Below are 56740 nucleotides of genomic sequence, written 5' to 3'. Positions count from 1 at the left end.
CGCCGGCCGTCTGGCCCGGGGCGCGACCGGTGACGGGTCGGCCGCTCGGGCGGAGCTGTCCCGGCCGGTGCCGGTGCACGGTTTCGGGGAACTGGCGCGGATCGGGCGGGCCCTGGACTCGCTGCGCCGGCAACTGCTCGGCGAGAGCGGCCCGCAGGAGTTCCCGGCCCGGCGCGGACCGGGCTACCGGGCGCTGGCCGTGGCCGGAGTCGTGGTGGTGGCCTGCTGGTCGGTGCCGATGATCTTCATGCTGAACCGGGCGGACACCGCGACCGCGGTCCCGGCCGCGGTCCTCGCCGACCAGCAGGCGCGCACCGAGATCGCGACGAACCGCGTCCGGCAGTCCCTCGACCGGTCGTACACCGACCTGAGGGAGGCCGCCGCGAGCCTGCCGGGCCGCAGCCGGGAGGCCCAGGCAGAGGTCCTGCGCACGTCCCTCGCCGACCACAAGCAGTACCGCTCGCTGTATCTCCTGGACCACTCGGGCGGCATCACGCTGAGAGTGGGCGGCACACCGCTGCGCACCCTCGTCCACGTGCCCGGCGGTGGTGGGATCACCACCGTCAACACCTCGGGCCGGATACCGGCGATCGCCGCCTACGCGCAGGTACGGGCCGGCCAGGGCCAGACCCCGGCGGCCGGGGTGGTGCTGTTCGGCGAGATCGACGTGAAGGCGCTCAACTCCCTGCTGCCCAGGCCCAAACTGGGCAGCGTCTGGGTGACGGACCGCGACGACAGGGTCCTCGCGGCGAGCGTGGGCTACCGCGCCTTCCAGTCGCTGCCCGAGTCCGGTCTGACCCGTCTCGCCCGCGCCACCCAGGGCGCCCCGGGGACTGCGGGCACCGCGACCTCGGCGGTGCACAGCACGTCCTCCGGCCCCTCGGTCGACGCCGCCGCGCCGCTGGCGCAGACCGGCCCGACGGCCGGCCTCGGCTGGCACGTGGTGACCGCGGAGCCCGCGGCAGCGCTGCAGGTCCCCGCGGTCCAGGCCCAGCAGCGCACCATGCTCGCGGGCATCCTGGGCCTCGCTGTGAGCGTGGCCGGCCTGGGCTGGCTCCATGTCGTGGTGGTCCGGCCGCTGCGCGCGGTCGCGGCGCTCGCCGAGCGGCTCGCCGGCGGAGACCGCCGCACCGTGCTGCACCCGGTCAACCACGACGAGATCGGTTCGGTCACCCGCAATCTGGAGCTGGTGCGCCAGGTCCTGGCGGACCGCAACCGGGCGGTCAGAGCCGGTCAGTCCGCAGGGGTCGACCGGCCCCTGCACGAGACCACCCTCCAGCGGTAGAAGGACGGAAACCGGCGTGCTCTTTCTCTATGTCATCGTCCTGCTGTGCTGCGCCACTCTGTGGATCGCCGGAATCCTGGAGCAGCGGCGGCACTTCGCGTCGCTGGAGCAGATACCCACGCGGGTGCTGGTCAACGGCATCCGCGGCAAGAGTTCGATCACTCGGCTGTGCGCGGGCGCGCTGCGCGGCGGCGACCTGGTCACGGTGGCCAAGACCACCGGCACGGCCGCGCGGTTCATCCATCCGGACGCCACCGAGGAGCCGGTGTACCGCAAGTTCGGCATCGCCAACGTCGTCGAGCAGATCGGCATCGTACGGCGGGCGGCGACCTACCGGCCGGACGCGCTGGTGATCGAGTGCATGGCGGTGATGCCCGCGTTGCAGGAGATCAACCAGGAGAAGCTGATCCGTTCCACGATCGGCGTGCTGTGCAACGTCCGCGAGGACCATCTGGAGGAGATGGGGCCGACACTGGACGACGTCGCCCGCTCGCTCTCCCGCTCGATGCCGGTGGGCGGGGTGTGTGTGACGGCGGAGAAGGACCGGCTGCACATCCTCCAAGAGGAGGCCGACAAGCGGGACTGCCGCCTGATCGCGGTGGATCCGGAGTCGGTGTCCGACGCCGAACTGCGCGGTTTCAGCTGGTTCACCTTCAAGGAGAACGTGGCGATCGCGCTCGCCGTCGCCGAACTGCTCGGCGTGGAGCGGCAGACCGCGATGCAGGGCATGTGGGACGCGCCGCCCGATCCGGGCGTGCTGTCCGTGGAGCGCTACGTCACCCACGAGGGCAAGCGGCTGCGGTTCGCCAACGTCTTCGCGGCCAACGACCCCGAGTCGACGCTGATGAACGTCAAGCAGCTGGAGGACCTGGGCGCGATCCGGCGGCCGATCGGCGTGGTCATCAACTGCCGCCCGGACCGGGTGGAGCGCAACGGCCAGATGGGTACGATCGTCCCGGATCTCGGCGCCGAGACGGTCTTCCTGATCGGCCAACCGACCAAGAGCGCCCGCGACGCGATCCCGGCCGACTTCACCGGCCGGGTGGTGGATCTGGGTGGCGACCGCCGGGACCCCGGGGAGGTGACCGCGGCGATCCTCGCGGAACTCGGCCCGGACTCCTCGCTGGTGGCGATCGGCAACATCCACGGTCAGGGCGAGCTGTTCCTGGAGCGCCTCGCCGAACTGCCCCTGGACGACTCCGAGGACCTGTTGTTCGACGCCGTTCCCGACGGCGACGGTCTGGACCAGGAGACGATGCAGATCGCCATACCCCGGCAGCGGCTCTCGGTGGCCCGACCGCCCGAGCCGGAGCCGTACAGCTGGGTGGCGCCGCTGGAGACACCGACGTTCACCTTCCGCATCCCGGAGCAGCGCGACCTCGCCCACCGGGCCGCCGGCCGCCAGGACCGGCCCGACGACCGAAGCACCGCGGACAACCCGCACCAGTCCTACGATCCTTCCCAGTTCACGAGGAACCCGTGATCCCCGCCAATCTCAACGCACAGACCGCCGCACTGGGGATCGCCCTCGGGCTGGTCTTCTCGCTCGTCTGCTATCTGACCACCAACCTCAGCCCCGGGGGGATGATCACCCCGGGCTGGATCGCCCTCACACTCGTCACCGATGTGCGGATGGCCGGGCTGATGGTCGTCGTGGCGGTGGGAACGTACTTCCTGATGAAGCTGGTGCAGCGCACGGTGATTCTCTACGGCAAACGGCTGTTCGCCGCCGTCGTGCTGTGCGCGGTGCTGATGCAGACCACCGTGATGCTCGCCCTCAGCCACGAGTTCCCGCTGCTGTACACGTCACAGACCCTTGGCTTCATCGTCCCGGGCCTGGTCTCCTACCAGATGGCCCGCCAGCCGCTGGCGGCCACGGTCATCTCGACCAGCGCGGTGACCCTGGCCACCTACGTGGTGCTCGTCGCCGGTCTGTTGATCGGGGCCCTGCCCACCGGCTGACCCGTTCACCCCTCTCACCTCACAGTCCAGGAGGATCGGCCATGCATTCCGTACCAGACGGCAGGCGAACCGGCCCGACTCGCCGCGCCGTCTTCCGGACGATCGCGGGCGTGGCGGCCGCCGGAGCGGCGGGCGGTTACGCCTGGAACCGCTTCGGGTCCGACAGCGATGGTTCGGCCGGCGCGAACTCCGGCGCGAACTCCGGCCCGAGCGCCCGGCCCGACGGACCCCACACCTTCGAGCGGCTGTCCGCCCCCGGCCGCACCGTGGTCCGCGCCGACGACGGCGGCACGCTCGCCACCTTCACCGACGGCGCCCGTACGGCCGTACTCACCGGCCCCAGCCGCACCTTCAGCGAGCCGCGCACCACCGAGGCCACAGTGACCACCGACGCCTGGGTGCGGGTGCTGCCGCACACGTGGCAGCGGGGCGCGGAGAAGTCCGCCTGGTTCACGGGCTGGTTCCGCAAGGCACTCGGCGACACCAGCCCGGACGTCTTCGCCGTGGCGTTCCAGTACAGCAGCGCCGGAGCGCCCGCCAAACACAACGCCGACGGCGTGCGGTACGCGGGCACCGCGCACTTCGGCCCGCGCAATTCCGAGGTCGACAACCCGCTGGACTTCGCCTACCACGACGAGAAGTCCGACTTCTACGACTATCTGGGCACGGCGTGGACCTTCCCGGACGGCACGCGTGCGCAGCCGGAGACGGCCCGCTACGGCGATGTCGACTGCTCCGGCTTCCAGCGTCTGGTGTGGGGCTACCGCATGGGCATCCCCCTGCACAACACCAACACCCGGGGCGCCGGTCTGCCGCGCCGCGCCTTCGCGATCGCCGCCCACGGTCCCGGCCGCGTGGTGATCCCCCACACCGGCCGGGAGCAGGCCACCGACCTCGGTGTCCTGCAACCCGGCGACCTGGTCTTCTTCGCCATCATCAAGGACCGGCCGGACTTCATCGACCACTGCGGCATATACATGGGCCTGGACGACCAGGGCCGGCACCGCTTCTACTCCAGTCGCTCCGCCGCCAACGGCCCGACCCTGGGTGACCTGTCGGGCCGCTCACTGCTGGACGGCACCGACTTCTACGCCCGCGGCTTCCGGGCGGCCCGCCGCCTGTGACTCCGGCGCGTTCGTTCGATGCCGCCGCGGTCACCTGGCCGCGCGTGTGATGCCGCCGCGTGTGCACCGCCGCTTCACCTGACCTGCTGACCGAGGACCACTGCCATGACCGCCACACCCGCCGTCCAGCCCACCGGAGCCCAGCGCGGCCGTCGGGCGGCGACCCACCGCTCCGGACGCCCGGAGGACGCCCCGCGCTGGGAGCGCCCGGCGCTCGGCGCGGTACTGGCCGTTGCCACGGTGCTGTACTCCTGGGGCATCGGGCACGCCGCGCTCCACCCCTTCTACGGCGCGGCGATACGCTCGATGGCCGGCAGCCCGCGGGCCTTCTTCTTCGGTGGGCTCGACGTCGCCGGTTCGGTCAGCCTCGACAAGCTGCCCGGCGCCTTCTGGCCCGACGCCCTCTCCGTCTGGATCTTCGGCCCGCACACCTGGGCGGCAGCGCTTCCGCAGGTCGTCGAGGGCGTGCTCACCGTATGGCTGTTGCACCGGATCGTACGGGCCTGGGCCGGTCCGTTCGCCGCGCTGACCGCCGCGCTGGCACTCACCCTCACCCCGGTCACCGTGGCCCTCAACCGTGCCACGATCCCGGACACCGCGCTCACTCTGCTCCTGGTGGCGGCCGCCGGAGCGCTGCAGAAGGCGGTGCGCACCGAGCGGCTGCTGCCGTTGATCACCTGCGGGGTCTGGGTCGGCCTCGCCTTCCAGGCGAAGATGCTGCAGGCGTGGGTGGTGCTGCCGGTCTTCGCCGTCGTGTACCTACTCGTCGCGCCCGGCACGGCGTCGAAGCGGGCTGTGCGCGTCCTGCTAGGCGGTGCGGTCGCGTTGGCGGTCTCCTGCTCCTGGACGCTGATCGCCTGGCTGACACCGGCTTCCGACCACCCGTACTTCGACGGAACGTCCGGCAACGATCCGTTCGCCCTGGTCTTCGGCTACAACGGTTTGAGCCGTTTCAGCAGCGATCCCACCGCGTTCGGCGCCGTCCCGGGCACCGCCGCCAGCCGCACCACCGGCAACACCGGCTGGGACATGCTCATCAACCACACGGTCGGCCCGCAAGTCGCCTGGTTGCTGCCGCTCGCTGTGGTCGCCGCGGTCCTGGGCGTCGTCCGGCGCGCCGGACGACCGCGAACCGACCTGCCGCGCGCGGGGTTCTTGCTGTGGGGTGGCTGGCTGGCCGTGCACGTCGTGGTGTTCAGCGTCTCCAACGGCAACCACGTCTACTACACGGCCGTCATCGCCCCGGCGATCGCCGCGCTGACCGGTGGCGGGCTCGCGCTCTTCCGATCGGAGTACGAGGCGAAGTACGAGCCGGAGCAGAACGCGGAGTACGAAGCGGTCGGCCGACGGCACCTGGTGCTGCCGGCGGTGATCGCGCTGACGACGGCGTGGGCGCTGATCCTGGACTGGCCGACGCGATTTCTCTCATGGCTGTTGCCGGTCGCTGTGATGCTCGCACTGTGCGGAGTGGTGGGCCTGTGGAGCCGCGGGCCGCGCACCTCCCCACGGCGGATCCACGCCGCCCTCGCCGCCGGGGTCGCGGCCACCCTGGTCGTACCGGCCGGGTGGGCCGTCTCCAGCCTCGACCCGCTCTACGCGGGCGCCGCCACCTCGCCGATGGCCGGTCCGGTCGGCAAGTCGTACTACGAGCATCCCCGTCACGCTCCGCGCAGGAGAGGGCTCGACCGGCCCAGCGCCCGTGACACCGCCCTGCTCGACTACCTCACCGCGCACCGCCACGGCGAGAAGTACCTCGTTGCCACCCAGGCCGCCTACACCGCCGAGCCGCTGCTGCGGGCCAAGTCCGAACCCGTCCTCGTGATGGGCGGCTTCACCGGTATCACCCCCTTCCCGACCGCTCAGCAGCTCGGCAGCCTCGTCACCACCCACCAACTGCGTTATGCGCTGCTCACCACCCAGCGCCCCACCACGTCCGCCACCACCTGGGTGAAGAACCACTGCACGCGCGTCCGGCCCACCGCCTACGGGCTCCGCACCGACGGCAGCTTCACCCTCTACGACTGCGCGCACCCGAGGTGAGGCGACGCCCGCCCGGTCAGATTCACTGCCCTTCCGGCCGTCCTCGGTGACCACTTTCGGACAGAGTCCGCATCTGGAAAACGGGGCACCCGAACGGGTACGGCACCGGAGCTCGTCCGCGGTAAGAGCCTGTCTTTGAACCCCCGTCGGCCCGAGAGCTTGGGGGAGTGTGTGCCGGGCGTCGGGGCGCAGGCGGGGGTTCAAAGACAGGCTCTAAGTCGCCAGCCGGCGGTCTTGCCCAGCGGCGGTCGTGGCGCACCGGCGCTGGGCCGGCCGGGGCTGTTGATATCCCGCCCCGGCCCAAGGGCAGGAGACAGCACAGGCAGTGCGGTACGCACCCGATCCCTCACGGGGCAGTTCTTGCGGACGGTCCGCCGCCGCGACACCTACGGCGGTTCAGCCCCGCCCCGACACCCTCCTCCCCGTTCAACACCCGGGCAGCGAGAGCGATCCTGCCGTCCGCGACGCCCTCGGCCAGGCAGCCCTCGCCGGGTGGAACGCAGCGTAGAGCTACGTGGCGTCTCCTCGACGGCTCATGCCCCGCGGCCGGGATGCTCGACATCCGGACCACGACGGTCGGCTTGCCGCCGGGGCGGGGGCCGGGCATGCGGGGTGCCGAGCCCCGCCGTGTCTCCCCCGTCGCGGTGGGGCTCCTCAGCGCTGACGGCACGTCAAGGAAGGCGCCCCGGAATGCGGGGTCGCCTTGGTCGAGACGCCTCGATCAGGGCGGCTCGAAGGGCGGATCACAAGAGGTTGCCTGACTCCATCGGCAGGTCCTCCGGCCATGGGTCGTCGTACAGCGATTCCCTGCCCCCCCATCCGGGCGTACTCCGCTTCGCGCCAGTCCGGAGGGCTGGAGACGACGAAGCTGTCGCCGTCCGGGTCCAGCATCCAGGTGCAGGCCGCGTCGTCGGACTCCAGCCCGTGCCGCTCGGCCAGCACGATGAACTGTTCGGGGTCCGCACGACGGATATGCACGTCGATGTGGGTCAAGAGCCCTTCATCAACAACGCGTCGCTATGCAGGTACAACTGCCGGTGCGTCGTGGTGAAGGCGACCACGCGAAACAGCCTTCCGGCGCGAAGGAACTCCGCCATACCCAGCCTCTCCCTACACCACGACTCAGACACCAGCTCTCACTGGCCAACCGGCAACCCTTGAGCTCGCCCCGAGGCCAGCGCTACGCCATGCGCTGCCCTCGCCGGCTGCGCAGCCCGCGCCTAGCGGACATCGACGAAGTCGGCACCGGTCGTGACGGGGACGGTGGTCGAGGTGCCGGCGAACGACAAACGCCAGTCGCCGTCGGTGGCGGCCTTGACGGTGGTCTTCACCGCCCCGCCGCTGCCCGTGGTCACCGTCTTCACGGTCGCGTAGGCGCCGGCGCCCTTCTTGCGGAACTGCAGCTTCACCGGCTGGCCGCTGTAACCCCCGTACGTGTACGTCTCCCAGCTCGCTCGGGTCAGCTTGCCGGTCACCGTGAGCGTCTTGCCCTTTTTCACCGGCTCGGGCGCGGCGTTGACCGTCATCGTGGAGTAGCGGCGGACCTTGACGGTGGCGGCGGCGTCCTTGCTGATGTAGTCGCCGTCGTTGCCGCTGATGGGGATGCTGGCCTTCCAGGTCCCGGCCGTGGTGTTGTCCTGCGGATCGCCCCGCGGGTCCAGGGTCATGTGGTAGGTGCAGGTGCTGATGGTGGTGTCCGCATGGGGCACACAGTTCCCGGTGGAGGGGCTGTCCGGGGTGATCAGTCCCTTGGTGCCGTTCCACAGCGAGGGGACGGTGTAGTCCTCCTTGATGCCCGAATCGTCACCGGCAGTGACCTGCAGGGTGAACTTCTTCGCCTTGGTGGTGCCCAGGGCGATGTCGTGACCGCCGTTGATCACCACCTTCAGGATCCGGGTGTCACCGTCGTGCTGGTCCGCCTGGGCAGCGCCCGGCACGGCGAACACGGATATCACTCCGACAGCGACGGCCCCGACGGCCCGCTTCATCATCAATGTTCTTCCCTCAACCGAACTGAACAAGAGGCCGCGACGACCTGATTCACGGTTGCCCGACCCGCTTCAGTGGATCTGAAGCGTCGATGACGACTCGCCAGAGCGCGGAAGAGTTGTACGTGAGGACGTCACGCAGTTCCCCAGCCGGAAGTTCATGATCTTCCCCAGGGGGATTCCGGGGTCCACGTCACAGGTGCTGTCGGATGGAGAGGGCACCGATACTCCGGCCTGACGAGTGACGAGTGACGGGTGACGAGTGATGAGTGACGAGTGGCGAGTGGCGAGTGGCGAGTGGCGAGCGTCGAGAGGCTTCACCACTCCGCGTGGTGCGAGCCGCCGACTCCCATAGCCGGATGCCTCAATTGACCAGCTAGAGGGAACTTGTTGTCGCACTCGACGACCGCGGCGGTACGGAGGATGACCACGTCCCACGTAAGGGCGAGTAAGAATGTGGCCCGTGCATATACAACCTCAAAGAAGACTGCGCGCGGTACTGACCGCGGGCGCCGCCATCCTGGCGCTCGGCCTGTCGGGCGCCCCGGCGCAGGCCGCCCCGGGCGACAACCCCGGCGCACTCACGCCGCTCACGTCCGCCACCGAACTCGGCAAGCTGCAACTGCTCGAACACCGCGTGCCGGAGGCCTCGCTCGACAACCTGGCCACGGAGATGGGTACGTCGCGCGGCGTCGACACCGTTCTGGCCAGTGCGAACCATCCCATGCGCAACACGGCCGACTGTGACGCCACCGAGCGCGCCGCGCTCCCGGTCAGCCCCGCCGCCACGGACTCGTACTGCTGGGACACCGGCGACGCGACGACGCAGAGCTGGCTGCCGCAGTCCGTGACCACGTCCGGTGACGCCGACGACGACGGCATGTGGGGCACCAACAAGGTGATCCTCGCGGGGTGGACGCACAACGACAGCAAGGCAGGCGAACCGGCCGCCGACGACCACCTGGCCCGCGTCGCCTTCATCGACGCGAACGACCCGAAGAACCTCAAGTACCGCTGGGTGCTCCTGGTCATCCCGATCAACGGCGGCACCAACTACAAGAAGCTCGAGTCGCACCTCGGCGGCATGGTCTGGTACCAGGACAAGCTGATCGTGACCGCCAGCAACGGCGACAGCAACCACAATGCCCTCTACGTCTACGACATGAGCCGCATCCTGCAGGCCACCGTCAACAGCAGCGCCATCGGCAAGGTCGACGGCGGCTGGTCGGCCCACGGCTACCAGTACGTGATGCCCGCGATCGGCTCGTACAGCCTGACCGGCGGCGCCTGCACCTCGACGAACGACAACGCGGCGCCGTGCTTCGCCTCCATCTCCCTCGACCGCACCTCGACCCCGGACAGCCTGGTCGCCAACGAGTGGTTCTCCTCGGGCGGCAGCGAGCAGGCCCGCGTGTGGCGTTACTACTTCTCGACGGCGGCCGACCGCCCCGGCTTCCTGGGTATCGACGGCAACAGCCACGCCAACGCCGACGAGGCGTACGAGACGAAGGCGGTCGGCCTCCAGGGCGTCCTCTCCCACAAGCCGACCGGCGCGACCGCGCCGAACTGGTACGTCGACGACGCCCGCGGCGGCGTCGGCCAGCACGGCATCCTGTGGCGGCAGAACGCCTCCGGCGCGATGGCCGCGGCCAACTGCGGCACCGACCAGACCTACGCGTGCTGGGGCAAGCACACCGAGTCGATGTCGTACTGGCAGAGCACCGGCGAGGTGTGGACGCTGACCGAGTGGGCGGCGAACGCCCAAGCGGAGTGGAAGGATCCGGCCATCCCGGAGCGCGTCCTGTTCGCGACACCGCTGTCGTCCATCGACAGCACACTGCACAGCTGAGCGTGGAGCCAGGGCGGCCGAACACGTACGCCGCCCTGGCTCCCTGCCCACCTCGCACTCCTCACGCGCCTGGCCCGGCCTCACGCCCCTCGGAACGCCAGGCGCCCACGGTGTCCCCCCGTCTCCGCTGCGACCGACGCGGCGAGCAGCGGCAGGGCCGGTTCGACCTCCAGGTGACACCCGACGTCGATCCCGTCACGATCCTGGCCCCTCAGGAGGTCCCCAGGACGTGGCGGTCGCGGCTCGCGCCCACCATCCGTCGCTCGTGGAGTGCAACAGGCCGAGGCCGAGCGGGCCGTGGCAGGCGATGAGGTAACCGATCCCCTGGGCCGAGGAGAGGTGCGCGTCGTGCCGACTCCGCCGCGCCCACGGGCACAACACTGACCGCGTTGCTCCGGACCGGCCCGGGCACACAGTCGACTCTCGTCCACGTCGGCGACACCAGCGTCCGGCTGCTGCGCGACGGCGAGTTGTTCCGGATCACGCACGATCACACGTTGGTTCAGTCGTTGGTCGACGAGGGCCGTCTCACATCGTAGGAGGCACTCTCCCGCCCTCAGCGCTCCCTTCTCGTACGATCCCTCGGCCGACCCGCCGACGAGAACGAGAGCGAAGAGGAGGGCCACGGCGCCGACTTGGACCCCGTAGCCGGGTGTGCACGGGGGCGGCGCGGGGCCCGGCCCCCACTCGGCCGGGCACGGAGAAGCGCCCTGTACACGTTGACGTGTCAGGCGTTTGCCAGGAACGGGTCGATCGCCGCCCACGTCGACTCCGGGGCTTCCAGGTGTGGGAGGTGCCCGGCTTCCGGGATCTCGACGAACTGTGCGCCGGGCACCGCCTGTGCGACAGCACGCCCGTATTCCGGCGTGACGATCCGGTCACTCTCGCCCCACACCACGAGCGTCGGGACGTTCACCGCGCCGAGCCGGCCGAGCAGCGTCGGGTCGCTCATGCTGGTGCCGGCGACGGCGGCCATCGTGCGTCCGTTCGACTGCTGGATGGCACGCTGCTCATCGGTGAAGCCGGCCGGGTCGACATATCCGCGCTCCGGGTCGTGCCACGCGGCTGCGGCGAGACCGCGTGCGTCAAGGGCGAAGAAGTCCGCGACAGGCTCGCCCTCGACCACCGCGCCGACCCCGTCGATGACGACCACGGCCCCGACCAATCCCGCGTACCGCTGGTGGTGGGCGGCCTGTGCCGCCATCTCGAGAGCGATCCACCCGCCGATCGAGGACCCGATCAGCACGACGTCGTGCTCTTCGTGCTCGAGCAGGCGCGCGAGGTAGGCGGTCGCGAGCTGGGCGACCGAGCCGATCGAGTCGGGCCGCGCTGTGCCGTCCCAGCCGGGATGCGTCGGCGCCAACGCGTGCAGGGTGGCTTCGAGATGACCGACTATGGGCGCGACGGTGCGGGGGCCGCCGCCCCCGTGCAGCACCAGCGCGGTACGTGCCTCGGGGGCGCCGGCCTGGAGGACGAGGAGGTTCTCCGGAAGGGTGGGAAGTGCGATGGGCATGACGCTCCTCGGTGAATCAACATGTTTATATACGGACGTTGATACGGTAGCACCATGGCGACGGACCTTGAACTTCTCGGGCATGCGATCAAACGTGCGCAGTACCGCAACCACCGCACGATGGACGGCGCGCTACGCAAGATCGGCATCAGCCTCGTCCAGTGGGATGCTCTGCGCGCCATCGAGCGTGTGCCGGGGGCTTCCGGGCACGAGCTCGCCATTGCGACGTTCCAGAGCGACCAGGCGTTCGGCACCCTCGCGAACCGGCTGGAGGATCGTGGGCTCATCGTCCGGTCCGCAGGACACGGGCGGCGCGTCGAGCACACTCTCACCGCGGCGGGTCATGCGGCACTGACAGAGGGGCGGCAAGTGTCGATCAGCGTGCTGGAAGACCTCTTCGCCCCTCTCGACGAGGCGCAACGCAGCGAGTTGCTTCGCACGCTGAGGGAACTCACCGAAGAGACGTGACCAGAACACACGCGGCCCGGCTCGCGGATGGCGGGCCGCGGTCAACGCGCCTGCCGGGGCCAGGCGGTGAAGGTCAGTGCCATCGCGGCCATCGCGAGTCCGGATCCGGCGACGAGTACGAGGACCGGATTCCACAGGCTGCTCAGCGCCTGCACGAGTACGGGGAAGGCGAAGCCGGCGTAGGCGAGGCTGTAGAAGACGGCCATCGCGGTGGCCGCGTGCTGCGCAGGGGCCAGCGATTCCACCAACCGCAACCCGCTGACCAGGAGGATGCCGTAGGCCGAGCCCAGAACGACAGCGGCGGGCAACAAGGCCGCCAGGGAACCGGTGCCCGCGGTGAGCGCTGCGAGGAGCATGCCGACGGTCGCGGCCGTCATGCCTGTGCGGAAGGGGGCCGCCGGGGAGCGTCGTGCGAGTCGGCCCGCCCACGGCTGTACCGCGATGCCGGTGCCCAGCGTGATCGCGGCGACGATGCCGCTTGCGACGGGGCCGAAGTCGCCGAGGGACACCAGCGCGGGAAGCGCTGTGAAGGAGACGGTGGCGGCCCCGAAGATCCATGGTGCCGTGGGGAGTACGACGGCCAAGAAGGCGCGGCTCGTCAGATAGGTGCCGCGCCGACGGTCTGCCGCCGGGCGGCGGGTCTCCGGCCCGAGGTGGCGTCGGGCAGTCTCAGGGGCTTGGAACACGAGGGGCAGGACCAGTGCCACGAGCGCGATGTGGACGAGGTAGGACGTGGTCCTCGGTGAGGGAAGCCACTGGACGAGGGCCCCGGACAGCAGGGGGCCGGCCGCGAAGCCGGCTGTCAGCGCGACTGCCGCCCGTCGCGCTCCCAGGCCGCGCGTCTGTGCCGTGTCGGACAGTTCCTTGATCCATGCCGTTCCCGGCCCGAACGCGGCGCCGGCGCTGATCCCGATGAGGATGCGCCCGATGAGGGTCGGCGCGAACGCCCCGCCCGCGAGCCAGAGCACCGCCGAGCCGAGCGCGGAGAGCAACAGCGCGGTGAGGAGCGCCCGGCGGCGGCCGACACGGTCCGAGACCCGCGCGGCGATCAACAGGGCCGGGACGAGTCCCAACGCGTAGGCCCCGAAGAGGCCGTCGGCCCGGGTCCCGTTCAGGTGGGCGTAGGCGTGGAGCAGGGAGGCGAACATGTTCGCTCCCCATCCGACGACGAAGACGGCGGCAGCGGGCCGGGTCCAGGCGAAACGTGCGGCCCGTGGTGCAACGCGGGTTCCGCGGTCTGTCCTGGCCGGCGACGTCGGGGCGGCCGACTGGTGTGTCGGAGCGTCGGGGGCGTGCGTGCGGGTTTGTACGAGCATTGGTGTTCAGTCCCTGCTCTGCTGCTGGACGGCGTCGGTGATCGGTGTGGGGCCTGCGGTGAGTTCGAGGATCTTGCGGCGCGGCTCGCCCCGCGCCGCACAGGACGGCGGGTTGACCGCCCCGCTGTTCCCGCCGGGCCGGGGCCGTGGAGGCCCCCGGCCCGGCGGGGTCGTCGAGCCGCTCGCGCAGCATCACGAGCAGACGTTCACGCACCGGCCCTGTCGGTCTCGGCGCGCTTGGCGACGAAGGCGATGAGTGCGTCGGCGGCCGGGCCGGAGGAGGCGGGGTTCTGCCCCGTGATCAGCAGGCCGTCCCGCAGGACGTACGGCGCCCAGTCGTCGCCCTTGGAGTAGTCGCCGCCGAGCCGGACGAGTTCGTCCTCGACCAGGAAGGGGACCACGTCGGTGAGCTGGACACCCTCTTCCTCGCTGTTGGTGAACCCGGTGACCTTCCTTCCCCGAACCAGTGGCGTGCCGTCCGCGTTCACCGCGTGCCGCAGGACGCCAGGGGCGTGGCAGACCAGAGCCAGCGGCTTGCCGGCACGCAGGGTGGTCTCGATCAGGCGGACGGAGGTGGCGTCCTCGGCGAGGTCCCACAGGGGGCCGTGGCCGCCGGGGTAGAAGACGGTATCGAAGTCGTCGGCGGCCACGGAGTCGAGGCGGACGGTGTGGGCGAGAGCGGCCATGGCCTCGGAGTCGGCCTCGAAGCGGCGGGTCTCGTCGGTCTGGTTGGCGGGTTCGTTGCTCTTGGGGTCCAGCGGGGGTCGGCCGCCCTGGGGAGAGGCGAGCACGAGGTCGGCGCCGGCGTCGCGGAAGCGGTAGTAGGGGGCGGCCAACTCCTCCAGCCAGAAGCCGGTCTTGCGGCCGGTGTCGCCGAGCTTGTCGTGCGAGGTGAGAACGATGAGGACCTTCATGGTTACTGCTCCTTGGGGTGATGTTCCGGGACGACTGGCCGAGTAGACCGGTCGTCTCTGTGTGGCGAAAAAACGCGCACCCGCACGGTGCAATGGCCATGCGGCGCCGCGTCGCAGGGAGGGTGCTACAGGTGCAGGAGTCGGCGGGTGACCGTCATGGCGGTCACCAAGGGGTCGGTGTCCCGATGGATCTTGGTCATGACGCTGGCGCCGAGCCACATGCCGTACAGGGTTTGCGCGGTGGTGCGGGCGTCGTCGTCGACCGCGAGCGAGCCGTCCTCCAGACCTGCGGAGATCGCCCGTTCCAGGCGGTCGACGATGGCGGTGGTGCCCTCCTTGAGCGCGAGCCGCATCGACTCCGACAGGTCGGAGACCTCCGCACCGAGCTTGACGGCCAGGCATTTGCCCTGACAGTCATCGACGCTCTGCGTCTCGCGCCAGCCCTGCCAGTAGTTCATCAGCCGCTGCGCCGCCGTCACTCCCGGCTCGGCGAAGATGCCGTCCATGTCAGCGAGGTAGTCGCTGAAGTACGACCGCATCATCGCCTCGCCGAAGGCGTCCTTGGAGTTGAAGTAATGGTAGAAGGACCCCTTGGGCACTCCGGCCTCGGTGAGGACCTCGTTGATCCCCACTGCCGCGAATCCCTTGTGGGACATGATCCGCTGAGCCGTGTCGAGAATGCTGCGGCGCGTGTCGCCCTGAGTGACTGGCATGCCTTTATCCTACTCTGCGACTAGACCGGTCGTCTAGCTGCGGTCAGTGGCCGAGGAAGTCCAGAAGGATCTCGTTGACCTCGGCGGTGTGCGTGGTGAGGAGACCGTGGGGAGCACCCTCGATCTCGGCGTACTGCGCGGTGGGCAGAGCCTTGGCGAAGCGGCGCCCGGTGGCCTCGATGGGCAGGGTGCGGTCGGCGGTCCCGTGGACGATCAGCGTCGGGACGTCGATGCGGGGAATGTCGGCGCGGAAGTCGGTGGGCCAGGTCAGGGGCGCGGCCGCCGAGGCGATCGCACCGGCGGACGCCGCCACGTTCCAGGCATTACGTACCGCCTCCTCGCTGACCCGGGTGCCGAGGTTCTCGTCGAGGTTGAAGAAGTCGTTGTAGAAGCCGGTGAAGAAGGCATAGCGGTCCTTCTTGACGGCATCGGAGATGCCCTGGAAGAAGGAGGCGGGGGCGGCGCCCTCCGGGTTGTCGTCTGTGACGAGCAGGAAGGGTTCCAGCGAGGCCAGGAAGACGGCCTTGGCGACGCGGGCGGAGCCGTAGGTGGAGAGGTAGCGGGCGACTTCACCGGTCCCCATGGAGAAGCCGACCAGAACCGCGTCGCGCAGGTCGAGGGTCTCCATGAGGGTGTTCAGATCGGCGGCGAAGGTGTCGTAGTCGTAACCGATCGAGGGCCGGCTGGACTTGCCGAAGCCGCGCCGGTCGTAGGTGATGACCCGGTTGCCGGCCGCCAGCAGCGCCGGCGCCTGCCCCTCCCAGGAGTTGCCGTCCAACGGATAGCCGTGGATCAGCACGACCGGCCGCCCCTCCCCCGCGTCCTCGTAGTGCAGTTCGATATCGGTGCTGTTCTCCGTGCCGACCTTGATGCGTCCCATGACGCTTGCCCCCTCCGGGAGTTGTGGACGGAACCGGCGTGTGCCGTGTTCCGATGCCGAGAACTATACGACCGGTCTAATCGATCGTCAATGCCCACTCCCGCCGTCGAGGTACCTCGCGGCACCTGGGGCGCGGTTCTCTTGCAGGTCGGCGCCTCGCGCACAGGGATGGTGCCGCGTCCGGCACACGCCCTCTCGGAAGCGGAAGAGCCGGGCACGTTCCTGGCTGAGTGATGTCCGCCAGGCCGTTGTCACCGTTTCGTCCCAAGCTGCGCAGCCGTACACCCCTTCGGGCCTTTCCTGAGTCTGTCTGTTCAGGACCACCGTCGATCGCAGGGGACCGCCCGGCCGGGCAGACGCGATGCAGAGAGAGGAACTGTCATGGGGGACTTCCGCAGATGGGGCACCGCCGCCCTCGGGATCACCGGGCTCGTCGCACCGTTGACGCTGGCACTGGGGGCTTCTCCGGCGCAGGCCGCGAGCAACTGCACCACGCAGAGCGGCCCGTATCAGAAGCAGGTGGAGAAGTTCCTCGGCCGCCCGGTCGACGGCAAGCAGTCCACCTCCGACTGCAAGGCCGTCAAGGCCTTCCAGAGCAAGCACGGCATCACCCCGAACATCGGCTACGCCGGGCCGGTGACCTGGGGCGTCATGGACCTCATGAACAAGCAGAAAGCCGTCGGCAAGACGCCGAACAAGAGCGGCAAGTGCCCCGTGAACAAGGGACGCATAGCCTGCGTCAACCTCACGCTCCAGATCAGTTGGATCCAGGACGGCAAGAACCTGGTCTACGGGCCCGTCCCGGTGCGCACCGGCCGCAACGGGTACGAGACCCGCACCGGCCTGGAGAAGGTCTACTGGCGGCACATCAACCACGTGTCGACCATCTACAACGTTCCTATGCCCTACAGCCAGTTCTTCGACGGCGGCCAGGCGTTCCACTCCGTCGGGGTCAGCATGTGGAACCCGCCCGGCTCGCACGGTTGCGTCAACATGACGAAGACCGCCGCGAAGAAGTACTGGTCCTTGCTGCGCACCGGCGACGACGTCTTCGTCTACGGACGCAAGCCCGGCACCTGACCCGACCGGCGTCAGGGCCGCGCAACGACACGTGCCTGCCGCGCTCTATGCCCGATCATCGCCCGGCTGTGGGCTTCTTGACCGTCCGCACTCCTGCCGCCCACCCGGTCCCACCGGACGCCTGGCCGGCGCTCGCCGCGCCGGCCAAACTGCACGACCACGAGGAGGTCGACCTGCTCGTGGGACCACATCGACCACCTGAAGGACAGGGGCGGGGGTCACACGGGCTCGCCGATGCGGCGGTCGAGCTCGCCGGTGTGCAGGGGCACGGCCCAGCGCGCCGTCGGCCCGTCTCCTGCCGTTCGCGACGTCATCGTCCATCCACCGGCAAGGCCGACCGCAGCCGCGGGGGCTCGCTCGGGTCGTTCTCTGTGGTGTCCGGTGAAGATGGCGCTCTGCCTACCGCGTACCAAGTTCGCGCAGCACTTGCTGCAGGTGGCGGTGGCCGATCGTCTCGTAGCCGATCACGGTGACGAAGGGCGCGAGCATGACCACGAGCAGGCATACCGCGATGTCCACGCCGGCGGCGGCCAGGAGGACTGCCGTGAGCAGGACGGCGACGGTGAGGGCGATCAGGAGGATGTGGAAGCGGTCGGCCGTGGAGAGCAACAGGGTGTGCAGGAGGTAGATCATCAGCATGTAGAGGCCGACCGGGAGGGCGAGGGCGAGGACGACGGCGGTGCCGGAGATCTTGGCGTGGTGTTCCATGTACAGACCGGCCACGTGGAGCCCTGCGCCGGCTGCGGCGACGCCGATGAACAGCGGGATGTGGCCGTAGCCGAAGAGATATCCGCAGCTGCGTCGGTGGACCAGGATGTCGCCGAACGGCGTCAGGAAGTACATCCACCACATGCCGAAGGTCAGTCCCACACCGGCGATGACCACGGCGATGGCGTTCCAGGTCCAGTGCGTGCCGTCCTCGCCGCCCAGGAGGCCGCCGGAGGAGGCGACCGTGCCGACGACGCCCTCGCCGAGAACGATGATCGCGAAGAGTCCGTACCGTTCGGCGACGTGGTGCGGGTGCCAGGGCGTGCCACCGGCGGCGCCCTGTGTGAGCACCGGCAGGAAGAGCTCGAGGGCGCCCATGACGCCGAACGCGACGAAGACGACGGCGATCGGCATGTGGACGAAGGCCACGACGATCCAGCAGGCCTGGACGATCAGCGTCCAGCGGATGTTGGCCATGCCGACGTCGTGGAACGACGGGGACTGCCGGGCGGCGCGCCACCACTGGAGCACCATCGCGATGCGCATCACGACGTAACCGACGACCATGGCGCGCAGTTCGAGGTGGATGCCCTCCTTGACGGAGTGGAACAGTGCGGGCAGTCCGAGCGAGAAGACGACGACGCCGATCATCTGCAGCATCGTCAGGGCCCGGTAGAGCCAGTCGTCGGTGGCGAAAGCGGAAGCGAACCAGCTGAAGCTGATCCAGGCGACGCTGATCGCGAACATCGCCAGGACGAACGCGATGGCTGCCTGGCCGGCATGCGCTTCGGCGACCATCTCGGCGAACTGGACCGCTGCCGTGCCGACCGCGACCACGAAGGTCAGGTCGAACAAGAGCTCCAGCGGTGAGGCGGTCCGGCCGTGTTCTTCCGGGTCACGGCCGGTCATGGGGACCAGCCGTCGCGACAGGCCGGGCTCGCCGGACGTGCTGGCGGGTGGGGAGTCATTCATGGTCAGCAGTATTTCTGACGCTCCCGGCACCTGCCCGGCCGCACTGCCGTAGCGGGCGACGGCAAAGCACCGTACTCATGTCTCCACCTGGGTACGGGTGTGCGGTGTCGTGCCGGAAGGGGCGTCCTGTTCTGCTGTGAGCGACCATGCCGCGAGCGAACCAGCGAGCTCGGGGGCAGCGAGCAGCTGCACGTGGTCGTAGGTGGGGCTTGGTTCAAGTGCGCGGCCCGGCGCCGTGCAGCAGAGTGTCGATGATGCGGGCGGCGGCGGTGTCGATGTCGGTCTGCTCCGACTCCCCGTGCAGGGACTCCCCGAGGAGCGCGTAGTAGACGCGCTGCACCCACTGGAGGTCGGCCGCCTCGTCGATGAGTTTGTTCGCCTGGGCTCGTTCCAGCACCGCGATGCAACGCCGGGAGATGTCCTGGTGGAGGGCCGCCGCTTCGCTGTCGGGGGCGGCCGGCTGCGCCAGGGCGAATCCCCAGGCGCTCTTGATCTCCAGCACGTTGGCTGTGATCTGGTGCAACGCCACCAGCGGTGGGGCGGTGTCCGGTCGGCCGTCGTTCACGGCCCGGGCGAGCTGGCGGGCGGCGGACACCGCCAAGGCCTCGACAAGCGCCTGGCGGTGGGCGAACCGCCGATTGATCGTCGTCCTGGCCACCCCCGCCGCAGAGGCGATCTGCTCCATCGATGCTCCGGGGTCCGCGGAGAGCACGCGTTCCGCCGCCTCCAGGATCACGCGCACACTGCGCTCCGCGTCCGCCCGCAACGGCCGTGCCACTGACTCGCTCATGGCTCCTCCTCCACTCGTCCAACCCAACCCAACCCAACTCGTAAATGATACGACGTTGCCGCGACTTCCAGTTATCTGCATCAAGACTGTTGCAATTAGTCGTTCATTCGGTACTCTCTCGCATCAGTTACTAGTGAAGGAGCATCCCATGCCTAGTACAGCCCTCGTCACCGGTGCGTCCTCCGGACTCGGCGCGGAGTTCGCCGCGCAGCTCGCAGCCCGCGGGCACGATCTGGTCCTGGTGGCACGATCCGAGGACAGGCTCACCGACCTCGCCGGGCGCTTGAGTGCGCAGTACGGCATTCGCGCCCACGTGATGGTTCAGGATCTCGCCGAGCCCGAGGCCGCTCTCCGTATCGCCGACCGGCTGGCCGATCGCGCCCTGAGGGTCGATCTGCTGGTCAACAACGCGGGGTTCGGCACCTGCGGCCGCTTCGAGACCATCGCCCCGCACCGCGACCATGACCAGCTGATGGTCAATGTCGTCGCTCTCGTCGACCTCACGCACACGCTGCTGCCCCCCATGCTGGAGCGCGGCACGGGGGCGGTCGTCAACGTCGCCTCCACCGCGGCCTTCCAACCCGCTCCGTACTTCGCCGTCTACGGCGCGGCCAAGGCCTTCGTGCTCAACTTCGGGCTCGCCCTGCGCCAGGAGTACCGCAAGCGGGGCATCCGTGTCCTCACGGTGTGCCCCGGCCCCGTCGACACTCCCTTCTTCGACACCATCGGCACCCGCGACGCGGCCGTGAACGGCTCCATGAGCACACCGCAGGCGGTCGTCAGCGCCGCTCTGCGTGCTCTGGACCGTGACCGTGCCTACCTCGCCCCCGGGCTCGGCAACGCCCTGAGCGCGCACCTGCTGCCGCGTCGGCCGCGCACCTTGGTCGCCGCTCTCGCCGAACGCGTCACCCGCAAGGTCCTCGCCTCGTCGGACACCGCCGACCAGCCCAGTCAGTACGCGGCATGAGTACTTCCCCGGCCCCGGCCGTGGGCGCCGCTGCCGCGATGCTGCTCGTGGGCACCTCGACGGCCGTCTCCGCGACGGTCGCCGACTACCCCGTCCTCGGCGGCCAGGCCCTGCGCTACGCGCTCGCCGCAACCATCCTTCTCGCCGTCGTACGCCATCAGCGCCTGCCCCGCGTCGGGCTGACGCTCCGCGACCTTCTCCTCCTCGCGGCGCTGGCCGCCACCGGGCTGGCGGGCTTCAACATCTTCCTGGTCGAGGCCACCCGGCACGCGAGCCCCGCCGTGATCGGCACCGTGGTCGGAGCGATCCCCATCGTCCTTGCCCTGGTCGGGCCGCTCACCGAGCGCCGACGGCCCGCCGCCCGCACGGTTGGCGCCGCAACCGTCGTCACCCTCGGCGCCGCCGTCGCCGCGGGGCTGGGCGGCGGCAGCCTGCACGGTGTCCTGCTGGCAGTGGGCGCACTCGCCGGCGAGGTCGCTTTCTCCCTTCTCGCCCTTCCCCTGCTGCCGAAACTCGGCCCCCTCAGGGTCGCCGCCTACTCCGCGGCATTCTCCGTACCCATGCTGGTGGCGGCGGGAATCGCCCTCGACGGCGCGAGCGCCCTGCGCCTGCCCACTTCCGCCGAAGCAGCCGCATTCGCCTATCTCGGTGTACTCGTCACAGCTACCGCCTTCTTCCTCTGGTACGACGCCCTGCGCCGGATGGGGGCGGCCCGCGCCGGACTCTTCGCCGGCCTTGTCCCGGTGGGCGCCCTGCTCACCACCGCGATCCTCGGACTCGGTGCCGTGGGGCCGGCGGATGTCATCGGTGCCCTGATCGTCGCAACGGGCGTCGTTCTCGGGCTGCAACCGGCCCCCACCGGAGGAGGCAGCGCAGACAACGCGCTCCCCCAGACGTCAAGGCAAGATCAAGATGGTGCGGGCCCCGACGGGACAGCACCCCGCCCAGCAGGCCCGTGAGCGATTCAACCGGTCGATCGCCTTGCACGGGCCGACCGTGCCGATCTGGACGATGCTGGTTCGACGGGCTCGTGACGCGGTCGGTCTCCAGGAGCATCGCGGGGCGCGCACGGCACGGTCCTCAACGCCTTCGCGTCCGCGTCGGGACCCTGATGCGCCAGAGCTGGACGGGGATGAGGGCGAGTCGGTCGGCCCGCAGCGAGCCGGGGCCGTCATGGCCTGCATCCCTACCGGTCGTCGCCCGGCGTCACAGGAGGGCGCCGCCGGAGACCTCGATGCGCTGGGCGGTGACCCAGCGCAGCCCCTCGGAGGCCAGCGTGGCGATGGCGTCGCCGATCTCCTCGGGTTCGCCGACGCGGCCGAGCGCGGTCTGTCCGGCCAGCACCTCGCGCATTCCGGCGTCGTCCCGCATCGCTCCGCCGTTGAAGTCGGTGGCGGTCGGCCCCGGGGCGATGGAGTTGACCCGGATGCCGCGAGGTCCGAGTTCCGCGGCGAGAGTGCGGCCCAGCGCTTCGACGGCGGCCTTCGATGCGGAGTAGGCCGAGGTGGCGGGGCTGGTGTGGCGGGTCAGCGACGTCGAGACGTTGATGACCTGGCCGCCCTGGGCCAGCAGCGGCACGAGCGACTGGATGAGGAAGAACGTGCCCCGGACGTTGGTGCCCATCACCGTGTCGAAGTCGTCGGTCGTGACCGTCTCCAGCGGCCCGAAGATTCCCACTCCCGCGTTGTTGACCAGGATGTCGAGCCGAAAGGCACCCCAGCGCTCCAGCTGCGCGCCCAATGCGGAGGTGAAGGACGCGAAGGAGGAGACGTCGCTGATGTCGAGCCGGAGAACAGCGGCCGTCCCACCCACGGCCCGCACCTGTTCCGCCGTCCCCTCAGCCCCGGCCGCATCACCGCGGTGGGTGACCACGACCCGCACTGCCTTCGCCCGTTCGGTGGCCGTTCCCATGCGGTGGAGAGGAACGGTCCGGCGGAGTTCCTCGTACTGTTCGCCGCGTTCATCGTGATCGTCGTGGCGGCGTTCCCGCGCTCCAACTGAAGCGCCGTGCGCCGAAACAGAACCGGCCCGAAGCCTCCGAGGCTTCGGGCCGGACCTGTTACTGCCGGTGGATCAGCGCACGTCGACGTAGTCGGCGGACGAAGTCGCCGTGGACGCGACGCTGTTGCCCGGGTAGTAGTAGCGGAAGGTGCCGTCACCCGTGGCCTTGACGGTGGTCTTCAGCGCGCCGGACGAGGAGCTCGTCACGGTCTTGAGGGTGCTGTACGTGCTGGAGCCGGCCTTCTTGAACTGCAGCTGGGCCTTCTGGCTGCCGTAGCCGTAGTACTTCTTGTAGGACCAGCTGACCATGCTCAGGTGGCCGGAGACCGTGATCGTCTTGCCCTTCGCCACGGGCTCGGGCGCGGCGTTGAAGGACTTGATCTGGGTGGCACGCTTGACCCAGTGGTTCTGGTACTGCGACCACTCGAGGCCGTTCTCGGAGTCCTCGGTGGCAGCGGCGTACACGTTCCACTTGCCGTTCAGCGCGCTGTCGTAGAGGTCCCTCGTCGGGTCCGCCGTCAGCACGACCTTGCAGGTCGCCGTCGTCTCGCTCCAGCGTTCACAGTCCCGCGAGAGACCGTCATTGTCGGAGACGATGGCGCCGTCGACGCCGTAGTCGTCGTAGAGGTCGGTGCCGTGCCACAGGAACGCCTGGACCCCGTAGATGCCATCGGGGTTGGTGGCCGTCACGTAGACGTTGAACCGCTTCTTCTGCGTGCCACCGACGACGACATCCTTGCCGGCGTTGACGGTGACCTTGGTGACCTGGATCTGGTCGACGGACCGCGTCGACATCTTGCCCTGCGTCTTCGCCTTGCCCAGCATGTGCGACTTGACGGTCGCGGCGGGCGAGGGAGTCTCATCGGCCTGAGCGGCCGGGACCGCGAGTGCGGTGAGAGCCACGGCGCCGGACATCGTCGCGGCGGCCAGGCTGGCACGTATGCGCATAAATGCTTCCCCAGTTGAGAAAGTGCTCCTGGTTCACCGAGGTGTCCCCCGGGAACCGAATGAGAGAAGGAGCTGCATCGATCGGATGAGTCTGTTGACTCGTGAACAAGACATCCGACACCGGGGAACGGTTGTACGGGTCACGAAGTTTTTCGACCTTGCGGCGAACACCGCTCTCAACGGCCGTTGAACCAGCAGCGCGTGGTCGCAGTCGGTACCCGTCACGAACCGGTTGTCGTCGATCGACGCCGCCGCCACGCTTCCGTTGGGCGGCGGCAGGTATGCCGGTCGGTTCGGTACGGGCGGGGTCAGAGGACATGCAGAAGGGCCATGTCCACGGCCACCCCGGCGATGATGGCGGCGAGCGGGCTCCTCGACCAGTGGTACGTGCCCGCGCAGGCGGCGATCCCGGCCAGGGCGGGCGCCCCGTACGGTGCGCGGGTGAAGTCGGTCGCCTGAACGCTGTAGACGACGAGGATCACCATGATTCCGGGCGGCAGCGCGGAGCGCAGGTACTGCAGGACGGGCGCGTCGGCATGCTTGCGGAGCAGGACGAAGGGTGCCGCGCGCAGGGAGAAGGTGATGGCCGCCATGACCAGGATGGCGGCGACGAGGTAGCCGGTGTCAGGCACGCTTGGTCCTTGTGGTGCGGGTGGTCAGGTAGTCGCCGAGCAGGAAGACGAGGTACGCGACGACCGCGACGGTCAGGAACTGGTCGGTGCCCGCGATGATCGCCACGCCGCTGGCGGCCAGTCCGTAGAGCACGGGACGCAGATTGGCGCGGTTCTTCGCGTGGTCCCAGGAGAGCACCACGAAAAGCGCGGTGAGGGCGAACTCGATCCCCTCGATGTCGTCGGGGAGTGCCGTGGACACGAGGGCGCCGGTCAGGCTGCCGAGGACCCAGTACGCGTGGCTGAACGCCTGGATCAGGGTGATGCGGCGCCCGTTGAGTTTCTGCGCCGGGTTGGCGGCGAGCAGCGAGTAGGTCTCGTCGGTCAGGGCGAAGATCCCGTAGCCGCGCTGGGCTCTGCCGTGCAGCAGGTGCAGCGGGAAGGACAGACCGTAGAAGACATGGCGGAAGTTGACCAGGAAGGTGGTCATCGCGATGGCCGGGAGCCCGAGGGGCGCGGTCAGCATGGACACCGCCAGGAACTCGAGGGATCCGGCGAAGACCACCAGCGCCGTCGTGGGCGCCCAGTACCAGGGCAGTCCCTGGCTGACGAGAAGGATGCCGAAGGCCGCGCCCAGGGGCAGATACCCCATGGCCACCGGCACGGTCAGCCGCGCGGCGACCGCGGCGTCCTCACGGAGCTCCCCTCCGCGGTGGCGCTCCGAGGGGTGCGGTGCATCGGCGGGACGCTCCGTATCCGCTTCTCCGCCCGTGGACTGGGGCGACATGTCCTCTCCTTCTTGCTGACGGGGTGGGCGGCTGCGCCGCGTGGACGGCGGCTCGCCCGGGGCCACTCGTTCGACTCCCGCCTGTCGCACGGGAGTCGAACGGAGTCGCACGGGACGGACAGGCCGGACAGGCCGGACGGCGGGGGTTGACAACAGGCGGTGACGCCAGGGACTAGGTGAGCGCCTTGAGCTGTGCCGTGATGCGCGACAGGCCCTCACTCAGGACGTTCGCCGGGCGCGCGTAGCTGATCCGGATGCCGTCCTGCGCCCCGAACACCTCGGCCGGCATGACGAGCGTCCTGTGCGTCTCCAGCAGCCGCTCGGCGAACTCCTGCGAGGAGATCGGCAGGGAGTTCAGATGCAGCCAGGCGAAGGGGGTGCCGTGCGGTGGGACGAGTGCGACGTCGTCCCGGTGTTCCTCGGCGAAGGCCGTCAGTTGGTCGAGGCCGGGGGCGACCAGGGACCGGTAGCGCTCCACATGCCGTTCGCGTTCGGCGATGACGCGGTCGGCCACGCGCTCCCACACCACGGAGTTGGACACGGTGGTGTAACGCTTGTAGTTCACCATGCGCTCGATGACGTCTTCGGGGCCGTGCGCCCAGCCCACGCGCAGCGCGGGCATGCCGTAGACCTTCGAGAGACCGGAGACGGAGACCGAGCGGGGGTGGCGGCGCACCACGGACGCGCCGAAGTCCAGCAGGTACTCCTCGTCGTTCACGACCAGCAGGTCCTGGTCTTGGACGGCGGCCAGGACGCTGTCCCACTCGGCGTCCGTCAGCGCCTGCCCCGAGGGGTTGCAGGGGCTGTTGAGGATGAGCATGCGCGTGTGCGGGCGCACGGCCGCGGCCAGGGCGTCGGCGTCGAAGGGCGTGCCGGGGCGCCAGTCGAGGACGGTCACCTCGCAGCCGATGTGTGCGGGGACCTCCCATGCCTGCTGCCAGCCGGGGGCGGTGGTGATGACGTGGTCGCCGGCGGACAGCGTGGAACGGTAGAGCAGATAGAGGGCTTCCTGGGCGCCGTGGGTGACGATGACGTCCCGGCGGTCGGTGGCCGGAGCGCCCGCGGTGGGGGTGCCGGGCCCGGTGTACTGCCCGGCGATGCGGTCGCGGAGCTGAGGGGTGCCGCGGTCGAGGCTGTAGTCCAGGTCCCAGTCGGGTTCGAGCGGCAGATCACGCAGGAGTTGGTACTGGACGCCGCTCTCCGCCAGGTCCAGGTCGTACCTCCCCTGCGCGCGGTCGAACAGCCAGTCCTGGATGGTGTAGGGCGCGATGCTCATCGTGCGGTGCCTCCCAGCGAGAAGGTGACGACTGCCACGTCCCGGAACGCCGGCGTGCCCGGCACCTTCGGGGTGATGGGACTGACGTAGTGCAGCACTTCCCTGTCGGCGAGGAAGAGGGTCTCGCCGGGCGGCATGACCCGTTCGACGAGGGTGTCGCCCCGCGGGTCGGCCTCCCGCACCAGGGAGATGCCGCCGCTGACGTTCTCGGTGGCGACGCAGGTCACCGCCACGTAGTCGAAGCCGTCCTGGTGGAACCCCTCGGGGGCCGGAAGCCCGGGGCGGTCGTCATCGGCGGTGATACGGATCTGGTGGCAGCCGATCTCGAACTCCTCGCACTGCACGAGGTCGCGCGTGACTCGGGCATTCACAAAACTTTCGGCAAAAGCCCGTGCCGCGGGGCCGAGGAGAGCGAATTTTCGTTCCAGGCCACCGGCATAGGCGTTGATCTCGTCTCCCTGAAAAAACGATGCCGCGTCGTCCCAGAGGAACTTGTCCCCCTTCACTTTCGCTTTGCCGAACGCGCGGAAGCGGAACCGATGCCCTTCGCGAAGATGCTCATCGGCGGGGAGTACCGCGTAGCTCTCGATAAATTCCTCGGACAGGTGAACGGACGCGGGAGCAGTGAGGCAGCGCACAACTTTATCTTTCTCTTCCGGTCTTTCCAGCGGTGGTGCCCGGCCAGGTGAGCCCTGGCCACAGGAACCGCTTGACCTGCACGTTAGCAAGATCAAACTGGACTTCGGAACCGACGTTCCACATAGTGGAACGGCCTCGAAGGTGGCGGGGCGGTGGCGGAGTGTCACCTGAAGTCCAAAATTTCCTGTTGTTGCCTGCTTTATCAATCGGGCATTGTGGCCATATCGGCGTGAGGGAGCTCATGAAGATCGTCACCTGAATGGCGATTGCTTTCCTATTCAACATTCCGGCGCTTGACGCCGCCCCGGTGTCACTGTTTACGTACGGCACCGAGGCGCTGCGATGCGGCGTCCGAACTGTTTCCACAGGGCCGATCGGCCACGCTCGGAAATCGGCCACGCCCGGAAAGCAGCCCAGTGCACAGAAATATCGTTGTTGTGGGGGCAGGAGCTACCGCCGCGAGTCTCGTCACGCATCTGACCGATGTGCTGGACATTGACGGCGTCGTGCTCGTCGCACCGGAACCCGCGGGTATGGGAAAGGCCTTCGGCGCGACCGATCCCGCGGTGCTCTGCAATACCTCCGTGGACGTGACGTCGCTGCGTGCTCAGGGCGCCTCCGACCTGCTGCACTACCTGGCGGCCCGCGGCCACCCGGTCGGCCGGGACGACTTCGTTCCCCGCTACCTGGTCGGACAGTACGCACGGGAGCGCCTGACCCGGGCCCGCGCACAGCTCCGCAGTCGTGGAGTCACGGTGCGCCAGGTGCGGGAGAAGGCTGTGCGCGTGTCCCGGTCCGACGACGACCGGGGTTACGCCGTGACGCTGGCCGGTGGCGCCGTCGTCCACGGCACCGACATCGCGCTGTGCCTGGGCGCCGATCTCCCGTCGCTGCCCCAAGCACTGCGCCCGCATGCCGACCACCCCCGGCTGCTCACCTCCCCGTACCCGACCAGCAGGCTGACCCGGTTGCCCGGCGATGCCCGCGTCCTGGTCCTGGGCACCAAGCTGTCGGCGATCGACGCCGGCCTGGTCCTGTGCCGGCACCCCGGCCGGCGGATCACCCTCACCTCGCCCTCCGGCCTGCTCCCCGCGGTGCGGACCCGGCTGCGCCGCATGCCCTCGCCGCATCTCGGTGACGATGTGTGGCGCGCGCTGCGGCCGGACGACCCGGAGATCGACGCGAAGCTCGCCCGCCATCTGTTGCGGGCCGTTCGCGCGGCGGGCGGGGGCCGCCCGGTCCCGCGCGCCAGAACCACGGGCACGGCGCAGGAACTCCTGCGCCAGGAGATCCGGCTCGCCGCGGCCGGCGGCGCCGTGTGGCAGGACGTGATGGCGGAGCTCATCGACGACCTCAACGCCCATGTGTGCGCCTGGCCCCCACAGCAGCGTGCGTCCTTCTTCACGCGCCACAAGCAGCTCATCGCCCGCTATATCTCGGCCATCCCCCTGTCCAACGCGCGACTCCTGCTGTCCCGCATGGAACGCGGGCAGTTGGCCGTGGCGCCCGCGCAACCCGCCTCCCTGGATCCGCTGCCCGGACAACAGGGGTGGCAGGTGCGGTGGCCCGACGGACGCGAGGAACGCTTCACCCACCTCGTCTGCGCCACCGGTCACCGCGCACCCCGGTTGCGCGTCATCGACGGCGCGCTCCACCTCGACGCCACGGGCGGCCAGGCCCCGACCGTCGGCATGGACCTGCGCCTCAGCCTCACGTCCTGCGGCCCCGCCGAGCGGATCTGGGCCCTCGGGGCCGGCGCGGGCGCCCGCTACCCGATCGTCAACTACCTGCGCGCCTCGGCGCAGCACGCCGAGAGCATGGCCACACAACTCCGTCACCGCACCCACGAAAGGGTCCACCCATGATCGCGCTCATCAATCCCGTCTCCAGCGGGACGGCCCTGGCCGACGCCTTCTGGGAGGAGGGCGCCACCTGCCTGCACGTCTACTCCCCCGGGCTCCTGCCGGCGGAGCACAGCCCCGCGGTCCGGCACAGCAAGACCCACCACCACACGGACCTCGCACAGACCGCCGAACTCCTCGCCGCGCACGGGGTGCACACGGTCATCGCGGCGAGCGAGTACGGGGTGACTCTGGCGGACGAACTCTCCGAGCTCCTGGGCCTGCCGCATCACGATCACCGTCTGCGCGGCGCGCGTCGGGACAAGCACCTCATGGCGCAGGCGCTCGCGTCGGCCGGCCTCCCGCACGCGCACACGGCCCTCGTCCACAGCGAGGAGGAACTGCACGCGGCCCTCGCCGACACGTCGTCGTTCCCGCTGGTCGTCAAGCCGGTCAACAGCGCGGGCAGCGAAGGGTGCCTCGTCGTCGACGGACCGGAACAGGCCCTTGAACTCTTCCGCGCCGCAACAGGCCGCACCAATCTCATGGGCGAGGTCAACGACGGCTATCTCGTGCAGGAGTTCTTGCGGGGCACCCAGTACATCGTCAACACCGTCAGCAGGGACGGAAGGCATCTGCTGGCCGAGCTCTATGCCGAGCGCATCGACTACACGGACGGCGCGCCGATGCTGCGCCACATCATCTCCCGCTCCGGTTTCACCGTCGCCGAGCGGGAGTTGGTCGACTACGTGCTGCGCTGCCTGGACGCCCTCGGCATCCGCGAGGGCGCCGCCCACACGGAGGTCATGCTCACCGCGCAGGGGCCCCGCCTGGTCGAGGTGAACTCCCGGGTCATGGGCCCCTGCCTGGCCCCCGACGCGTACCAGGCGGCCTACGGCTACAGCCACCAGCATCTGACAGTGGAGAGGTTCCTGCGCCCCGAGGAGTTCGACAAACGTTTCCTGCTTCCGCACGGCCCGGCCCGGACCGTCGCCAAGGTCTTCCTGCGCCCGCACCGCGAGGGCGTCCTGCTTGCCATGGACGGCCTGCGCACGATGCGCCGACTGCCTGGCTTCCACAGCATCGCCCGGCTCCCTGTCATCGGTGAACCCATGCGGGACCGCTACCTGACGACCGGCGCCTGTGGCATCGCCTTCTTCGTGCACGAGGACACCGAACTGCTCGAGCACAGCCTCGCCACCCTCCACGACCTGGAGGACACCGGCGGCATGTTCCGCCTCGCCGACCCCGAGGACGGCAGCTGACCATGCCCGTCGCATGGATCATCGCGGCTGTGCTCCTCCAGGCGGGCAGCTACGGCTATGTGTCCGGCCGCCTCGACTCCGCCGGGAGCCTCTACCTGGCCTGCACCGGCTTCGCCTCCGCGGCGCTCATCTTCAACACCGTGCATGCCCTGCGCCGCCGCACGACTGCCCGCCGGACCGACGCGGCCGGCACCGGCGCGGCCCGGTCGGCGGGTCGGCTCCTGCTGCTGATGAACGTGGTCACCGCGGTCACCTTCCTCGGCTTCTACACCTCGCTGGCCTGGATACCATCGGCCCTGGCCAGCGGCGTCGAGGCGGCCGTCGGCCCCGCGGCGATCGCGCTCCTCGCGCTCGCCGGGCACGGTCGGCGAGCCTCCGCGCGGGGTTGGTCGGCGGCCGCCGTCCTGATCGTCCTGGGGGCGGGCGTGGCCGTTGCCCTCGCGGACGAAGCGGCCTCGGCACGGGACATGGTCCTGGGCCTGTGCCTCGTCGTCGTCGCCGGGTTCGGCGCAGCCGCGCTCGCCGTGATCTCCGCGGAGCTCGGCCGTCGGCAAGTCGACCCCATACGCACCACCGCGCACCGCTTCCACCTCACCTACCTGGCGGGCGGCGTGCTGCTCATGGCGCAGGGGGGCCCGGGCCCGCACTGGCTCCAGGAACTGCCCGCCATGCTCCTCACGGGCCTGGCCGCCGTCGCCGCACCCCTCTTCCTGCTCCAGGTCGGCATCCAGCGCGCCGACTCCATGGTCGCGATGGTCCTGCTCACCACCGTCCCCGGCGTCACCTACCTCGTGGACACCGCCTTCCACGGCGGCTTCGACGGCCCTACGTCGGCGCTCATCGCCGCCTTGATCGCCGCGGCGGCATGGGCGGCGGCACCGACCCGCACACCCGAGCCCCGCCCGACGGAGCCCGGGCCGGGCCGTTCGCGCCGCAGCCGGTCCGCGACAGCAGATCGCCAACCGTCCGGTCCACAGGGCCCTGGCCGGGACGGCCGAGGGGCACCGCGGCATCCTGGCCCTGTGGGCCGGTGACGGCGTTGCGCCGGGGGCGACAAGCACCGGGCACTTGTCCGGCTCTGACAGAGCCGGTCCACGGCGGCCGGCGCGGCCGAGCCGGGCGTCGCTGCGCAGACGGGGATTCACAGACAGGCTCTCAGGCCGGACAGATCACCTTTGGCAGCCCCGAGGGCAGGCCGCTGCGCTCATCATGGGCTAGGTCGTGGCCGACAGCGTCGCACAGGTGGCGTTTCCAGAGGTCGGGGTCGAGGCGGATCAGGTCCAAGCGGCCGCCGCCCTCGTTTCCTCCCATGCCGCCTTCGGACAGGGCCCGCAGCAGGGTCTTGCCGTCCTTGGTGGCGGCCACGAAGTACTGGTTCGCCGCGAAATCGTAGGTCTTGAAATCACTGGGGTCCGATAGCTGCTGGAAGCGCACGGAGCTTCCGTTGGCCACGTAGAACTGCCCGTCTTTTCCAGTGAAGTTGAAGGTGAACCCCTCGCCGGAGAAACTGCGGTTAGCCCCCAATGGACCGAGTGGGCCCAATTTTTTCACCGGCTTTTGTCCGGGCTCCGCCGACCATAGTTCCAGCATGCCGCCCGGCGTTTTCGCGGCCGCGTACCGTCCGCTGCTGTCGAGCACAGCCCGCTCGACGTCCGGACCGAGGTGGACGCGTAGGGCTTTATTCTCCTTGCCGGTGCGCAGATTCACGGCGTGCAGTACTGGTTCGCCGCGAATCATTATTTGTGCGTAGCCTGCTACGGGGCTGGGGTCCACGGCGAAGCCCGAATCAAACGCCCCTTCGGTCGAGCCGAAGACGGGCGGGTTCTTCTTACTGAGCTTGAGCGTGCGGGCGTCGATGGTCTTGGAGAAGTGGCGGCCGGTCCGGGCGTTCCAGTGTTCGATTCGGCTGCCGGAGCGCGTCAGGAGTCCATCGCCGCCGGGGAGGAAGACGAGCGTCAGACGTTCGGCGTTTCCGTCCTTGTCGACGGGAGGCGTGCGTGTGGTGATCTCCGCCACCTTGTGCAGGGACGGGAGCTGACGGATCAGGATCCTGTTGTCGCCGACCACGTCCGCCACGAGGGTTCCGGCCTCGTTGACCGCCAGTGACTCCGCTGCGGTCGGCTCAGGGCCCAGAGGTGAATCGGGCCGTTTCACTTCGGACGTGATGCGGCCGGAGGAGGCGTCGACAAGCGCCAAGACCTCGTCGCGGGTGGGTTCGTCAATGGGTTTGACGCGGGCCACCATGGTTTTCCCGCCGCCGATCAGTCGTGGTGCGTTGACGACGACATCTCCGCCGTCGACGTCGCTGGGGGTGAGCGGCAGCGCGGTCAGTGCGTTCTTGTTTTCATCGAGTGTGAGCACGAGCGGTTGCCGTCCATGTCGCAGGAGACGGCCGACCACCTTCTCGGGTGCCCCACGAGTCGTGGTCTGCTGCACGCTGCGGCCCTTTTCGATGTCGACGACCACCCACGATCTGAAGGTGTTCGCCGCGAAGCGTCGGCCCTTCGCATCGACGGCGATGCTTCCGCAGTCCCTATTGACTCCCTTGTACGTGTAGCGGTTCAGCGCCCGTCCGTCCGTCACACGCAGCGCCTGGTACACCTTCGTGTCGCTACCGGACTGTCCCGACCGGCAGACGACCAGTACGGTGCCGTCCCCGGACAGGCCGACGGCCGAGCCGTACAGCGTGTCTGTGTCGACATCGTCCGCCAGCTTGCGAACCCTCCCCGTGTCGACGTCGACGGTCGTCACGGAGGCCTTGTTGATATCGGCCCCGGTCTGGAGCACGAGTGTGTTCTCGTCCTGCCCGAACCACAGGGCCTCCTGGTCCCAGGCCACCCGGCCGGGCACATCCCGGTGGCGCCCCGTGGCCAGATCCCACAGCTGTAGTCGGCGGCCGGAGACCGTGGCCAGTTCCCTGGCGTCGGGTGAGAACGCCATGGGGTTGTCGTCCTCGCTCATCACATCCGCCCTGTCGGCCAGTTTCTCGAGTTCGGCGCCGCGCAGAGTATGTGCCGTCCCGAGCAGGTCCTCCGGCTTGTCGGCAGTGCGATCGACGTCGTGCCAGACGACCGTACCGGCCGCCGACAGATAGGCGATCCGTCGTCCGTCGCGACTGACCTGCGGAAGGTAGGCCATTGCGTCAAGGCTGAGCTGGGCTCGTCGGATCCTTCCGCCGGTCTGGCGTACGAACAGCGTGCCGCGCCCGTTGCCGGAGGTCACGAGCGTCACCGCGCCGTCGACGCTCGTCGCCGCGTTGCGGATCTTCCCCTCGGCACCGGTCAGCACCCATGCCGCGTCCTTGAACTGGTCGTATCTGCGGAGCATGGCGTTACGGGCCTCGTCCGTCGGCGCGATCTCGTACGCCCCCACGGCGATCAGCGCCGCCTGCCCCGGATCCTGTTTGGCCACTTCGGCGGAGAGGTTGGCCAGCAGACGTGAATGTGACTCCGCCTCGCGCTGGGTGCTGACACGTTGCTGGTAGACAAGGAAGGTGCCGAGGCCGGCGATCAGCGCGAGCACCACCGCGGCCGCGGTCCAGGCGGCGCGGGCGCGGGCTCGGTGGACGTGTCGGCGCTGCCGTGCACGGGCCAGGAAATCCCGCTCCTCGTCGGTCAGCTCCCCGTCTCGATCCTTCAACCAGTTCTGTACGGAGACCAGTTGTACCGTTCCGGGCAGCAGCGCCGGCGGTCTGCCTTCCTTCACCCAGCGGTCGCGATCGTGGTTCAGTTCCGCGCGGCCCGCCAGGAACTTCCCGTCCTCCTGCACCTGTTGCCGCAGAGCGGCCCAGACGTTGATCAGCGCCTCATGGGCCAACTCGGCGGTCTCCGGTCCATCCTTGTCGCCGCGCAGCACGAGCAGCCGTCGTCCGGCGAAGGACCGGGCGAGCTCCCATCCGGCCTCGCCCGCCTCTTCGCGCGTGAGTCTGCGGCGCAGGGGTGTCTCGCTGCCGGGCAGCACCCTAACCAGGCCCCTGAGCAACCGCGCCGCGGCGGCCCTCTCGTTCTCGCCGACACACTGCTTCCAGGCGTCATTGCAGTGCTCCTCCAGTGCGCCCTTCACGCCGTGCATCGCCTCGTACGTCGACGTGCGCAGTCGGCCGGCGAACTGCTGGTCCCAGAGCTGTTTCAGCAAGAAGCCGAGGAGTGGCAGGTTCTCCGGTTCGCGGCACGCGTCGTCCAGGATGCGCTGTGCCAGTCCTGGGTCGTACGTCACCGCGGGGGCCTTCTCCAGCGGCTTGGTGATCACTTCCCCGAGCTGCTCACGGGACATCGGCGTCAGCGGGACTGTCCTGCTGTTTCCCAGGAGAGGCCCGAGCCTGGGGTGTTTGAGTGCCTCGTCCATGAAGTCGGAGCGGAGCGTGACCAGCAGCCGCGCCCCACTGCCCGGGCGGCGTCGGGGGAAGAAGAGCCCGGCGGCTTCTTCGATCTCTGCCTCGGTCCGGTCCAGGAGGGCCTCGGCCTGGTCGAGAACGACGAGGTACTCGCCGCCAGTCCTGCCCCGCAGGCGGTTCAGCGTGTCCACGAGGCCCTTGCCCGCGAGCCATTCCTCCACCTGGTCGGCGCTCTCCGCCGGCCGGTCCCCGTACCGCCCGCCGCGAACGTCTCCGTAGAGATTGGTGGCCAGTCCGGACAGCAGGGACCCGTCGGTCCCCGCGTTCACCACCACCACGTCATAGTTCTCCGGGTTCTCCCGTCGCATCCTGGGCACGACGCCGGCCAGCGCCAGCGAGGACTTCCCGGAGCCCGACGGTCCGTAGAGGATGACGGCCGGGCGGTCCTCCTTCAGGGCCGCGACCACTTCCTCGATGTCGTCGCCGCGCCCGAAGAAGAAGTCCTCGTGGCCCTCCTGGAAGGCGGCCAGGCCACGAAAGGGGTCCGGTGTCAGGGCGCGGGCGAGGTCGGGCAGCTTCTCCAGCACCGCTTTCACACTGATGGCGAAAGCCTGCTGGGTATCGTCCTGTCTCCGCTGGGCCGCGACGACGATACCCACTGCCGCACCTCGCTGCTCGTCCCATACGGGACTGCCGCTGTAGCCGCCCGTGATGTGAGCCGTCCGGGTGTCGGCCCGGGAGAGCTGGATCCAGTCTCCCGAGGATTTTCCGCTGAGTTCTCCCCGGTGCCAGACCATGCCCAACTCGCCGTCGGGGAAGCCCACGATGCGCACCGGGCGGCGCGAGAGTTCGTCCGGGCTGGCCATGAGCAGCGGGCGTGTGCCGGGCACGGCGTCCTGTAACCGCAGGACCGCTACGTCTCCGCAGTGCTTGGGCTGCTCCGGTATCCACTGCTCGACCTCGGCGGTGAAGTGCTGCCGCGCGGTCCCGTCGGCCAGCGGGAAGTCGACGAGCACCGTGGTTCCGACGGTGACGTCGAGGTCCCGGTCCCGGTCCAGCGCGTCCGAAACGACGTGGGCGCAGGTCAGCACGCGGTCCGGGGCGACGAGGACGCCGGCCCCGGCGATCGTGTCGTTCTCTCCCCTGACCCGGACGACCGCCGCGTGCAGCGCCTCGTCGGCGCTGCGTGACTCGACTCCCGTCACCGTGACCTCCACGTCCCCCGCGAGTTGGTCGGATCAACTTATCGGGGGGACGGGCCCACTTGGGTCTCCTTGGTCACTTCTGTGCCACGTGAGACTCACGGAGAAATTGGCCGCTGTCGCGGTGCTGGCGATGACCACGTCCGCCTCGGCCGACAGTGACACCCCGAACTCCAGCGTGATCTCGTCCGGTGCGTTGGCCAGCCCCCGGAACCTGGCCACGAAGCTCTCCGCCACAGGCCGTACGGTGTCCAGCATCTGTCCGAACGACTGCTGCGCCCGGGCTACGGAGCGGCCTCCGCGGCCGACCCGGACGAGGGCCTCGTCCACCTCACGGATCTGCACACGGATCGTTTCGTCGCTGCCGTCTCCCAGTGGCACCTCGACCGTGCGGACAGGGCGTTCGCTCACTGTGACCTCCAGTATTCGGGAGGGTGATCGTAACGAAGCCAACGCCCAGTGTGTGCGCCGGTGTTGATGCACGACTACACATGGCCGTCCGTTTCATGCTCCGTGGATACGACGATGCCCGGCGTTCCCTCATCAAGATCCGTGGATGGGCGGCTTCCTCCGCGCAGCCCGGTACCGCCGACGAGAGCAAGGTCGATCCGCTCGGGTTCTACTGCCCGGCTGGAGAAGAGCGCGGCCTGGTGCCGTCCGTCGGGTGCGGTGAGGGTGATCTGGCCGACGTCGGCGGTGTCGGTCGGCACACTGCGGGCCGGGCCGGGGGCCGCGCCACTCGAGGCTTCCAGCGATGCGGTCCATTCGCCAGTGGCGGAGCGGGTCCGGATCTCGCACATCAACATCGCACGTCACCAGAACTGTTGACCAGAAGTGGCCAGCGAGTTACGTTGCCGGACACTCAAGCCGTTAATAGACGATCAGTTCAGATACTTCGTGCTGCTGCGTCCTGCTGCCGCAAGAACGGGGGCGCCACCCCCTCCACCGGCACTCCCGCAGCCGAGTAATCCGCCCTGCTTTTTCTGAGTCGCAGGAGTCTGTTCATGTCCTCACAGCCATCACCACAGCTGGCTCACGATGCACCCGGTGATCTCGGAGTACCGGCGTTCGACCGGCGCCGCGCCTGGCTCGTCACCGCGTTGATCGTCACATTCATGGTGGTCAACTTCGCGGACAAGTCGGTGCTGGGCCTGGCGGCCGGCCCCATCATGGACGAGCTGGACATCAGCCACAGCACCTACGGACTGATCTCCAGTTCCTACTCGGTCCTGTTCAGCTTGTCCGGGCTTGTGGTCGGCTTCTTCTCCTCGCGGCTGTCCAGCCGCGTCCTGCTGTTCGTGATGTGCCTGGTGTGGGGACTCGCCCAACTGCCGGTCCTGATCGTGGCGACCGTGCCGACGTTGCTCGCCGGTCGGCTGCTGCTCGGCGCCGCGGAGGGGCCGGCCACGCCCATGTCGATGCACGCCCTGTACAAGTGGTTCCCGATGGGGCGCCGCGGTCTGCCCTCGGCTCTGCAGATCAGCGGCGCCGCGCTGGGCACGCTGGTGGCCGCCCCCGTGGTGACCTGGCTCATCACCCAGTTCGGCTGGCGGTCGGCGTTCGCCGTGCTGGCCGTGGCCGGCCTGATATGGAGTGGCGTGTGGTGGTGCGTCGGGCACGACGGCCCGTACGACGACAAGCCCGCCGCCGATCCGCAGGCCGGGCAGACGGACAGGCAGGCGCGCGTGCCGTATCGGCGGTTGTTGCTGTGCGGCACGGTCATCGGAAGCGTGGCGAGCGCGTTCGGGGCATCGTGGGCGATGGCGGTGAGTCAGGCGTGGTTGCCGTCCTATCTGAGGACCCAGTTGTCCATGAGCCCCGGGGCGGCGGCCTCGGTCATCAGCGCCGTATCGGCTTTCAGTCTTGTGCTGCTGCTCGCGCTGTCCCCCGCGGTGGACCGGCTGACCCGGAGGGGGGCCTCGCTGCGTCGGTCGAGCGGTGTGCCGCAGGGAGTGGCGGTGGTCTGCGCGGGAACGGCCATGGCGCTGGTCCCGGTCCCCGGGGCCACACCGGTCCAACTGGTCCTGATCGCCGTCGCGTTCGGCGCGCATTCGATCGCTTTCCCGCTGCACTACATGACGGCCGCAGCGGTGGCCCCGGCCTCCCAGCGGGGAGCCCTGTTCGGCATCGTCGCCGCCACGGGGACGCTTCCCGGCCTGTTGGCCCCCTCCCTCACCGGGCGACTTCTCGATACGGCCTCATCGCAAGGTGCGGGCTATGCGCAGTCGTTCGCCCTGGCGGCAGCGGTCATGATCGGCTGCGGGGTGGTGGCGGCCTGCTGCATCAATCCGGCCCGGGACGCACTCCGGCTGAAGTCGGTCGCCTAGGGCAGCACTGGTCCGGCCGCGCCGCACGGTGGGCACGCAGTCAGCCCTGGGGCGGGCTGGGGTGCCCGCTGGCCCAGTAGCGGCCGTGCATCGCGAGGTCGAGCAGCATCCGGACGACCTCTTCGGCGGGCATCGGCTCGGTGTTCTGCTCGGCCCACCATCGCAGGACAGCGACCTGTTCGCCGACCCAGACGCGGGCCAGCAGGTCGGCGTCGATGCGCGGCTCGACGCCGTTGCGCTCAGCGCGGGCCTTGAACTCCTGTGACGTCGCGGCGGCCAGGGAGTCCACGAACGTCTGCAGGGGCTTGCCGTCGCCCTCTCCGCGCAGGACGACGCGGTAGGTGTCCCGTTCGTCGCGGACATGGCGCAGCATCTCCAACAGGGGCTTGCCGGTGAATCCGACGGCACTGCCGGAGACGGCCGATTCAAGGCGCTGACCGAGCTGTTCGAGCAGGTCGGCGGTGACGCGGGCGAACAGGTCGTCCTTGCCCTTGAAGTGCGCGTAGAACGTGGCGCGCGCCACGTCGGCCCGCTCGGTGATGTCTTCGACGGTAAGCGCGCTGAAGCCGCGCTCCAGCACCAGTTCCACCAGCGCGCCGCCCAGCGCCCGGCGAGTTCGTCTGGTGCGCCTGTCCTCGACCATGCGGCCTCCTCAACCCCGTGAGTTTGTCCGCGCACAGTCTAGATGGCTCTTGACAGCCCGCGCGTTACAAAACACTCTGTCTGTAATCGATCAGTCCGTATATAAACACTGCTCAGACTCACGGCTGGAGATCGTCGATGAACCTCGGTAACTACCTCACCCGCAGTGCCCGCTACTGGCCCGACGCCACCGCGCTGATCTGCGGCGCCCGTTCCTGGACGTATGCGGAGCTCGATCGTGCGACCGACCGGCTCGCCGCCGCACTGATCGCCCGTGGTCTGCGCCGGGGTGACGCGGTCGCCTCACTCGCCTGGAACCGCGGGGAACTGGTCGAGATCGAATTCGCCCTGTACAAGGCCGGATTGGTGCGCGCACCCATCAACGCCCGGCTGGGGCGCGGGGAGATCGAGCACATCCTGGGCTACGCCCCGGTGCGTGTCCTTGTCTTTGACGCGGCGCACCGTGAGGACGCGCTCGCCGCTGTCGAGGCGGCCGGCACGGATTGCCTCGCCGTCCAGCTCGACGAGGACGACGCGCTCCTCACGCCTGGCGTCCTCGGCTACCAGGCCCTTCTCGCGCAGGACGCACCGGAGGCGGCTCCCGTGGAGGTCGATGAGGACGACGCCTGTGTCCTGAACTTCACTTCCGGGTCCACCGGGACACTCAAGGCGGCCGTGCAGACCTTCGGCAACCGGCTGGCCAACATGCGCAAGCTGCTGATGAGCGACGAGTCCCGGCCCCGCCCCGGCACCCGCTACCTGGCCTGCGGCCCCATCACGCACGCCACCGGCATGACACTGCTGGCCAACATGTTCGCCGGGGCGACCACTCACGTGCTGCCGACCTGGAGCGCCGAGGCGTTCGTGGAGACGGTGGAGAAGGAGCGGATCACCGCCACCTTCCTCGTCCCCGCCATGGTCAACATGGTCCTCGCCCACCCGGACGCGGTCCGGTGCGACCTGTCCAGCCTGGTCAGCGTCCGGGTGGGCGGCGCGCCCATCTCACCCCAACGCCTCAGGGACGCCGTGGAGTTCTTCGGTCCCGTCGTCGCGCAGGGCTACGGACTCGGTGAGACCACCAGTGTCGTGGCGGGCCTCAGCAGCGAGGAGATCGCGCACGCAGTCGACCACGACGCCGAGCTCCTGCAGTCGTGCGGACGGGCGACGTACGACACCGAGATCCGCGTCGTCGACGAGGCCGGCCTGCCCCTGCCGCCCCGCGAGGTCGGGGAACTCATCGTCCGGGGGCCCGACTGCGTACGCGCGTACTGGCAGGAGCCGGACCTGTCGGCGCAGACGTTCCGCGACGGCTGGGTGCACACCGGCGACCTCGCCTGGATGCGCGAGGACGGCTATCTGTTCCTCGTCGACCGCAAGAAGGACATGATCATCTCTGGGGGGTTCAACATCTACTGCACCGAGGTCGAGGCCGCCCTCTACGAACACCCCGGCGTCCAGGAGGTCTGCGTCGTCGGCGTGCCCGACGAGACCTGGGGCGAGGCCGTCAAGGCCGTCGTCGTGCCCCGGGCAGGACACGACCTGAGCGCCGACGACATCACCGCGTTCTGCGCCGAACGCCTCGACCGCCTCAAGAAGCCGAGGAGCGTCGACCTCGTCAGTGAACTGCCGCACAACCGCAACGGCAAGCTCGACCGCAAGGCTGTGCGGGAACCGTACTGGGCAGGCGCCGACCGCCGCGTCAACTGACCCGCCCCCCTCCTTCAAGGAAACATGATGTCTTTCTCCCTGCGCCCCTCCTACGACGACCCGCAGTTGTCCGACCTCGTCGACCGGCTCCGCACCTACCTCGAAGGTGAACTGGCCGATTATGAACGCGAACGCGACATCACCCACGAGTCCCGCCTCACCCGCGCCGACCTCGAACCGGTCTGGGAGCGCAGTCGCGAGCTGGGCTTCTACGGCATCCACCTGCCCGAACAGTACGGCGGCAAGGACCTCTCCTACACGGCCCTGGCCGCCCTGAAAGAAGAGATCGGCGCCAGTGGACGCGTACTCGGCCACAGCGTGCTGGGCGACATGGGCGGCCCACTGCGTGCGGGCGACATCCTGCGGCACGCCACCGAGTACCAACTGGACACGTACCTGTTGCCTCTCGTGCGCGGGGAACGCGCCTGCTGCTTCTCGCTGACCGAGACCGATGCCGGTTCCGACGTGCGCTCCATGCGCACCACCGCTGTGCGCGACGACGACGGCTACCGGCTGACCGGCCACAAGGTGTTCAGCTCCGCGGGCCCATTCGCCGACTTCGCCATCGTCGTGGCCCGGATGGACGGGACCGGCGAACAGGACGGCGAGAAGCCGTCGTTCTCCGCGTTCCTCGTCGACCTCGACAGCCCCGGCTGCCGGGTCACGGACGGTGCCACGCCCATGTCCGGCGAACACATCGAGAGCGACATCATCCTCGACGACTGCCACGTCCCCGCCGAGAACCTGCTCGGCGAGGAGGGCAAGGGCATGCGCATCGCGCTCGGCCGCGTCACCACCAACCGGCTCCTGCACTGCCCCACCGTCATCGGCGCCACCCGCCGCGCCCTCGACCTAACCCTGGAGCGCACCCGTACGCGCAAAGTCGCCGGCGGCCAGCTCCTGTTGCAGTTGCAGTCCATCCAGCACAAGGTCGCCGACATGGCCACCGAACTCTACGCCGCACGCTCCATGACCTACGCCGCGCTCGCCGCCCTGGACCGGGGCGAGGAGATCCGCACCGAGGCGTTCATGTGCAAGCTGTTCGTCGCCGAGTCCGCCTTCCGCATCCTCGACCAAGCCGTCCAGATCCACGGCAAGGAAGGCCTCACCCAGGGCAACGAGATCGAGTTCCTGTTCCGCAAGATCCGCATGTTCCGCGTCCTGACCGGCACCTCCGAGATCCAGCGCAACGGCATCGCCCACGGCCTGGCCATGAGCTCAATCTCCTCGGCCCGTCCGGATTCTTCGACGTCCCGGGACGCCTAGGCGGCGGACATATCACTCATACCGGCTTTCACGTGGGTGACATGGCCGGCGCCATGCACGCGGCCCCAGCACTGGCCGTGGCCCTCAGTGCCGACGGCAAGGACACCGGGCCTGTTCTCAACTCCTGTGGGCACAGCCTCCTTTCGGAGCGAACCTGGCGTCCGGGCCGAAGGGTCCGTATTCGGGCCGGACCGGCTCTGCCACCCGGCGGTGGATCGGTGAGACGGTGGAGGCGAGGAACCAGGTATGTTGCTCGCCGTCGGCAGCGCTGCTTTCGGCACCTCGGCGGTTCGGCCACCGTCGACCTCCTCGTGGTGGGTGCCCGGCGACGGCACGGCCACTTCGGTCTCCAGCTCGGCACTGTCGCCCACACCGTGCTGCATCATCACGCGGGCTGTCCGGTCGCCGTTGTTCCCCACCACGGATCATGAACCGTTCGGAGGGCATGATGTCCCAAGAGATCGCAGGCCTCTTGAGCACAGTACGCGCCGTCGTCCTCGACACCGACGGAGTCATCACCGACTCCGCGCGGCTGCACGCATCGGCGTGGAAGACCGCCTTCGACGCCTTCCTTCTCAAGTGCCCTCCCCCCGCCCCCGAGCAGCGCGGGCCCTTCGACACGGCCGTCGACTATCCGCTGTACGTCGACGGGAAGTCGCGGATCGACGGAGCCACCGCGTTCCTTGCCTCCCGAGGGTTGCGCCCCGGCCCGGAAGCGGTCGAAGCCGTGGCCGTCGCGAAGGACCAGCACTACACGGAGCGGCTGCGAGACGGTCCGGCGGTCCTGGCCTATCCCGGGACGGTGCGGTTGCTCCATGTGTTGCAGAACCGCGGCGTGCTGCTCGCTGCCGCGTCCGCGTCGAGGCACGCCCATGAGCTCCTGGAGCACGCCGGAGTCCTTCCCGTGTTCGCGGCGGTCGTCGACGGAACAGAAGTGGCACGCCTGGGCCTGCCGGGCAAACCGGCACCAGACCTGTTCCTCGAAGCGGTCCGCAGGCTCAAGGTGGAACCCGGTCAGGCCGCTGTCGTCGAAGACGCCCTGGCCGGCGTAGAGGCCGGCAAGGTCGGAGGATTCGGGCTCGTCATCGGAGTGGACCGTACCCCCGCCCGTGAGCGAACCGACGCACTGCTCTCCCACGGCGCTGACGTGGTGGTCGGGGACCTCGGTGAACTGGTGGCAGCAGGAGGCGCCTCGTAGACGCGTTCACCGGGAGACACAAAGGCGCGCGCCCGGCAAGGACCGGTTCGCGGGAGACCCCTGCGCACCCGCGGTCCGGAGAACCTGAGGACTGACCTTGCCAGGCGCCATGCCCACGTCCGCACGCGCACAGCGCTTCTCCTTCGTCGTGGTGCCCTCCGGGGCAGGCGGGCACCACGGTCATCGGTCAGCCGACGTGGCCGAGTTCGCCGACCAGCTGGTCGGCGACGTGGGCCGCCCACTTCTCGATCGCAGGGAAGTCCCGGTAGTCCCCGCCTTTGCCCGAGCGAAGGATCATGCGTGCTCCCCAACTCGATGCGCCGGACTCCAGGCATCCACCGAAGGTGACGTGCTCGCGGGCGCCGAGGCCGTCCACGACGCGCTGGACGGCCGGCGTCGGCGGGATGCTCCGCTCCGACGCCGTGGTGTCGAGCGGGCCGCTGCTGAAGATCCACAAGGGCCGCTCGGCCAGAGCCCGGTGGTGACGGCGAGCGAACCGGCGGGCGTCCCTCTTCCATCGACCGGCGTACAGTCCGCTGCCGAGCACCACCGCGTCGTACGGCGAGACGTGGGCCACGAATCGTGCCAGTCGCGGTTCAGCCTGCAGTCCTGCCTTGCGGAGCACATCGGCGATGGCACCGGCTATCTGCGCTGTGGCGCCGTTACCGGTCCCGTAAGCGACCAGAACCCTTTTCTCCATGGTGTTCGACCTCCCTGATCGGACGGTGATGTTCACTGTCTTCACGACCGAGCTTCCTCGGCGGCGTCCGGACCGTGTGCCACGACTGCCACCGGCGTCGCGGCGTGGTGGAGAACGGCATGCGCGACGGACCCGATGTGGGTGCCGAACGGGCTGCGCCGCACCCGTCGGCCGACCACCATCAGGGATCCCTCGTCGGCCATGCCCGCCAGTCGGAGGGCGGGGCTGTCGTAGTGGGAATCCTCCATGACATCGACCGCGGGAAACTTCTGCCGCCATGGGCGCAGGATCTCGGCGAGTTCAGCGGCCTTCTGACGGGCGATATCGGCGTTCAGGGCCGGGTCCGCGGGCAGTCCGTAGATGTAGTACGGAGCCACGTCCCAGCAGTGAACCGCCCTCAACGCGGTTCGACGGCGTGCGGCTTGCTCGAAGGCGAACGAGATCACCGTGGCGTCGGTGCTCTCGGTGTCGAGGCCGAGGATGACGGGACGGAATTCGGTCGCCGCGGAGGGTATTCCAGCGATGTCCATGATGTGCTCGTCCGCGGCCTGTTCACCGGCCCGGACCAGCACGACGGGTGTCTGGATATGGGCGATGACGGACAGACCCACGGAGCCGACCGCGTAGCCGGCGATCCGGCCCAGGCCCCGTGTGCCGAGAACCAGTACGTCCGAGTCGGCCGCGGTCGCCACCAGCGCTTCGGCCGGCACACCCGTCAGCTGTTCGGTGACGACGGAGATGCCGCGGTGACGCAGCCGTAGCCCTTCGGCCGTCTCACGGAGGATGCGCTGCGACCGGTGGGCCTGCATGTCGGCGCTCGGCAAGGGCGCCTGGGCAATGGGGTCCGCGACGGGCTGCCAGACGTGAACGAGTCTGAGCGGCAAGCCGCGCATCTTCGCCTCACGGGCCGCCCACTCGCCCGCGGCCTGGCTCTCGGTCGATCCGTCAAGACCCACGGTGATGGTGCGGGACATGATTGTCGCCTCCCAAGTGGCGTCGCTTGCGGCATGTGAAGTCCCGGGCCCTGCCGAGCAGGGCTCCTGAGCTCGATCAGGCCCTATGGCCCCGCCGGGGACGGGGCCGAGAACTCGGGGCGGCCGACGGTCCCCCCGGTGCGGCCGTCCGGCATGGGAGCGCCATACCGTGCGAGGTCACCGCAGCCACGAGTGGTCGCGTACGAGGGGCAGTTGGGCCCACGGGCGTCCCAGTCCGAAGGCGTTGCCGGCGGCGGCCAATGCCAGCGCGATCAGGACGACGGCGTAGATCACGTGGTAGTCGACGAACGGGTTCGTCGACATGCTCGGGGAACCGTCCGCGAGGTGCTTGGCCGGCGGCCATTCGGCCAGCCACATGAACGCCATCATCACCGTGCCGGCGACAGCGGCCAGTCGCAGTGCGATGCCGCCGATCAGGGCGAGCCCGATGGCCAGAAGTCCGAGCATGAACAGCCAGTCGGCCCAGGGGTCACCGGCCCAGGAGTGGAACGTGGACTGCATCGGCCCGGCGGCGACGCCGCTCAGGAAGCCCTGGGTCGGCGAGCCGCCATCCACCCAGTTCCTGCCCGAAGGGGTGGCATAACCGAAGCCGAACGTCTTGTCGAGGAATGCCCAGAGGAAGACGAAGCCTGTCAGGAGGCGCAGGCTTCCGAACGCATAGGCCTGCGCGGTGTGCCTGTCGGTGCGCGCCGACGCCGCGGTGTCGCGGGTGGGAGCCGCCTGCCTCCGGTGGCCCGGCAGGTGGAAGCCCCCGCTTCGGTGTGAGTGCTCATGCACGGCCATGACGTTGATCCCTTCAAAAGCAGTCGGACGATGTCCTGACACCACTGACTCTGCCGCCGTCGGCCTGTCGGGGCGTGCATCCGAAGGGGTGGCGATGAGGGACGAACAGGCCCTGTCGGGAGCCCTGTTGGCCCTTGGACGGTCCCTGGTGTGCCCACCGGCGTCAGTCACATCGACTGTCGCTCGCTCCGGTCGGGCCGAGTGCGGCCCGGCCGGCTTCGAGCCGCGCGACCGGTATCCGGAACGGTGAGCAGGAGACGTAGTCGAGGCCGGCTCGGTGGAAGAAGTGGACGGAGGCGGGGTCGCCGCCGTGTTCACCGCACACGCCGGTGGTGAGTTGCGGGTTCGTGTCCCGTCCGGCCTTCATCGCGCGGAGCACCAGCTCGCCTACGCCCTCTTCGTCGATGCTCTCGAAGGGGGAGACCGGGAAGATGTCGCGGTCCAGGTAGAGCGGGAAGAAGGACGCCTCCGCGTCGTCGCGCGACATGCCCCAGACCGTCTGGGTGAGGTCGTTGGTGCCGAAGGAGAAGAAGTCGGCCGAGCCTGCGATGTGCCCGGCCGTCAGAGCGGCGCGAGGCAGTTCGATCATCGTGCCGATCGGACAGTCGATGCGGTGACCCGTCTCCCTGGACACGTCGGCCAGGACTTGCTCCACCTCGGCACGTGCCAGGCGGAGTTCGGCCGCTGAGGCCACCAGAGGGATCATGATCTCGGCGAGCGGGTTGCCGCCGTCGCGCAGCCGGTGAGCCACTGCCTCGGCGATCGCTCGGGTCTGCATCCCCATCAGGCCGGGCACCGCCAGGCCCAGGCGGACGCCGCGGAGGCCGAGCATGGGGTTCTGTTCGTGCAGCCTCCGCACGGCTTCGAGGAGTTCGGCTTCGCGCGGATCCGGTTGTTCGTCGGTCGCCACCCGGACGGACAGGTCGGTCAGGTCGGGCAGGAACTCGTGCAGCGGCGGGTCGAGCAGGCGGATGGTGACCGGCAGGCCGTCCATGGCTTGCAGGATGCCGGTGAAGTCGAGCCGTTGCAGGGGCAACAGCGCCGCCAGGGCCTTTCGGCGGGCTGTCTTGTCATGCGCGAGGATCATGTCCTCGACCAGGACGCGGCGCTCCCCCAGGAACATGTGCTCGGTGCGGCACAGTCCGATCCCCCGGGCACCGAGCCGCCGGGCGAGTTCGGCGTCGGCCGGGGTGTCGGCGTTGGCCCGTACCTCCAGGCGGGCCACTTCGTCGGCATGGCTCAGGGCACGCTGCACCGCGTCGCTCAACGTGCCGGTGCGGGCGCCTGTCTCGAGGGAGCGGCGGACTTCCGAGTCGACCAGGGGCAGCGCTCCGAGATGCACGGTGCCTGCCGTGCCGTCGACGGAGACGGTGTCCCCCTCGTGCACCACCACTCCGGAGGGGGTGGTGAGACGACGGGCGGCGATGTCGACGGTCAGCGCGTCCGCGCCGCAGACGCATACTTTGCCCATACCGCGGGCCACTACGGCGGCATGGCTGGTCTTGCCTCCGCGGCTGGTGAGTACAGCCTCCGCGGCGATCATGCCCGGCAGGTCCTCAGGCGTGGTCTCCCGGCGTACGAGGACGACGTGCTCACCTGTCCGGGCACGCTGTACGGCGGTGTGCGAGTCGAAGACGACCACGCCCACGGCGGCGCCGGGAGACGCGGGCACACCGGTGGCGAGTGGCGTGTCGGACGGGCGGCGGGCGAAGCGGGGGAACATCAGATGGTTCAGGGACGCTCCGTCGACGCGCGCCAGCGCCTCGTCCTCGCTGATGGCGCGCTCGTCCACCAGGTCGTACGCGGTGTGGAAGGCCGCCTCGGCGGTCCGTTTACCGACACGCGTCTGCAGGATCCACAGCTTGCCGTGCTCGACGGTGAACTCGACGTCGCACAAGTCGCGGTAGTTCCGTTCCAACGTGGCGAGGTGTCGGGCGAGTTCGGCGTACACGCCGGGGCGGACCGACTTCAGGGCGTCGAGGGTCAGCGCGTCGCGCACTCCGGATACGACATCCTCGCCCTGCGCGTCGGGAAGGTAGTCCCCGTACAGGCTGTGTGCGCCGGTGGCGGGATCACGGGTGAAGGCGACTCCGGTGCCGGAATCCGCGCCGAGGTTGCCGAACACCATGGCCTGGACGGTGACGGCGGTGCCGAGGTCGTCGGGGATGTGCTCACGCGAGCGGTAGAGGCGGGCGCGTTCGCTGTTCCAGGAGCCGAAGACGGCGCGGATGGCCAGCTGGAGTTGCTCGACCGGGTCCTGGGGAAAGTCCGTGCCGCTTTCCTGCCGAATGAGTGACTTGAACTCCGCGACGAGCAGCCGGAGTTGTCGCGCGTCCAGCTCGCTGTCACCTTTGAGGCCGTGCGCCTCCTTACGGGCTGCGATGCGGTCCTCGAAGAACGTGGCCTCGACGTTCATCACGGTGTGCCCGAACATCTGGAGCAGCCGACGATAGGAGTCCCAGGCGAATCGCTCCTGTCCTGTGGCGCGGGACAGGCCCTCCACGGAGTCGTCGCCCAGTCCTATGTCGAGGATCGTCTCCATCATTCCGGGCATGGAGAACCTCCCCCCAGAGCGCACGGACACGAGCAGGGGATTCGCGGCGGCTCCCACGGTCCGTCCCACTTCCCGTTCCAGGGCCGCGAGGTGCCGAGCCACTTCTAAGCCCAGTTCCGGCGGCTCCTCGCCGGTCGTGAGGTAGGAGCGGCACGCTTCGGTGGTGACCGTGAAGCCTGGCGGCACAGGCAGACCGAGCCGGACCATCTCCGCCAGGCCCGCGCCCTTGCCTCCGAGCAGGTCAGCCAGGTCGCGGCTGCCGTCGGCGAACGCGTACACATACTGCTTCGGCGTGCTCATGACGAGCCCTTCTCGGGTTGCGGAGCGCGGTTCGGGTCGGTGTCAGGGGTGCGGAACGACGGCGACGGGGCAGCGGGCCTGGTGGATCACCGCCTGCGTGACGGGGCCGGTGCGGTGGCTCGAGCGGTGGTCCTCGCGTGTACGTCGCCCGACCACGACGAGACCCGCCCGTTCGGCCGCGGCGAGCAACGGACCGGCCGACCGTCCTTCGATGACCGTTCCTGCCACCTCGATACCGGGGAACTTGCCGCGCCACGACTGCAGCACGGCTTCCTGCACGCCTCGCCACTCCTCCTCGCGTCGGGGCCCTTCGGCGAGGCCCAGCTCTCCCGGCCCCAGCGAGTAGAAGGCCGGCTTCCGCCACATGGATACGACGTGCAGGCGCGCGCCGCGCACCCCGGCCGTGGTGAAGGCGAACTCGAGTACGTCGTCACAGGGGTCGTCGAGGTCGAGGCCCAGCACCACCTCGGGGCGTGGTGCGCCCGGCGGTGCCTCGCCGTCCCCGGAATCGGGCCCCCCGGCACGGACAAGGACGACCGGCACGGGCGCCTTGGCCGACACGCTCTGCGCCACGGACCCCACGACGACACCGGTGACGGCGCTGAGGCCGCGCGAGCCGAGGACGAGCAGTTCGGCCTCGTCGGCGACTCTGATCAATACAGGTGAGGCAGCGCCCTCGATCGGGTCGGCCGTCAACCGTACGGTCGGGCAGGCGGAGCGTACACGGGCCTCCGCGTTGTCCAGCGTCGCTCGGGCCCGCACACGCTGCGCCGCGCCGACGGTCGTGACACCGATCGGCACATCGGAGGGGGGATGCGGACTCCAGTTCCAGGCGTGCACGAGCCGCAGCGGCAGATCACGCAGGACTGACTCCTGGGCTGCCCATGCGGCGGCGGCAAGGCTCTCGGGAGATTCGTCGACTCCCACGACGATTGGTCGCGGCATGATGTGCCACCCTTCCGTGAGGTCTGTCTCTACGTCTGACCTCATCGTTTCGCTGCGTGCAGGACCCAAGGAGGGGCCGCCGGTCCCCCGCACAGGCCCGTCCGGCCCCTGTTCGCCGGAGTGCCTGCCGCCGCGGACTCTCGGATCGGGTGGGGTGCCCGACACGGGAGGTGAAGCGGGATGAGCCGCGCGATGGCGGTCGGGATCGACGGGTCGGCGCGGAGCGCAGCCGCGGTCGACTGGGCGGCGCGGGAGGCACAGCTTCGCGGACTGCCTTTGCAGCTGGCGCACGTGTCCCCGGTGGGAGGCCGTCCTGCGGCTGCGCGTATTCGTGCGCAGTTCACGGCCCGTCGCGATGTCCCAGCTGATGGCAGCGTGCTCCTCGGCGCCGTCGTGCCCGAGCTGCTCTCCCTCGGCGCGGACTGCGAGTTGATGGTGATAGGCGTGCGCGGGGCCGGTGGATACGCAGGGCTGCGTCTTGGGTCCGTGGCACTCGGGCTCGCCGTACGGAGCCCCGGTCCGGTGGCGCTCGTGCCCTTACCTCCGGCGCGCCGCGTCCCGCGGCGCCGCCCCGCCAAGGTGACCGTGGGGATCGACGCCCGCGATCCGGCCGGCGCCGCTCTCGACCTCGCGCTGCACGCCGCATGGCTGCGCGGAGCGGGCCTGCACGCACTCCACGCCTGGAGGTGCCCGCCCTCTCCCGTGCGGTCACTTCCCCTCGCTGTCGCGAAGAGGGACCGTGCGTTGTGGGAGGACCAGGAGGTGCAAGCGCTGTCCGATGCGCTGCGGCCCTGGCGCGAGAAGTATCCCGAGGTACACGTGGTCCCGACCACGTGACGGACGAGCCGGGTGAACCCCTCCCCAGCCCAAAGGGAGCTTCCTGGAGGCCACTTGGGCCATACCGCTGCCCCAGGCAGCCTCTGGGGGTGCCGACGTCGACGCCGGAAGCTGGAGGCGACCCCGGACGAAGGCGACGAAGGTGACGAAGGAACCGTGATGGCCGAGATCAGGGAAGCACCGGTGTACGCACTGCTCGCCGACGGCACGACCGTACGGATCCGGAGTGCGGACCCGGATGACCAGGACGCCGTGCGGCACTTCTACGAGAAGATGTCGTCGGACAATCTGCGGTTGCGCTTCTACTCCGCCGGCCGCGCCGGTGCCCGGGGGGCCGGCGAACGTGTGGCCCGCCGGACCTGCCCGGGATACCGGGCCCTGGCCATCGAGCACGACGGCTCCCTTGTCGGCCTGGCCGAGTACGAGGCGCTGGCGGACACCACCGCGGCCGAGGTCTCGCTGGCCGTCGACGACGCCTGGCACCACCGCGGTGTGGGCACGCTGCTCCTGGAGCATCTGGCGGACGCCGCCCGCACCGCGGGCATCACCGAATTCACGGCGGACGCACTCGCCGAGAACCATGAGGTCCTCAAGGTCTTCACCGACCTCGGTCTGCACGTCGGCCGCCACCGGGATGGCCCCGAAGTCCACTGCACGGTCTCACTGGCCACGGGTGAGGACTACTTCGACGCGGTCGACGCCCGGGCGGGCATCGCTGATGTGGCGAGTCTGCGCCCCCTGCTGCGGCCTCGGTCGGTCGTCGTCGTCGGAGCGGGCCGTAAGCCCGGCTCCGTCGGGCGGGCCGTGCTGCGCAACTTGCGCACCGGTTCTTTCACCGGGCGCCTGCTCGCCGTGCACCCCGAGTCGCTGACCGTCCTGGGCATCCGCGCCTGTCGCACGATCTCGGCCCTGCCGTTGGTGCCGGACCTTGCCGTGATCGCCGTACCGGCACCCGCCGTCCCCCAGGTCGCCGAGGAGTGCGGCACGTTCGGCGTACGGGCCTTGTGCGTCGTATCCGCCGGGATCGACGTCAAGGCCGCAGCCGCGCTGATGGACTCCTGCCGACGCCACGGAATGCGGTTGACAGGACCCAACTGCCTCGGCCTCGCCAACACCGAGCCCGGCGTCGGCCTCGACGCCACCTTCGCCGCGCGGCACCCCGGACCCGGCAGTGCGGGTGTCGCCGTGCAGTCCGGAGGCGTCGGGATCGCCCTGCTCGACGGAGTGCACCGGCTGGGCATCGGTGTCTCCACCTTCGTGTCGCTCGGCGACAAGTACGACATCAGCGGCAATGACATGCTCCAGTGGTGGGAGAGCGATCAGCGCACGAGGCTGGCTCTGCTGCACCTGGAGTCGTTCGGCAATCCGCGCGCCTTCTCCCGCACCGCCCGTCGCGTGGCGCGCACCATGCCCGTCCTCACCGTGGACGCCGGGCGCTCCACCGCGGGGCGGCGGGCCGCCGCCTCGCACACCGCGGCCGCCGCGACCCGCACGATGACCCGGCAGGCTCTGTTCACCCAGGCGGGAGTGACGGCCACACGTACCATCGGTGAACTGCTCGACACCGCGGCCCTGTTGCACTCGCAGCCGCTCCCCACCGGCTCGAAGGTCGCGATCGTCAGCAACGCGGGCGGCGCCGCCGTACTGGCCGCCGACGCCTGCGAGGAAGCCGGACTGACCGTACCCGAACTCGGCATGAACCTGATCGACGAGCTGCTCTCAGGTCTACCGGACGGAGCGAGCGCCACCAATCCGGTGGACACCACACCCGTGGTGGATGAGCAGCAACTCGGCGCCACCATCGAGCGGTTGGCCGCACACGGCGCGGTCGACGCCGTCCTGGTCCTCCTCGTCCCCACCGCGGTGGCCACGGCGACCGGCGACGACCTGCCGCGCGTCCTCACCCGCGTCGCCGCCCGACTGCCGCGGCCGGTCGTGGCGGTGCTGCCGGCGCAAGCGGCCCGCGTCGAACTGCTCCGCGGCACCGTGCCCGCGTACAGCGAAGCGCGGGACGCCGCCCACGCACTCGCCCACGCCGCCTCCCGGGCCCAGTGGCTCGCCCGCCAGCCGGATACCTCTCCGAAACTCACCGGCATCGACACGCAGGCAGCGCGCACGATCGTCGACGCGTTCGTGGCCGACCACCCGGACGGCGGCTGGCTCGATCCACGGACGACCGCCGCCCTGCTCGCCCACTACCGCATCCCCCAGATCCCATGGGCGTGGGCTCGCGACGAGGACGAAGCGGTCGCGGCGGCCGAGCGCCTCGCAGGCCCCGACGGGCGCGTCGTGATGAAGGCCCATTGGCCCGGCCTGCTCCACAAGAGCAAGCAGCACGCCCTCCACCTCGACCTCCATGGCGCCCGGCAAGTCCGCTCCGCCCACCGCGACTTGGAGCTGCGCTTCGGCGACCTGATGGCCGGCGTCGTGATCCAGCCCCTTGCGGACCGCGGCACCGAGCTCTTCGCCGGGATCGTGCAGGACGAGGTCTTCGGACCGCTGATCGTCTTCGGCGCCGGCGGTACGGCGACGGAACTCCTCGCCGACCACGCGGCCCGGCTGGCCCCGCTCGGCGACCGCGACGTGCACGATCTGATCATTGCGCCACGGTGCGCGCCTCTTCTCTTCGGCTACGCCGGTGCGCCGACGGCCGACCTCGACGGCCTGGAGCTGCTCCTGCACCGGCTGTCCCGCATGGCCTGCGACCTGCCGCAGGTGGTCGACGCCGACCTCGATCCGGTCCTGTCCGGCCCGCGCGGTATCGCCGCACTCGACGTCCGTATCCGCGTCGAACCTCGCCAGGCCCACGACCCCTACCTGCGCCGACTGCGCTGACCAACAGCGCGCCTCGCGCTCCGTACGACCGAGGAGGGACCTCATGAAGCACCTCAGGACCGGCGACGTGATGGTCGACGAAGTGGTCGTCGCCCACTACGCGACCCCCTTCAAGGAGGTGGCCGGGCTCCTCGCGGAGCACCGCATCAGCGGACTCCCGGTCACCGACGAGGACGACAGGGTCATCGGCGTCCTCTCGGAAACGGACCTGATGCTCCACCAGGCCGAGCGACGCGAGCCCGGCACCCGTCTTTCCAGGTGGAGTCGGCTGAGCCGGGCCCGCCGCAAAGCCGCCGTCAGGGCAGAGGCGCGTACGGCGGGTGCTCTGATGTCCACTCCCGCCATCACGGTGCGCGCGGAATCGACCGTCTCCGAGGCGGCACGCACGATGGCCGAACACCGGGTGGAGCGTCTGCCCGTGGTGGACGCGGAGGGCAGGCTCGTCGGGATCGTGACCCGCGGCGACCTCCTCAAGGTGTTCCTCCGGCCCGACGCGGAGATCCGCCGCAGTGTGATCGACGAAGTACTGGTGCGCACCTTGTGGCTCGCTCCCCGGCTCGTCTCGGTGGACGTGCACGAAGGCATCGTCACGCTCGACGGGCAACTGGAGCGGCTCAGCGAGATAGCCATCGCGACCCGCATGACGAGCCGTATGGACGGCGTCGTCGGTGTCGTCGACAAATTGACCTACCGTCTGGACGACTCCCATCTGCGCCCCGACGAGCAGGCCCTGCACGGCATCACGGAGGACTGGATCCACCGGGGCTGACGTGCCCCGGTCCACCGCCCGTCGCACAATCCCGCACCACCACGGAATCCGAGGAGGGATCTCGATGACCCACTCCGACTCCGATACGCCCCCGACCCGCCGCATCGTGGTGGGGGTCGACGGTTCCCAGGCATCGGTCGAAGCCCTGCGCTGGGCCGTCGAGCAGGCATCGGACCTGCACGCCACGGTGGTCGCTGTGCACGCATGGGAGCGACCCGGACGTGGTTACGCCCCCTACGCCCCGGCGTCCGGACGTCCGACCGCCGCCGAGGAGCGCGGCCGGGCGGTTCGAACCCTGGCCACGGCGGTCGGGGCGGTCACCGATCGCCACCGGGACGTGCCCGTGCGCACCCTCCTCGCGGAGGGGCCCGCTTCCCGCGTGCTCCTCCGGCAGGCTCAGCACGCCTGCCTTCTCGCTCTGGGGACCAAGGGCCCGCGCAGCTGGGACGTGCCCGCGGTCGGTGAAGTGGGCCGTGCGTGCCTGCGGTACGCCACCGTGCCCGTGATCGCTGTCCCCGTCCCGGCAGCACCTCAGGAGCCGGGGCACACTCGACGCCCGGGCCTGCCTCCCGCATCCGCGAACGTATGAAGGTGGCGCTATCGTGTCGGTACTCATCAGCTATGCGAGCGAACACGGCTCGACCCAGGACGTGGCCGAGCGGATCGCCGCCCGTCTCGCCCTGCGCCGGACATTGATCGAAGTCCTGCCCGTGGGCAAGGCCTTCTCACGGCAGGGCTGCACCGCGATGGTCATCGGCAGTGCCGTGCACAACGGTGCTTGGCTGCCGGCCGCCTCCGCGTTCGTGCGACAGCACCATGACGACCTGACCGACCTGCCCGTCTGGATGTTCAGCGTCGGCTTGACCGGTGCGCTGCCAGGACCTCTGCGGCGCCTGGCCGAACGCACTGAGCAACCAGCCGTCGCCCGGTTGATCGAACTGGCCGGACCGACCGGGTACCGCCGCTTCTCCGGGGTGATCCGCCCCAGCCACCTGGGCCGGCTCGGCCGCGCGGCCTTCAAGAGCTGCGGAGGCCGCTACGGCGACCACCGGGACTGGCATGCGATCGATGCCTGGGCCGACGAGATCGCGGACGCTCTTCCTCAGTGACCTCCGCGGCACGGGCGCCCCAGGAGATCTCCGGGCCGAAGGTCCCTTCCCCGGGGTCGGGCAGCCCATGGCGCGACCGCCTCCACCGAACAAGGGTGGTCTTGAGAGAGCAGCAGCCCGGGGAGGCGCCCATGAGCGACAGCCCTGAGACAGCCGTGCTGGGTTCGGCGGCGGCTCCGCACGACGAGCTCGCGGTCCGCTTGCAAGGTGAGCGTGTACGCGAGGAGCGAGAGGAGACGAAGCAATGACCTCCACCACCAGCCTGCGCATGGCTCTCGCGCAGGAACACCAGGAACGGCTCATGCGCATCGCCCGCGAGGTCAACGTCGACGTGGGCACGCGGCTGTTCGAGGAAGGCAGGCACGCCGACCGCTTCTGGATCGTGCGTACCGGCACCGTCGCCCTCGACATGCACATCCCCGGCAGCAAGGCCGCCGTCATCGAGACCCTCGGGCACGGCGAACTCGTCGGCTGGTCCTGGCTGCTCACGCCGCACACGTGGCAGTTGGGCGCCGAGGCGGCGACCCCGGTGCGCCTGTGGGAGTTCGACGCGACCGCCGTGCGCTCGATGTGCACCACCCACCCGGCGTTCGGACAAGCCCTGTCGGACTGGGTGGGCCACGTCCTCGCCCACCGTCTGCAGTCGGCCCGCACCCGTCTGCTCGATCTGTACGCCCCGCACGGGAGCGGCAGCCCACGATGACGCCCTGGCGGGCGGGTGAACTTTCCCGCGGCTGCCCAAGGAGACGACACTCTCCTCGACACGGAGGCCGTCAGCTGGTCGTCCGGCCCCATTGCGGCCCCGTACGCTCCCAGTCAACGCCCCATGTGGCCAGCCGCCGCCTCATCAGACGCCATCGAGCGAGCTGCCCCAGGCCCAGCACCAGAGCACTCGAGGCGAGGTCGGCTCCGACACCTGCGAGCCCCGCTTCGAAGCGCGCCCGCCCTGCGCCAAGGGGTTCAGCAGCCAGGTCCCCGTCGGCAGTCAGCCACACCTCCACCCTGGCGCCCTTGACCGTACCTGGCTCGACCAGAGCCGATCCCGCGCTCATGGTCCCCCTGTTCGAGACCCACTTCACCTGCGCTCGCACCTTCTCGGCCGCGGTTCCCCGGGAAGTGACGGAACTCCCCGCCGGGGCGTTTCCGCTCAGCGTCGCGCCCACGGGATGCCGTTCCACCCGTTCCCTCGCCGTACGCGCATACGAGGAGGCGGCCGCTGCCGTACCCACGAGCGAGCCTCCCACAAGGACGCCGACCCACATCGCCAGTACCACCCAGGCTTCCACCACGTCGCCGCGGCGTCGCAGCGGATTCGACCTCCAGCGCCACAGCCGCACCTTCTTGCACAACCCTTGCCGACTTGCCTTCACCACGGGACACCCCCTCGCCCGATGCCGAATCGCCGGGCTCTTCGAGGAAGAACGTGCCAGTTCCTCGACAGGGGCGGGAGTAGCCGGCCAGGCACCTTCGAAAGGCGAACAGGCACAACTCCGATGCGAATAAGGGACGTTCAGCCCTTCCGGGCAGCGGCCGGGCGGACGAGGATCGAGAGGGCCCGCGCCCGCTCGAACAGTCGCCCTTGCGAGGAATGAAAATGGCCGACACGGAACGTCAATTCTCCGCGGAACGTCCGATCACGGTCTTCCTTCTCGACGACCACGAGGTGGTTCGACGAGGCCTGGCCGACTTTCTGAGCGCCGAACCCGACATCATCGTGGTCGGCGAGGCAGGCACCGCACGGGAAGCGCTGGTCCGGGCGCCCGCGTTGCGCGCCGATGTCGCCGTCCTCGACGTCCGCCTCCCGGACAGTGACGGCATCACCGTCTGTCGCGAACTCCGCTCGTCCGTCCCGGAGACGTCGTGTCTCATGCTGACGTCCTTCGACGACGAGGACGCGCTCCTCGACGCGATCATGGCAGGTGCCTCGGGCTACGTACTGAAGCAGATCAGGGGAGCGGATCTCGTCTCCGCCGTGCGCGCCGTCGCGGCAGGAGAATCCCTGCTCGACCCGGCCACGACCGCACGGCTCATGCACTCCCTGCGAGCCCCGCAGGAAGCGTCGGTCAAGGAGCCCGCCCATGTCCAAGGCCTGTCGGAGCGGGAGCGGGACATCCTGAACCTGATCGGCGCAGGCCTCACGAACCGCGAGATCGGCAAACGTCTCTATCTGTCGGAGAAGACCGTCAAGAACAACATCTCGCGGCTGCTGACCAAACTGGGTGTACATCGCCGAGTCCAGGCAGCTGTCATCGCCTCCCATCTGCACACGCCCGCCCCCGGCTGACAGTCGTCCGGCCGGCG

Annotated in this window: 49 protein-coding genes and 2 pseudogenes (1 of these 51 cut by a window edge); 26 read left to right on the top strand and 25 right to left on the bottom strand. The window is 69.6% G+C overall.

The features are described 5' to 3' along the window. From ACZ45E_RS26670 to ACZ45E_RS26650, 5 genes are all read left to right on the top strand, one after another. Positions 1-1285: the 3' portion of a HAMP domain-containing protein gene (locus ACZ45E_RS26670; protein ID WP_468224927.1), read on the top strand. Its footprint begins 956 nt before the window's first position; 1285 of the gene's 2241 nt are visible here — the last part of the coding sequence; its start codon lies beyond the left edge, outside the window; the stop codon is at positions 1283-1285. 16 nt (positions 1286-1301) lie between these two features. Further along, on the top strand, positions 1302-2768 hold the full coding sequence (gene pgsB, locus ACZ45E_RS26665; protein WP_468224924.1) for a poly-gamma-glutamate synthase PgsB: 1467 nt from the start codon (positions 1302-1304) through the stop codon (positions 2766-2768). Beyond that, positions 2765-3247, top strand: a complete 483-nt coding sequence (locus ACZ45E_RS26660; protein ID WP_356494683.1) for a poly-gamma-glutamate biosynthesis protein PgsC/CapC — start codon at positions 2765-2767, stop codon at positions 3245-3247. Before pgsB ends, ACZ45E_RS26660 begins: the two co-directional genes overlap by 4 nt. Positions 3248-3288: 41 nt before the next feature. After that, positions 3289-4371 (top strand): NlpC/P60 family protein, encoded by a 1083-nt coding sequence (locus tag ACZ45E_RS26655; RefSeq protein WP_468224920.1) that lies wholly within the window; start codon positions 3289-3291, stop codon positions 4369-4371. A gap of 105 nt (positions 4372-4476) precedes the next feature. After that, complete coding sequence (locus tag ACZ45E_RS26650) at positions 4477-6411, top strand: ArnT family glycosyltransferase (protein ID WP_468224917.1); 1935 nt, start codon at positions 4477-4479, stop codon at positions 6409-6411. A 654-nt stretch (positions 6412-7065) separates the two neighbouring features. On the opposite strand, the gene ACZ45E_RS26645 is transcribed toward ACZ45E_RS26650, so the two are convergent. Together ACZ45E_RS26645 and ACZ45E_RS26640 are read right to left on the bottom strand one after the other, a co-directional pair. Continuing rightward, positions 7066-7404, bottom strand: coding sequence for a hypothetical protein (locus tag ACZ45E_RS26645; protein ID WP_468224915.1), 339 nt, complete (start codon positions 7402-7404; stop codon positions 7066-7068). Positions 7405-7631: 227 nt separating this feature from the next. Then, positions 7632-8402, bottom strand: a complete 771-nt coding sequence (locus tag ACZ45E_RS26640) for a calcium-binding protein (protein WP_468224913.1) — start codon at positions 8400-8402, stop codon at positions 7632-7634. A gap of 460 nt (positions 8403-8862) precedes the next feature. Between ACZ45E_RS26640 and ACZ45E_RS26635 the strand changes: the two genes are divergently transcribed. Continuing rightward, a complete protein-coding gene (locus ACZ45E_RS26635) occupies positions 8863-10248 on the top strand; it encodes a hypothetical protein (protein WP_468224911.1) in 1386 nt (461 codons plus the stop codon). Positions 10249-10975: 727 nt separating this feature from the next. On the opposite strand, the gene ACZ45E_RS26630 is transcribed toward ACZ45E_RS26635, so the two are convergent. Next, positions 10976-11761 (bottom strand): alpha/beta fold hydrolase, encoded by a 786-nt coding sequence (locus tag ACZ45E_RS26630; protein WP_468224909.1) that lies wholly within the window; start codon positions 11759-11761, stop codon positions 10976-10978. A gap of 54 nt (positions 11762-11815) precedes the next feature. Between ACZ45E_RS26630 and ACZ45E_RS26625 the strand changes: the two genes are divergently transcribed. Then, complete coding sequence (locus tag ACZ45E_RS26625; protein WP_468224906.1) at positions 11816-12229, top strand: MarR family winged helix-turn-helix transcriptional regulator; 414 nt, start codon at positions 11816-11818, stop codon at positions 12227-12229. Between the two features lie 41 nt (positions 12230-12270). Here the strand turns inward: ACZ45E_RS26625 and ACZ45E_RS26620 are convergent, their stop codons facing one another. The 4 genes from ACZ45E_RS26620 to ACZ45E_RS26605 form a co-directional block, all read right to left on the bottom strand. Then, entirely contained in the window at positions 12271-13545 is a 1275-nt protein-coding gene (locus ACZ45E_RS26620) for an MFS transporter (RefSeq protein ID WP_468224904.1), read from the bottom strand. A 206-nt stretch (positions 13546-13751) separates the two neighbouring features. After that, complete coding sequence (locus ACZ45E_RS26615) at positions 13752-14459, bottom strand: type 1 glutamine amidotransferase domain-containing protein (RefSeq protein WP_468224902.1); 708 nt, start codon at positions 14457-14459, stop codon at positions 13752-13754. Between the two features lie 125 nt (positions 14460-14584). Next, complete coding sequence (locus tag ACZ45E_RS26610) at positions 14585-15172, bottom strand: TetR/AcrR family transcriptional regulator (RefSeq protein ID WP_468224900.1); 588 nt, start codon at positions 15170-15172, stop codon at positions 14585-14587. Between the two features lie 43 nt (positions 15173-15215). Beyond that, positions 15216-16052 (bottom strand): alpha/beta fold hydrolase, encoded by an 837-nt coding sequence (locus tag ACZ45E_RS26605; RefSeq protein WP_468224898.1) that lies wholly within the window; start codon positions 16050-16052, stop codon positions 15216-15218. A 381-nt stretch (positions 16053-16433) separates the two neighbouring features. On the opposite strand from ACZ45E_RS26605, the gene ACZ45E_RS26600 reads away from it, so the two are divergent. Then, a complete protein-coding gene (locus tag ACZ45E_RS26600; protein WP_468224896.1) occupies positions 16434-17132 on the top strand; it encodes a L,D-transpeptidase family protein in 699 nt (232 codons plus the stop codon). A gap of 399 nt (positions 17133-17531) precedes the next feature. Here the strand turns inward: ACZ45E_RS26600 and ACZ45E_RS26595 are convergent, their stop codons facing one another. Beyond that, on the bottom strand, positions 17532-18812 hold the full coding sequence (locus tag ACZ45E_RS26595; RefSeq protein WP_468224893.1) for a low temperature requirement protein A: 1281 nt from the start codon (positions 18810-18812) through the stop codon (positions 17532-17534). A gap of 214 nt (positions 18813-19026) precedes the next feature. After that, positions 19027-19602 (bottom strand): TetR/AcrR family transcriptional regulator, encoded by a 576-nt coding sequence (locus ACZ45E_RS26590; protein ID WP_468224891.1) that lies wholly within the window; start codon positions 19600-19602, stop codon positions 19027-19029. A gap of 148 nt (positions 19603-19750) precedes the next feature. Here ACZ45E_RS26590 and ACZ45E_RS26585 point away from each other — a divergent pair, with 148 nt between their 5' ends. Together ACZ45E_RS26585 and ACZ45E_RS26580 are read left to right on the top strand one after the other, a co-directional pair. Next, positions 19751-20569, top strand: coding sequence for an SDR family NAD(P)-dependent oxidoreductase (locus ACZ45E_RS26585; protein WP_468224888.1), 819 nt, complete (start codon positions 19751-19753; stop codon positions 20567-20569). Beyond that, positions 20566-21528, top strand: coding sequence for a DMT family transporter (locus ACZ45E_RS26580; RefSeq protein ID WP_468224885.1), 963 nt, complete (start codon positions 20566-20568; stop codon positions 21526-21528). Before ACZ45E_RS26585 ends, ACZ45E_RS26580 begins: the two co-directional genes overlap by 4 nt. A 247-nt stretch (positions 21529-21775) precedes the next feature. Here ACZ45E_RS26580 and ACZ45E_RS26575 read toward each other — a convergent pair whose 3' ends face one another. From ACZ45E_RS26575 to ACZ45E_RS26550, 6 genes are all read right to left on the bottom strand, one after another. Next, positions 21776-22480: an SDR family NAD(P)-dependent oxidoreductase gene (locus ACZ45E_RS26575; RefSeq protein WP_468224882.1), complete on the bottom strand. Its 705-nt coding sequence runs from the start codon at positions 22478-22480 to the stop codon at positions 21776-21778. A 162-nt stretch (positions 22481-22642) separates the two neighbouring features. Continuing rightward, positions 22643-23518 (bottom strand): calcium-binding protein, encoded by an 876-nt coding sequence (locus tag ACZ45E_RS26570; RefSeq protein WP_468224881.1) that lies wholly within the window; start codon positions 23516-23518, stop codon positions 22643-22645. A 308-nt stretch (positions 23519-23826) separates the two neighbouring features. Next, complete coding sequence (locus tag ACZ45E_RS26565; protein WP_468224878.1) at positions 23827-24150, bottom strand: branched-chain amino acid transporter permease; 324 nt, start codon at positions 24148-24150, stop codon at positions 23827-23829. Continuing rightward, a complete protein-coding gene (locus ACZ45E_RS26560) occupies positions 24143-24916 on the bottom strand; it encodes an AzlC family ABC transporter permease (RefSeq protein WP_468224875.1) in 774 nt (257 codons plus the stop codon). Before ACZ45E_RS26560 ends, ACZ45E_RS26565 begins: the two co-directional genes overlap by 8 nt. A 172-nt stretch (positions 24917-25088) precedes the next feature. After that, positions 25089-26192, bottom strand: a complete 1104-nt coding sequence (locus ACZ45E_RS26555) for a pyridoxal phosphate-dependent aminotransferase (protein ID WP_468224872.1) — start codon at positions 26190-26192, stop codon at positions 25089-25091. After that, positions 26189-26830, bottom strand: a complete 642-nt coding sequence (locus ACZ45E_RS26550) for a 2OG-Fe dioxygenase family protein (protein ID WP_468224871.1) — start codon at positions 26828-26830, stop codon at positions 26189-26191. The genes ACZ45E_RS26555 and ACZ45E_RS26550 overlap by 4 nt, the downstream gene beginning before the upstream one ends. A 438-nt stretch (positions 26831-27268) precedes the next feature. Here ACZ45E_RS26550 and ACZ45E_RS26545 point away from each other — a divergent pair, with 438 nt between their 5' ends. From ACZ45E_RS26545 to ACZ45E_RS26535, 3 genes are read left to right on the top strand one after another with little or no spacing between them, the layout of a single operon-like run. Then, on the top strand, positions 27269-28696 hold the full coding sequence (locus tag ACZ45E_RS26545) for an FAD/NAD(P)-binding protein (protein WP_468224868.1): 1428 nt from the start codon (positions 27269-27271) through the stop codon (positions 28694-28696). Next, the gene (locus ACZ45E_RS26540; protein ID WP_468224866.1) at positions 28693-29937 is read left to right on the top strand and encodes an ATP-grasp domain-containing protein; all 1245 of its coding nucleotides are present in this window, start codon (positions 28693-28695) and stop codon (positions 29935-29937) included. Before ACZ45E_RS26545 ends, ACZ45E_RS26540 begins: the two co-directional genes overlap by 4 nt. A gap of 2 nt (positions 29938-29939) precedes the next feature. Next, positions 29940-30971: a hypothetical protein gene (locus ACZ45E_RS26535; protein WP_468224864.1), complete on the top strand. Its 1032-nt coding sequence runs from the start codon at positions 29940-29942 to the stop codon at positions 30969-30971. Between the two features lie 121 nt (positions 30972-31092). Here the strand turns inward: ACZ45E_RS26535 and ACZ45E_RS26530 are convergent, their stop codons facing one another. From ACZ45E_RS26530 to ACZ45E_RS26520, 3 genes are all read right to left on the bottom strand, one after another. Next, on the bottom strand, positions 31093-35475 hold the full coding sequence (locus ACZ45E_RS26530) for an nSTAND1 domain-containing NTPase (protein WP_468224862.1): 4383 nt from the start codon (positions 35473-35475) through the stop codon (positions 31093-31095). Between the two features lie 33 nt (positions 35476-35508). Then, positions 35509-35883, bottom strand: coding sequence for a CU044_2847 family protein (locus tag ACZ45E_RS26525; protein WP_468224859.1), 375 nt, complete (start codon positions 35881-35883; stop codon positions 35509-35511). A gap of 74 nt (positions 35884-35957) precedes the next feature. Next, a complete protein-coding gene (locus tag ACZ45E_RS26520) occupies positions 35958-36278 on the bottom strand; it encodes a hypothetical protein (RefSeq protein WP_468224856.1) in 321 nt (106 codons plus the stop codon). A gap of 198 nt (positions 36279-36476) precedes the next feature. Between ACZ45E_RS26520 and ACZ45E_RS26515 the strand changes: the two genes are divergently transcribed. Continuing rightward, positions 36477-37799, top strand: coding sequence for an MFS transporter (locus ACZ45E_RS26515; protein ID WP_468224853.1), 1323 nt, complete (start codon positions 36477-36479; stop codon positions 37797-37799). 40 nt (positions 37800-37839) lie between these two features. Here ACZ45E_RS26515 and ACZ45E_RS26510 read toward each other — a convergent pair whose 3' ends face one another. Further along, complete coding sequence (locus ACZ45E_RS26510) at positions 37840-38442, bottom strand: TetR/AcrR family transcriptional regulator (protein ID WP_468224850.1); 603 nt, start codon at positions 38440-38442, stop codon at positions 37840-37842. A gap of 137 nt (positions 38443-38579) precedes the next feature. Between ACZ45E_RS26510 and ACZ45E_RS26505 the strand changes: the two genes are divergently transcribed. The 4 genes and pseudogenes from ACZ45E_RS26505 to ACZ45E_RS26490 all read left to right on the top strand — a co-directional run bounded on the left by ACZ45E_RS26505 (position 38580) and on the right by ACZ45E_RS26490 (position 42612). Beyond that, positions 38580-40148 carry a class I adenylate-forming enzyme family protein gene (locus ACZ45E_RS26505; RefSeq protein WP_468224847.1) on the top strand — a complete coding sequence of 523 codons (1569 nt, stop codon included), beginning with the start codon at positions 38580-38582 and terminating at the stop codon, positions 40146-40148. A 24-nt stretch (positions 40149-40172) separates the two neighbouring features. Then, positions 40173-41414: an acyl-CoA dehydrogenase family protein gene (locus ACZ45E_RS26500; RefSeq protein WP_468224844.1), complete on the top strand. Its 1242-nt coding sequence runs from the start codon at positions 40173-40175 to the stop codon at positions 41412-41414. Positions 41415-41704: 290 nt separating this feature from the next. After that, positions 41705-41845: pseudogene (locus ACZ45E_RS26495) on the top strand (universal stress protein); the annotation flags it as partial. Positions 41846-41859: 14 nt separating this feature from the next. Next, positions 41860-42612, top strand: a complete 753-nt coding sequence (locus ACZ45E_RS26490; RefSeq protein ID WP_468225113.1) for an HAD family hydrolase — start codon at positions 41860-41862, stop codon at positions 42610-42612. A gap of 187 nt (positions 42613-42799) precedes the next feature. Here the strand turns inward: ACZ45E_RS26490 and ACZ45E_RS26485 are convergent, their stop codons facing one another. The 5 genes from ACZ45E_RS26485 to ACZ45E_RS26465 all read right to left on the bottom strand — a co-directional run bounded on the left by ACZ45E_RS26485 (position 42800) and on the right by ACZ45E_RS26465 (position 48889). Continuing rightward, positions 42800-43312 (bottom strand): flavodoxin domain-containing protein, encoded by a 513-nt coding sequence (locus tag ACZ45E_RS26485; protein WP_468224843.1) that lies wholly within the window; start codon positions 43310-43312, stop codon positions 42800-42802. 41 nt (positions 43313-43353) lie between these two features. Next, entirely contained in the window at positions 43354-44286 is a 933-nt protein-coding gene (locus ACZ45E_RS26480) for a universal stress protein (RefSeq protein ID WP_468224841.1), read from the bottom strand. 177 nt (positions 44287-44463) lie between these two features. Next, positions 44464-45090, bottom strand: coding sequence for a hypothetical protein (locus ACZ45E_RS26475; protein ID WP_468224838.1), 627 nt, complete (start codon positions 45088-45090; stop codon positions 44464-44466). Between the two features lie 163 nt (positions 45091-45253). Next, on the bottom strand, positions 45254-47944 hold the full coding sequence (gene ppdK, locus ACZ45E_RS26470; RefSeq protein ID WP_468224835.1) for a pyruvate, phosphate dikinase: 2691 nt from the start codon (positions 47942-47944) through the stop codon (positions 45254-45256). 42 nt (positions 47945-47986) lie between these two features. Then, positions 47987-48889, bottom strand: a complete 903-nt coding sequence (locus ACZ45E_RS26465; RefSeq protein ID WP_468224833.1) for a universal stress protein — start codon at positions 48887-48889, stop codon at positions 47987-47989. A 180-nt stretch (positions 48890-49069) separates the two neighbouring features. Between ACZ45E_RS26465 and ACZ45E_RS26460 the strand changes: the two are divergent. From ACZ45E_RS26460 to ACZ45E_RS26430, 7 genes and pseudogenes are all read left to right on the top strand, one after another. Beyond that, a pseudogene (locus tag ACZ45E_RS26460) lies at positions 49070-49201 on the top strand (universal stress protein); the annotation flags it as partial. A 63-nt stretch (positions 49202-49264) separates the two neighbouring features. Beyond that, entirely contained in the window at positions 49265-49726 is a 462-nt protein-coding gene (locus ACZ45E_RS26455; RefSeq protein WP_468225111.1) for a universal stress protein, read from the top strand. Positions 49727-49885: 159 nt separating this feature from the next. Continuing rightward, complete coding sequence (locus tag ACZ45E_RS26450; protein WP_468224830.1) at positions 49886-52561, top strand: bifunctional acetate--CoA ligase family protein/GNAT family N-acetyltransferase; 2676 nt, start codon at positions 49886-49888, stop codon at positions 52559-52561. 43 nt (positions 52562-52604) lie between these two features. Continuing rightward, positions 52605-53330: a CBS domain-containing protein gene (locus ACZ45E_RS26445; protein WP_468224828.1), complete on the top strand. Its 726-nt coding sequence runs from the start codon at positions 52605-52607 to the stop codon at positions 53328-53330. Between the two features lie 64 nt (positions 53331-53394). After that, positions 53395-53919: a universal stress protein gene (locus tag ACZ45E_RS26440; protein WP_468224825.1), complete on the top strand. Its 525-nt coding sequence runs from the start codon at positions 53395-53397 to the stop codon at positions 53917-53919. Positions 53920-53932: 13 nt separating this feature from the next. Beyond that, complete coding sequence (locus tag ACZ45E_RS26435) at positions 53933-54439, top strand: flavodoxin domain-containing protein (RefSeq protein WP_468224822.1); 507 nt, start codon at positions 53933-53935, stop codon at positions 54437-54439. Positions 54440-54683: 244 nt separating this feature from the next. Continuing rightward, positions 54684-55142: a Crp/Fnr family transcriptional regulator gene (locus tag ACZ45E_RS26430; RefSeq protein ID WP_468224819.1), complete on the top strand. Its 459-nt coding sequence runs from the start codon at positions 54684-54686 to the stop codon at positions 55140-55142. 70 nt (positions 55143-55212) lie between these two features. Here ACZ45E_RS26430 and ACZ45E_RS26425 read toward each other — a convergent pair whose 3' ends face one another. Next, positions 55213-55776, bottom strand: coding sequence for an Rv1733c family protein (locus tag ACZ45E_RS26425; protein ID WP_468225109.1), 564 nt, complete (start codon positions 55774-55776; stop codon positions 55213-55215). A 257-nt stretch (positions 55777-56033) separates the two neighbouring features. Between ACZ45E_RS26425 and ACZ45E_RS26420 the strand changes: the two genes are divergently transcribed. Then, the gene (locus tag ACZ45E_RS26420) at positions 56034-56723 is read left to right on the top strand and encodes a response regulator (RefSeq protein WP_468224817.1); all 690 of its coding nucleotides are present in this window, start codon (positions 56034-56036) and stop codon (positions 56721-56723) included. The last annotated feature ends 17 nt before the right edge of the window (positions 56724-56740 follow it).

The organism is Streptomyces sp. NPDC030991, from assembly GCF_055571235.1.
The sequence above is the reverse complement of the archived record's forward strand: the minus strand, read 5'-3'. Positions and strand labels throughout refer to the sequence as shown.

What these genes read in the sequence shown, in the direction of transcription:
- ACZ45E_RS26655 (WP_468224920.1), top strand. Translation starts at nt 3,289, where the DNA reads ATGCATTCCGTACCAGACGGCAGGCGAACCGGCCCGACTCGCCGCGCC.
- ACZ45E_RS26650 (WP_468224917.1), top strand. Translation starts at nt 4,477, where the DNA reads ATGACCGCCACACCCGCCGTCCAGCCCACCGGAGCCCAGCGCGGCCGT.
- ACZ45E_RS26640 (WP_468224913.1), bottom strand. Translation starts at nt 8,402, where the DNA reads ATGATGAAGCGGGCCGTCGGGGCCGTCGCTGTCGGAGTGATATCCGTG.
- ACZ45E_RS26630 (WP_468224909.1), bottom strand. Translation starts at nt 11,761, where the DNA reads ATGCCCATCGCACTTCCCACCCTTCCGGAGAACCTCCTCGTCCTCCAG.
- ACZ45E_RS26625 (WP_468224906.1), top strand. Translation starts at nt 11,816, where the DNA reads ATGGCGACGGACCTTGAACTTCTCGGGCATGCGATCAAACGTGCGCAG.
- ACZ45E_RS26620 (WP_468224904.1), bottom strand. Translation starts at nt 13,545, where the DNA reads ATGCTCGTACAAACCCGCACGCACGCCCCCGACGCTCCGACACACCAG.
- ACZ45E_RS26615 (WP_468224902.1), bottom strand. Translation starts at nt 14,459, where the DNA reads ATGAAGGTCCTCATCGTTCTCACCTCGCACGACAAGCTCGGCGACACC.
- ACZ45E_RS26610 (WP_468224900.1), bottom strand. Translation starts at nt 15,172, where the DNA reads ATGCCAGTCACTCAGGGCGACACGCGCCGCAGCATTCTCGACACGGCT.
- ACZ45E_RS26605 (WP_468224898.1), bottom strand. Translation starts at nt 16,052, where the DNA reads ATGGGACGCATCAAGGTCGGCACGGAGAACAGCACCGATATCGAACTG.
- ACZ45E_RS26600 (WP_468224896.1), top strand. Translation starts at nt 16,434, where the DNA reads ATGGGGGACTTCCGCAGATGGGGCACCGCCGCCCTCGGGATCACCGGG.
- ACZ45E_RS26595 (WP_468224893.1), bottom strand. Translation starts at nt 18,812, where the DNA reads ATGAATGACTCCCCACCCGCCAGCACGTCCGGCGAGCCCGGCCTGTCG.
- ACZ45E_RS26590 (WP_468224891.1), bottom strand. Translation starts at nt 19,602, where the DNA reads ATGAGCGAGTCAGTGGCACGGCCGTTGCGGGCGGACGCGGAGCGCAGT.
- ACZ45E_RS26585 (WP_468224888.1), top strand. Translation starts at nt 19,751, where the DNA reads ATGCCTAGTACAGCCCTCGTCACCGGTGCGTCCTCCGGACTCGGCGCG.
- ACZ45E_RS26580 (WP_468224885.1), top strand. Translation starts at nt 20,566, where the DNA reads ATGAGTACTTCCCCGGCCCCGGCCGTGGGCGCCGCTGCCGCGATGCTG.
- ACZ45E_RS26575 (WP_468224882.1), bottom strand. Translation starts at nt 22,480, where the DNA reads ATGGGAACGGCCACCGAACGGGCGAAGGCAGTGCGGGTCGTGGTCACC.
- ACZ45E_RS26570 (WP_468224881.1), bottom strand. Translation starts at nt 23,518, where the DNA reads ATGCGCATACGTGCCAGCCTGGCCGCCGCGACGATGTCCGGCGCCGTG.
- ACZ45E_RS26560 (WP_468224875.1), bottom strand. Translation starts at nt 24,916, where the DNA reads ATGTCGCCCCAGTCCACGGGCGGAGAAGCGGATACGGAGCGTCCCGCC.
- ACZ45E_RS26555 (WP_468224872.1), bottom strand. Translation starts at nt 26,192, where the DNA reads ATGAGCATCGCGCCCTACACCATCCAGGACTGGCTGTTCGACCGCGCG.
- ACZ45E_RS26540 (WP_468224866.1), top strand. Translation starts at nt 28,693, where the DNA reads ATGATCGCGCTCATCAATCCCGTCTCCAGCGGGACGGCCCTGGCCGAC.
- ACZ45E_RS26535 (WP_468224864.1), top strand. Translation starts at nt 29,940, where the DNA reads ATGCCCGTCGCATGGATCATCGCGGCTGTGCTCCTCCAGGCGGGCAGC.
- ACZ45E_RS26520 (WP_468224856.1), bottom strand. Translation starts at nt 36,278, where the DNA reads ATGTTGATGTGCGAGATCCGGACCCGCTCCGCCACTGGCGAATGGACC.
- ACZ45E_RS26515 (WP_468224853.1), top strand. Translation starts at nt 36,477, where the DNA reads ATGTCCTCACAGCCATCACCACAGCTGGCTCACGATGCACCCGGTGAT.
- ACZ45E_RS26510 (WP_468224850.1), bottom strand. Translation starts at nt 38,442, where the DNA reads ATGGTCGAGGACAGGCGCACCAGACGAACTCGCCGGGCGCTGGGCGGC.
- ACZ45E_RS26505 (WP_468224847.1), top strand. Translation starts at nt 38,580, where the DNA reads ATGAACCTCGGTAACTACCTCACCCGCAGTGCCCGCTACTGGCCCGAC.
- ACZ45E_RS26500 (WP_468224844.1), top strand. Translation starts at nt 40,173, where the DNA reads ATGATGTCTTTCTCCCTGCGCCCCTCCTACGACGACCCGCAGTTGTCC.
- ACZ45E_RS26490 (WP_468225113.1), top strand. Translation starts at nt 41,860, where the DNA reads ATGATGTCCCAAGAGATCGCAGGCCTCTTGAGCACAGTACGCGCCGTC.
- ACZ45E_RS26485 (WP_468224843.1), bottom strand. Translation starts at nt 43,312, where the DNA reads ATGGAGAAAAGGGTTCTGGTCGCTTACGGGACCGGTAACGGCGCCACA.
- ACZ45E_RS26480 (WP_468224841.1), bottom strand. Translation starts at nt 44,286, where the DNA reads ATGTCCCGCACCATCACCGTGGGTCTTGACGGATCGACCGAGAGCCAG.
- ACZ45E_RS26475 (WP_468224838.1), bottom strand. Translation starts at nt 45,090, where the DNA reads ATGGCCGTGCATGAGCACTCACACCGAAGCGGGGGCTTCCACCTGCCG.
- ppdK (WP_468224835.1), bottom strand. Translation starts at nt 47,944, where the DNA reads ATGAGCACGCCGAAGCAGTATGTGTACGCGTTCGCCGACGGCAGCCGC.
- ACZ45E_RS26465 (WP_468224833.1), bottom strand. Translation starts at nt 48,889, where the DNA reads ATGCCGCGACCAATCGTCGTGGGAGTCGACGAATCTCCCGAGAGCCTT.
- ACZ45E_RS26450 (WP_468224830.1), top strand. Translation starts at nt 49,886, where the DNA reads ATGGCCGAGATCAGGGAAGCACCGGTGTACGCACTGCTCGCCGACGGC.
- ACZ45E_RS26445 (WP_468224828.1), top strand. Translation starts at nt 52,605, where the DNA reads ATGAAGCACCTCAGGACCGGCGACGTGATGGTCGACGAAGTGGTCGTC.
- ACZ45E_RS26440 (WP_468224825.1), top strand. Translation starts at nt 53,395, where the DNA reads ATGACCCACTCCGACTCCGATACGCCCCCGACCCGCCGCATCGTGGTG.
- ACZ45E_RS26430 (WP_468224819.1), top strand. Translation starts at nt 54,684, where the DNA reads ATGACCTCCACCACCAGCCTGCGCATGGCTCTCGCGCAGGAACACCAG.
- ACZ45E_RS26420 (WP_468224817.1), top strand. Translation starts at nt 56,034, where the DNA reads ATGGCCGACACGGAACGTCAATTCTCCGCGGAACGTCCGATCACGGTC.